The sequence below is a fragment of the Anaerococcus ihuae genome (genome assembly GCF_928368155.1).
Lineage (GTDB): Bacteria > Bacillota > Clostridia > Tissierellales > Peptoniphilaceae > Anaerococcus > Anaerococcus ihuae.
Genome location: NZ_CAKMRU010000001.1, coordinates 57672 through 115342 on the forward strand (window position 1 = coordinate 57672; position 57671 = coordinate 115342).

Annotated in this window: 51 protein-coding genes and 1 pseudogene (2 of these 52 cut by a window edge); 43 read left to right on the forward strand and 9 right to left on the reverse strand. The window is 30.7% G+C overall.

The window, feature by feature from the left end:
* On the reverse strand, positions 1-1596 hold the 5' portion of the coding sequence (locus L6653_RS00265) for a fructose-1,6-bisphosphatase (protein WP_236784794.1). It extends 333 nt beyond the left edge of the window; the window shows 1596 of its 1929 coding nt (coding positions 1-1596); its start codon is at positions 1594-1596; its stop codon lies off the left edge, out of view.
* A gap of 43 nt (positions 1597-1639) precedes the next feature.
* Entirely contained in the window at positions 1640-2323 is a 684-nt protein-coding gene (locus L6653_RS00270) for a hypothetical protein (RefSeq protein WP_236784795.1), read from the reverse strand.
* Between the two features lie 113 nt (positions 2324-2436).
* Here L6653_RS00270 and L6653_RS00275 point away from each other — a divergent pair, with 113 nt between their 5' ends.
* The 3 genes from L6653_RS00275 (at position 2437) to rpoC (ending at position 10488) form a co-directional block, all read left to right on the forward strand.
* Positions 2437-2949 (forward strand): nitroreductase family protein, encoded by a 513-nt coding sequence (locus L6653_RS00275; protein ID WP_236784796.1) that lies wholly within the window; start codon positions 2437-2439, stop codon positions 2947-2949.
* Between the two features lie 257 nt (positions 2950-3206).
* Positions 3207-6917, forward strand: a complete 3711-nt coding sequence (rpoB, locus tag L6653_RS00280; RefSeq protein ID WP_236784797.1) for a DNA-directed RNA polymerase subunit beta — start codon at positions 3207-3209, stop codon at positions 6915-6917.
* 10 nt (positions 6918-6927) lie between these two features.
* Positions 6928-10488 carry a DNA-directed RNA polymerase subunit beta' gene (rpoC, locus tag L6653_RS00285; RefSeq protein WP_236784799.1) on the forward strand — a complete coding sequence of 1187 codons (3561 nt, stop codon included), beginning with the start codon at positions 6928-6930 and terminating at the stop codon, positions 10486-10488.
* 374 nt (positions 10489-10862) lie between these two features.
* Here rpoC and L6653_RS00290 read toward each other — a convergent pair whose 3' ends face one another.
* Complete coding sequence (locus L6653_RS00290) at positions 10863-11144, reverse strand: hypothetical protein (protein ID WP_236784800.1); 282 nt, start codon at positions 11142-11144, stop codon at positions 10863-10865.
* A 341-nt stretch (positions 11145-11485) separates the two neighbouring features.
* Here L6653_RS00290 and L6653_RS00295 point away from each other — a divergent pair, with 341 nt between their 5' ends.
* The 13 genes from L6653_RS00295 to L6653_RS00355 are packed head-to-tail and all read left to right on the forward strand — an operon-like array spanning position 11486 to position 25056.
* Positions 11486-12319, forward strand: coding sequence for a formate/nitrite transporter family protein (locus L6653_RS00295; protein ID WP_236784802.1), 834 nt, complete (start codon positions 11486-11488; stop codon positions 12317-12319).
* A gap of 2 nt (positions 12320-12321) precedes the next feature.
* Positions 12322-12822, forward strand: coding sequence for an NADH-quinone oxidoreductase subunit NuoE (gene nuoE, locus L6653_RS00300; RefSeq protein ID WP_236784804.1), 501 nt, complete (start codon positions 12322-12324; stop codon positions 12820-12822).
* Positions 12823-12829: 7 nt separating this feature from the next.
* Positions 12830-14368, forward strand: coding sequence for an NADH-ubiquinone oxidoreductase-F iron-sulfur binding region domain-containing protein (locus L6653_RS00305; protein ID WP_236784806.1), 1539 nt, complete (start codon positions 12830-12832; stop codon positions 14366-14368).
* 4 nt (positions 14369-14372) lie between these two features.
* Positions 14373-15317, forward strand: a complete 945-nt coding sequence (locus L6653_RS00310; RefSeq protein WP_236784808.1) for a 2Fe-2S iron-sulfur cluster-binding protein — start codon at positions 14373-14375, stop codon at positions 15315-15317.
* A gap of 1 nt (position 15318) precedes the next feature.
* The gene (fdhF, locus tag L6653_RS00315; RefSeq protein ID WP_236784809.1) at positions 15319-18015 is read left to right on the forward strand and encodes a formate dehydrogenase subunit alpha; all 2697 of its coding nucleotides are present in this window, start codon (positions 15319-15321) and stop codon (positions 18013-18015) included.
* Positions 18008-18508 (forward strand): ferritin family protein, encoded by a 501-nt coding sequence (locus L6653_RS00320; RefSeq protein WP_236784811.1) that lies wholly within the window; start codon positions 18008-18010, stop codon positions 18506-18508. Before fdhF ends, L6653_RS00320 begins: the two co-directional genes overlap by 8 nt.
* Positions 18508-19128, forward strand: coding sequence for a molybdenum cofactor guanylyltransferase (gene mobA / locus L6653_RS00325; protein WP_236784812.1), 621 nt, complete (start codon positions 18508-18510; stop codon positions 19126-19128). Before L6653_RS00320 ends, mobA begins: the two co-directional genes overlap by 1 nt.
* Positions 19115-19813: a formate dehydrogenase accessory sulfurtransferase FdhD gene (locus L6653_RS00330; RefSeq protein WP_236784814.1), complete on the forward strand. Its 699-nt coding sequence runs from the start codon at positions 19115-19117 to the stop codon at positions 19811-19813. The genes mobA and L6653_RS00330 overlap by 14 nt, the downstream gene beginning before the upstream one ends.
* Before the next feature lie 7 nt (positions 19814-19820).
* Positions 19821-21038, forward strand: coding sequence for a molybdopterin molybdotransferase MoeA (locus tag L6653_RS00335; protein ID WP_236784816.1), 1218 nt, complete (start codon positions 19821-19823; stop codon positions 21036-21038).
* Positions 21035-22930, forward strand: a complete 1896-nt coding sequence (locus L6653_RS00340) for a molybdopterin biosynthesis protein (RefSeq protein ID WP_236784818.1) — start codon at positions 21035-21037, stop codon at positions 22928-22930. The genes L6653_RS00335 and L6653_RS00340 overlap by 4 nt, the downstream gene beginning before the upstream one ends.
* Before the next feature lie 9 nt (positions 22931-22939).
* On the forward strand, positions 22940-23839 hold the full coding sequence (locus L6653_RS00345) for an ABC transporter substrate-binding protein (protein ID WP_236784820.1): 900 nt from the start codon (positions 22940-22942) through the stop codon (positions 23837-23839).
* 1 nt (position 23840) lies between these two features.
* Entirely contained in the window at positions 23841-24509 is a 669-nt protein-coding gene (locus L6653_RS00350) for an ABC transporter permease (RefSeq protein ID WP_236784822.1), read from the forward strand.
* Positions 24475-25056, forward strand: a complete 582-nt coding sequence (locus L6653_RS00355) for an ATP-binding cassette domain-containing protein (RefSeq protein ID WP_236784824.1) — start codon at positions 24475-24477, stop codon at positions 25054-25056. Before L6653_RS00350 ends, L6653_RS00355 begins: the two co-directional genes overlap by 35 nt.
* A gap of 217 nt (positions 25057-25273) precedes the next feature.
* On the opposite strand, the gene L6653_RS00360 is transcribed toward L6653_RS00355, so the two are convergent.
* The gene (locus tag L6653_RS00360) at positions 25274-26440 is read right to left on the reverse strand and encodes an aldehyde ferredoxin oxidoreductase N-terminal domain-containing protein (protein WP_236784836.1); all 1167 of its coding nucleotides are present in this window, start codon (positions 26438-26440) and stop codon (positions 25274-25276) included.
* Between the two features lie 197 nt (positions 26441-26637).
* On the opposite strand from L6653_RS00360, the gene L6653_RS00365 reads away from it, so the two are divergent.
* The 14 genes from L6653_RS00365 (at position 26638) to L6653_RS00430 (ending at position 41244) form a co-directional block, all read left to right on the forward strand.
* The gene (locus L6653_RS00365) at positions 26638-28233 is read left to right on the forward strand and encodes an alpha-glucoside-specific PTS transporter subunit IIBC (protein ID WP_236784837.1); all 1596 of its coding nucleotides are present in this window, start codon (positions 26638-26640) and stop codon (positions 28231-28233) included.
* A 62-nt stretch (positions 28234-28295) separates the two neighbouring features.
* Complete coding sequence (locus tag L6653_RS00370; protein ID WP_058990878.1) at positions 28296-29621, forward strand: 6-phospho-alpha-glucosidase; 1326 nt, start codon at positions 28296-28298, stop codon at positions 29619-29621.
* Positions 29622-29685: 64 nt separating this feature from the next.
* Positions 29686-29976 (forward strand): MurR/RpiR family transcriptional regulator, encoded by a 291-nt coding sequence (locus tag L6653_RS00375; RefSeq protein ID WP_236784838.1) that lies wholly within the window; start codon positions 29686-29688, stop codon positions 29974-29976.
* 195 nt (positions 29977-30171) lie between these two features.
* Positions 30172-30378 carry a hypothetical protein gene (locus L6653_RS00380; protein WP_236784839.1) on the forward strand — a complete coding sequence of 69 codons (207 nt, stop codon included), beginning with the start codon at positions 30172-30174 and terminating at the stop codon, positions 30376-30378.
* Positions 30365-31132, forward strand: coding sequence for a MurR/RpiR family transcriptional regulator (locus L6653_RS00385; RefSeq protein ID WP_236784840.1), 768 nt, complete (start codon positions 30365-30367; stop codon positions 31130-31132). The genes L6653_RS00380 and L6653_RS00385 overlap by 14 nt, the downstream gene beginning before the upstream one ends.
* 109 nt (positions 31133-31241) lie before the next feature.
* Positions 31242-31652: a 30S ribosomal protein S12 gene (gene rpsL, locus L6653_RS00390; RefSeq protein ID WP_049690614.1), complete on the forward strand. Its 411-nt coding sequence runs from the start codon at positions 31242-31244 to the stop codon at positions 31650-31652.
* A 134-nt stretch (positions 31653-31786) separates the two neighbouring features.
* Positions 31787-32257 (forward strand): 30S ribosomal protein S7, encoded by a 471-nt coding sequence (rpsG, locus tag L6653_RS00395; RefSeq protein ID WP_236784841.1) that lies wholly within the window; start codon positions 31787-31789, stop codon positions 32255-32257.
* A gap of 8 nt (positions 32258-32265) precedes the next feature.
* Entirely contained in the window at positions 32266-34341 is a 2076-nt protein-coding gene (gene fusA / locus L6653_RS00400) for an elongation factor G (protein WP_236784842.1), read from the forward strand.
* 9 nt (positions 34342-34350) lie between these two features.
* Complete coding sequence (gene tuf, locus L6653_RS00405; RefSeq protein ID WP_236784843.1) at positions 34351-35547, forward strand: elongation factor Tu; 1197 nt, start codon at positions 34351-34353, stop codon at positions 35545-35547.
* 105 nt (positions 35548-35652) lie between these two features.
* Positions 35653-38157, forward strand: a complete 2505-nt coding sequence (gene mprF / locus L6653_RS00410; RefSeq protein WP_236784844.1) for a bifunctional lysylphosphatidylglycerol flippase/synthetase MprF — start codon at positions 35653-35655, stop codon at positions 38155-38157.
* 72 nt (positions 38158-38229) lie between these two features.
* Positions 38230-39018 (forward strand): hypothetical protein, encoded by a 789-nt coding sequence (locus L6653_RS00415; protein ID WP_236784845.1) that lies wholly within the window; start codon positions 38230-38232, stop codon positions 39016-39018.
* A 12-nt stretch (positions 39019-39030) separates the two neighbouring features.
* Positions 39031-39549: a peptidylprolyl isomerase gene (locus L6653_RS00420; protein ID WP_236784846.1), complete on the forward strand. Its 519-nt coding sequence runs from the start codon at positions 39031-39033 to the stop codon at positions 39547-39549.
* A gap of 88 nt (positions 39550-39637) precedes the next feature.
* The gene (locus L6653_RS00425) at positions 39638-40699 is read left to right on the forward strand and encodes an NCS2 family permease (protein ID WP_236784847.1); all 1062 of its coding nucleotides are present in this window, start codon (positions 39638-39640) and stop codon (positions 40697-40699) included.
* Positions 40700-40707: 8 nt separating this feature from the next.
* Positions 40708-41244: a phosphoribosyltransferase family protein gene (locus L6653_RS00430; protein WP_236784848.1), complete on the forward strand. Its 537-nt coding sequence runs from the start codon at positions 40708-40710 to the stop codon at positions 41242-41244.
* Positions 41245-41579: 335 nt separating this feature from the next.
* On the opposite strand, the gene L6653_RS00435 is transcribed toward L6653_RS00430, so the two are convergent.
* From L6653_RS00435 to L6653_RS00455, 5 genes are all read right to left on the reverse strand, one after another.
* Positions 41580-42131: a manganese efflux pump MntP gene (locus tag L6653_RS00435; protein WP_236784850.1), complete on the reverse strand. Its 552-nt coding sequence runs from the start codon at positions 42129-42131 to the stop codon at positions 41580-41582.
* Positions 42132-42393: 262 nt separating this feature from the next.
* A complete protein-coding gene (locus L6653_RS00440; RefSeq protein WP_236784851.1) occupies positions 42394-43719 on the reverse strand; it encodes a S41 family peptidase in 1326 nt (441 codons plus the stop codon).
* Between the two features lie 46 nt (positions 43720-43765).
* A complete protein-coding gene (gene mnmM, locus L6653_RS00445; RefSeq protein ID WP_236784853.1) occupies positions 43766-44329 on the reverse strand; it encodes a tRNA 5-(aminomethyl)-2-thiouridylate-methyltransferase MnmM in 564 nt (187 codons plus the stop codon).
* Positions 44316-44867, reverse strand: a complete 552-nt coding sequence (locus L6653_RS00450; RefSeq protein WP_236784854.1) for an ImmA/IrrE family metallo-endopeptidase — start codon at positions 44865-44867, stop codon at positions 44316-44318. Before L6653_RS00450 ends, mnmM begins: the two co-directional genes overlap by 14 nt.
* Positions 44868-44874: 7 nt before the next feature.
* Positions 44875-45273 (reverse strand): helix-turn-helix domain-containing protein, encoded by a 399-nt coding sequence (locus L6653_RS00455; RefSeq protein ID WP_236784855.1) that lies wholly within the window; start codon positions 45271-45273, stop codon positions 44875-44877.
* Positions 45274-45413: 140 nt separating this feature from the next.
* Here L6653_RS00455 and L6653_RS00460 point away from each other — a divergent pair, with 140 nt between their 5' ends.
* The 13 genes and pseudogenes from L6653_RS00460 to L6653_RS00520 all read left to right on the forward strand — a co-directional run.
* A complete protein-coding gene (locus L6653_RS00460; protein ID WP_236784856.1) occupies positions 45414-46652 on the forward strand; it encodes a DNA polymerase Y family protein in 1239 nt (412 codons plus the stop codon).
* A 61-nt stretch (positions 46653-46713) separates the two neighbouring features.
* Positions 46714-46883 (forward strand): annotated as a pseudogene (locus L6653_RS08820) (transposase); the annotation flags it as partial.
* Between the two features lie 323 nt (positions 46884-47206).
* A complete protein-coding gene (locus tag L6653_RS00470) occupies positions 47207-48625 on the forward strand; it encodes an aspartate ammonia-lyase (RefSeq protein ID WP_236784857.1) in 1419 nt (472 codons plus the stop codon).
* Positions 48626-48641: 16 nt separating this feature from the next.
* Positions 48642-49946, forward strand: coding sequence for a dicarboxylate/amino acid:cation symporter (locus tag L6653_RS00475; protein ID WP_236784858.1), 1305 nt, complete (start codon positions 48642-48644; stop codon positions 49944-49946).
* A gap of 2 nt (positions 49947-49948) precedes the next feature.
* On the forward strand, positions 49949-50665 hold the full coding sequence (locus tag L6653_RS00480; RefSeq protein ID WP_236784859.1) for an aspartate/glutamate racemase family protein: 717 nt from the start codon (positions 49949-49951) through the stop codon (positions 50663-50665).
* Between the two features lie 8 nt (positions 50666-50673).
* Positions 50674-51582, forward strand: coding sequence for a LysR family transcriptional regulator (locus tag L6653_RS00485; RefSeq protein WP_236784861.1), 909 nt, complete (start codon positions 50674-50676; stop codon positions 51580-51582).
* Positions 51583-51595: 13 nt separating this feature from the next.
* On the forward strand, positions 51596-52954 hold the full coding sequence (locus L6653_RS00490) for a class II fumarate hydratase (RefSeq protein ID WP_236784863.1): 1359 nt from the start codon (positions 51596-51598) through the stop codon (positions 52952-52954).
* Between the two features lie 10 nt (positions 52955-52964).
* Positions 52965-54140, forward strand: a complete 1176-nt coding sequence (locus tag L6653_RS00495; protein ID WP_236784864.1) for an NAD(P)-dependent malic enzyme — start codon at positions 52965-52967, stop codon at positions 54138-54140.
* A gap of 260 nt (positions 54141-54400) precedes the next feature.
* On the forward strand, positions 54401-54694 hold the full coding sequence (locus L6653_RS00500; protein WP_236784866.1) for a hypothetical protein: 294 nt from the start codon (positions 54401-54403) through the stop codon (positions 54692-54694).
* A gap of 56 nt (positions 54695-54750) precedes the next feature.
* Complete coding sequence (locus tag L6653_RS00505; RefSeq protein WP_236784868.1) at positions 54751-55173, forward strand: hypothetical protein; 423 nt, start codon at positions 54751-54753, stop codon at positions 55171-55173.
* Positions 55174-55830, forward strand: a complete 657-nt coding sequence (locus tag L6653_RS00510; protein WP_236784870.1) for a corrinoid protein — start codon at positions 55174-55176, stop codon at positions 55828-55830. It abuts the gene before it with no gap.
* Complete coding sequence (locus tag L6653_RS00515) at positions 55820-57391, forward strand: ASKHA domain-containing protein (protein ID WP_236784872.1); 1572 nt, start codon at positions 55820-55822, stop codon at positions 57389-57391. The genes L6653_RS00510 and L6653_RS00515 overlap by 11 nt, the downstream gene beginning before the upstream one ends.
* A 10-nt stretch (positions 57392-57401) precedes the next feature.
* Positions 57402-57671: the 5' portion of a DUF4430 domain-containing protein gene (locus L6653_RS00520; RefSeq protein WP_236784873.1), read on the forward strand. The gene runs 156 nt beyond the window's last position; 270 of the gene's 426 nt are visible here — the first part of the coding sequence; it begins with the start codon at positions 57402-57404; the stop codon falls past the right edge of the window.

Genomic DNA, 57671 nt, shown 5'->3' on the forward strand with positions numbered 1-57671 from the left:
AACTGGGACGTGACCATTTATAATTCTTCTTCTTTCGCATTTCATATCAAATTCATCCAAAATTTTATCGCAAATTTCTTCTTTTTTGTTCAAATCATAATAAGGGTTCATTTTTTCATACTTTAATTTTTTATCGTCTACCAATAGATTTTCAAAATATGAATATTGACTTTTGCCAAAAATTGGAGATTTTTTGCCACAAACGAGATACCAGCATATATCTTGAGCAAATTCTTTTTTCTTTGGATCTTTTGAAAAATAAGCATCTCTTGCAAGTTTATCAAAAATATCTAGCATGGCACGACCTTTGTAGGATTTGCCATTTATTTTCACTTCTTGGAAATTTCCATCCTCATCCATTGGAATACAACCGTGAAATAGGAGAGACCCGTTAGATTTTTTGTACATTGAACCATTTGTATACATGAATTTAATGTGCTTATTTAAAAGAAGATTTTTTGAAAATTCTTTTTGGAGGGTATCGATAATAAATTCTTCCTCGTAGGTTAATTTGCTAGGATCTTTTGGGTCTACAGTTGGGAAATTTGTGTCAAGAAGTTTGGCGTTTTTGTAGGTCATATTATTAAAATCAATATGTTTTAATGAATTCCTATCATCCATATTAAATTCTGGATTTCTTTCAAGAAGCAAGCTATCTAATTTAAACCTAATTACACTCATTGCCTTAAACATTTTTGCAGCAACATCCTTATTGACCTTATCGTAAATATTTTCTTCAAAAATTTTTGGCATAAATCTCTCACAAGGATCATCCCTATAAGTTTTCATAGAAAATTCATAAAGAGGTCTTAAATTTATCCCGTAACCTTCTTCAAGAAAATCAAAATTATTGTAGGAAAAAGCATTACAAAGGCAGGCTGCAATCAAAGCCTTGTTTCCGCTGACAGCTCCCATCCAGGCAAGATCGTGATTTCCCCATTGAATATCAACATTTGGAAAAGCAATTAATTCATCCATAATAACATGAGGTTCAGGACCCCTGTCGTAAATATCCCCAACTATGTGGAGGCTATCAACAGAAATTCTTTGAATTAGAGAAGATAAAACTATAATAAAATCATCGGCAGCCTTATATCTAATGATATTTTCAATTATTTTTTCATAATAAAGTTTTTTATTAAATTCGGAATCATTAGTATACAAAAGTTCATCGATAATTTCCTTGTAATTTGTAGGAAATTTTTCTTTTACCGTATCTTTTGGATATTTGGTAGAAACAAACCTAAACAAATTCACAAGTCTGTGAATGTTTATTGTGTACCAATCATCATCAATAATATTTTCTTCCTTTAATCTTACAAGCTCCATTTCAGGATTATAAATCAAACTTGCAAGATCATCTTGGTCTTTTTTAATAAGAGTATCGCCAAAATATTGGCTGGTTTTATCCCTAATGTTTCCAGCGGCTGATCTTAATAAATGAATAAAAGCCTTAGCCTCACCGTGAAGGTCAGAAAAAAAGTACTCAGTTCCCTTTGGAAGATATAATTTTGCGTTCAAACCAATTAATTCATCAACCAAATGAGTCCTACTTGGATAATTTTCTCTAAGAAGATTTAAATATTTTTCGTTCATAAAAACCCTTTCATAATAATTTCAAAAAAAAGTAAGACTATGCTTACTTTTCTCTCATATCTTTTTCATTAAATTTTACTTGTTCTTTTTCACTATCTTGATCTAAATTTGATTTATCTGTATCTTTAGACTCATCGCTATTATTAACTTCTATAATTTCGACAACATCATCATCTAATTTTAAGTCTTCAATTTCTTCGTCAGTGATATCTTCATTATCTATGATTTCTTTTTCATTTTCGTCTTCAATATTTTTTTGATTTTCTAAATCATGAAAAGAAACAATATCTTCAGAAGAGTTTTCTTCTTTATAATACACTTTGCTTTTTTCCTTTAATGCAATCATTGAGCCAATGATTAAAATCACATTAAAAACATAAGTGATTATAAAAATTTTATCTTTGAGAAAAACATGACCTATAATAGAAAGAAAAATAAAGAAAAATCCTGTGAAAATATTAAATAAAAAATATTCTCCGTTTTTAATTGATTTAAAAATCTTTCTGTCTATTGATGCAATTAATATAAAGATTAAAAATAACATCACAAATAAAATAGGCTTAATTATAGAAAGAGATATATTAGAAAAGCCTAACAAATCAAAAATAGCAAAAACATATTTTCCATCAACGAACATAGAAAATAAACTTGCCAAAAAAAGAGCCAAGCTTAAAAATAAATAATAAATTGCTCCTAAACTTAAAAAAAACTTACTGATTTTTTTCATCAAATCCTCCTATTTAAATTAATTATACCACAAGGATATGAAATATAGTCAATTATAAAAAAGATTTTTGATAAAATTATTTATAGTATAATAAAGAAAAGAAGGGAGATATTATGGAATTCGATAAAGTAATAGGCAAAAGAGTATCAACAAGAAAATTTTTAGACAAAAAAATTGAAAGAGAAAATTTGGAAAAAATTGTAAAAGCAGGAACAAAGGCACCGGTTGGAAGAAGCTTATATGAAAATATGGCTATAACTGTGATTACAAACAAGGATTTTATAAAAGAAATTTTAGAAGAAGCAAGAGAAATTGTCAATGACCCAAAAGCAAATCCAATTTATTCAGCTCCATATTTAATAATAATTTCAGCCAAAGATGGACATGTTACAAGACTTGAAGATACAGCTTGTATAATTGAAAATATGTCCCTAAAAGCAACCGACCTTGAAATAGGATCTTGCTATATAAGAGGAATGTTTGAAAGATTTGATAAAAACGCGAAATTTATAAAAAAATTAAATCTTGAAGAAAATTTCTACCCAGTTCATGGTCTTATCTTAGGATATGCTAAAGAAGAATTAAAAGGAAAAAATCACCAAATAAAAACAAATTATATAGACTAAGATTATTTGACAAAATCATAAAAAAATATATAGTAAGTAAAAAATTCTATAGAGATAAAAATAAAGTTTAAAAATCTCCTAAATTATTTGACACTTACTAGCATGGAGTGATATAATAAACAATTGCTAGAATTCTAATTTAGCGAGATTTTTTATTTATGTAAAAAAGGCTTATTTTAATGTAAAAAAGCCCCAAAATACATAAAAGGTCATAAGCAAAGTTTTAGGCTTAAAGCAAGATAAAGGAGTAATTTATAGTGCAATATCATAAAGAGTTATTTGGTAAAACTGAACGTGTTAGCTTTTCTAAATTTCCTCAAGTTCTTGACTTGCCAAACCTATTAAAAGTTCAAAAAGATTCTTATAGGTGGTTTGTCGAAGAAGGCTTGGGAGAAATCTTGGAAGATATTTCCCCAATTGAAGATTATAATGGCAATTTAATACTTGAATTTGTCGGATATGATTTTGATGATCAAACAAAATATACAATAGAAGAAGCAAAATACAAAGATACAACATATTCTAGAGACCTTAAAGTTAAGGCTAGACTTATTAACAAGGAAACTGAAGAAGTAAAAGAGCAAGAAGTATTTATGGGAGATTTCCCAATGATGACAGATTCAGCAACCTTTGTAATAAACGGTGCAGAAAGAGTTATTGTAAGTCAGCTTGTAAGAAGTCCTGGAGTTTATTACGCATCAGAGCTTGATAAATCAGGAAACAAAATGTATTCTTCAACAGTTATACCTAACAGAGGAGCATGGATAGAATTTGATACAGATGCATCTCATACAGTAAATGTTAGACTTGATCGTACAAGAAAACTTCCAGCTACAACTCTTGTAAGAGCTTTACTTTTTGAAAACGACGAAGAAATAATAGAAGCCTTAGGTGATACAGAACATTTAAGAAATACCCTAGAAAAAGAAAATTCAGAAACAAGCGAAGAAGCTTTAATAGAAATTTATAAAAAATTAAAGCCGGGAGATCCTGCCAGTCTTGAATCTGCACAAAATTTAATAAATAATCTTTTATTCGACGATAGAAGATATGACCTTGCTAAAGTAGGAAGATACAAATACAACAAAAAATTAGCCTTACACAACAGAATTATAGATCAAATTTCTGCAAAAGATGTAGTAAGCGATGAAACAGGTGAGCTTTTTGTAAAAGCTGGAGAAATGATAGACAGATCTACTGCTATTAATATAGAAAACAGTGGAATTAATGTTGTAGACATAATTGTAAAACAAGAAAACGGTGAGGACAAAGAATTAAGAATTTGTGGAAACCACTTTGTGTATCTTGATGCTTTTGAAGAATTAGAAGAATTTGATCTTGAAGATCTTGAATTATCAGAAAAAGTATATTATCCAGTAATGAGAGAAATACTTGATGAAAATGAAGATAAAGAATCAATTTTAAATGAAATTGAAAGAAGAAAGAAAGAACTTTGTCCAAAAAATATAGTAAAATCTGATATTCTTGCTGCAGTAAACTATCAATTTAACCTTTTTGAAGGAATTGGTGAAGTTGATGATATAGACCACTTAGGAAACAGAAGAGTTAGGGGCGTTGGAGAATTATTACAAAATCAATTTAGAATTGGTCTTGCAAGAATGGAAAGAGTTGTAAGAGAAAGAATGACAACTCAAGATCCTGACCTTGCAACTCCTCAAGGACTTATAAATATAAAACCAGTTACAGCAGTAATAAAAGAATTTTTCGGATCCAGTCAGCTTTCACAATTTATGGATCAAACAAATCCAATGAGTGAGCTAACTCATAAAAGAAGATTATCAGCACTAGGACCAGGTGGACTTTCAAGAGATAGGGCAGGAGTAGAAGTAAGGGACGTTCATGATTCCCACTATGGAAGAATTTGTCCAATAGAAACTCCAGAAGGACCAAACATTGGTCTAATAACATCTCTTACAACTTATGCAAGAATAAATAAATATGGATTTATAGAAACACCTTACAGAAAAGTTGGAAAAGATGGCCACGTAACAGACGAAATAGATTATCTAACAGCAGATGTTGAAGATAATTTCATAATTGCCCAAGCCAACGAACCACTTGATGAGAACAATAGATTTATAAATGATCGTGTATCAGGTCGTGGTATTAATGGTGAGAATGATATTTATCCTAGAGAAACTGTAGAATATATGGACGTTTCTCCTCAACAAATCGTATCAGTTGGAGCAAGTTTAATTCCTTTCCTAGAAAACGACGATTCAACTCGTGCTCTAATGGGTGCCAACATGCAAAGACAAGCAGTTCCACTTTTAAAATCCCAAGCACCAATAATTGCTACAGGAATTGAACACAGGGCTGCAAAAGATTCAGGAGTTTGTGTAATAAGCAAAAATGCTGGAGAAGTTGTCTATGTTGGAGATGAAAAAATCAGAATTAAAAGAGATTCTGATGGAGAAATTGATTATTATAGACTTCTTAAATTTAGACGTGCCAATCAAGGAACAACAATTAACCAAAGACCAATTGTAAAACTTGGAGAACATGTTGAGGCAAATGAAATAATTGCAGATGGTCCTTCAACAGAACAAGGTGAGCTTGCCCTTGGTAAAAATATCCTTATAGCCTTTACAACATGGGAAGGATATAACTACGAAGATGCTATGCTTTTAAATGAACAATTAGTAATGGATGATGTTCTTACATCAGTTCACATTGAAGAGCATGAATGCGAAGCTCGTGAGACCAAACTTGGTGCTGAAGAAATAACCAAAGATATCCCAAATGTTGGCGATGACATGAAGAAAAATCTTGATGAAAATGGAGTTATAAGAATCGGCGCAGAAGTTAAAAGTGGCGATATCTTGGTAGGAAAAGTTTCACCAAAAGGAGAAACTGAACTATCTCCAGAAGAAAGATTATTAAGAGCTATCTTTGGAGAAAAAGCTCGTGAAGTTCGTGATACATCTCTTACAGTTCCACACGGAGAAAGTGGTATTGTTGTTGATGTTAAAGAATACAACAAAAAAGATGGAGATGAATTATCTCCAGGTGTAAATAAAGTAATAAGAGTTTTTGTAGCAACTAAAAGAAAAATCATGGTTGGAGACAAAATGTGTGGTAGACACGGTAACAAGGGTGTCGTTTCAAGAATTATGCCAAGAGAAGATATGCCTTTCTTACCAGACGGAACTCCAATTCAAATTTGCTTGAACCCACTAGGTATTCCTTCACGTATGAATATCGGACAAGTTTTGGAAGTTCACATGGGACTTGCTGCAAGAACTATGGGATGGAAGATTGCTACACCAGTATTTGATGGTGCTTTGGATACAGAAATAGAAGAAGCGTTAGAACAAGCTCAAAAAATAGCTCCATATGTAAATAAAACAGGAAAAATCAGACTTCGTGATGGTAGGACCGGAGAAGAATTTGATAACCCAGTTACAGTTGGAGTAATGTATATGCTAAAACTTCACCACATGGTTGAAGAAAAAATCCACGCTAGAAGTATTGGACCTTACTCACTTGTAACCCAACAACCTTTAGGTGGAAAGGCACAATTTGGTGGACAAAGATTTGGAGAAATGGAAGTTTGGGCCCTAGAAGCATACGGAGCAAGTCATACTCTTCAAGAAATGTTAACAGTAAAATCAGATGATGTTACAGGAAGAGTTAAAACTTACGAAGCTATTGTTAAGGGAGAAAATGTTCCAGAACCAGGTACACCAGAATCTTTCAAGGTATTGGTAAAAGAATTACAATCTCTAGCCCTAGATGTTGAGCTTTTAGATGAAGATGGAAATGTAATTGAAATTAAAGAAAATATAGATGAACAAGATAAGTTCTCAGAAGTTGAAAAGATTGATGCTTCAAAAATTAGAAGTCAATCCAAAAAACTTAGTGGAGCAAATCTATCAGCAAAAGAAGATGAAAAAGTAGAAGCTACAGAATCTACAAGTAAAGAAATAGAAGAGCTAGAAGATTAAGGGGGATTTTTTGTCAGAATTACAAGAATTTGGTGCTATGAGGATGAAAATAGCATCTCCTGAAAAAATCAGATCATGGTCTCATGGTGAAGTTAAAAAACCAGAAACTATTAATTACAGAACACTTAAACCTGAAAAAGATGGTTTATTCTGTGAGAAAATTTTTGGACCGACCAAGGACTATGAATGCTCTTGTGGTAAATACAAGAGGATTAGATATAAGGGTGTTGTTTGCGAAAAATGTGGTGTTGAAGTAACAAAATCTAAAGTAAGACGTGAAAGAATGGGACATATTGAACTTGCAGCTCCTGTAAGTCATATATGGTATTTTAAAGGAATCCCTTCAAAAATGGGTCTTCTATTAGATATGAGCCCAAGGGTTTTGGAAAAAATCTTATATTTTGCTTCATATGTAGTAATAAATCCAGGTGAAACTGAATATTACGAAAAACAAGAATTATCTGAAAGCGAATATTCAGAAGCCTTAGATAATTACCCAGACGATACAGAATTTCAAGCTGAAATGGGAGCAGAAGCTGTTAAAAAACTTCTTGCTAAGATGGATCTTAAAAAAGAATACGAATCTTTGATGAAAGAACTTGAAGATGCAAAGGGACAAAAGAAAGTTAGAATTTCTAGAAGACTTGAAGTTGTTGATGCATTTTTAACAAGTGGTAATAAACCAGAATGGATGATACTTGATGTTCTTCCAGTTATGCCTCCAGAACTTAGACCAATGGTTCAACTTGAGGGTGGAAGATTTGCAACAAGTGATTTAAACGATTTATACAGAAGAGTTATAAATAGAAATAACAGGTTAAAAAGACTTCTTGATATTGGAGCTCCAGAAATCATTGTAAGAAATGAAAAAAGAATGCTCCAAGAAGCTGTCGATGCTCTTATAGATAATGGTAGACGTGGTCGTGCTGTAACAGGTGCATCAAACAGAAATATGAAATCTCTATCAGATTTATTAAAGGGTAAAAGTGGTAGATTTAGACAAAACTTATTGGGTAAAAGGGTAGATTATTCAGGCCGTTCTGTAATAGTTGTAGGTCCAAATCTTAAATTTAACCAATGTGGTTTACCACAAGAGATGGCTCTAGAATTATTTAAACCTTTTATTATGAATAAGGTTGTGGAAAAAGACCTTGCTCATAATTTAAAATCTGCTAAAAAAATGGTTGAGAAAAAAGATCCAAGAGTATATGAAATACTTGAAGATGTAATAAAAGATCATCCAGTTTTATTAAACCGTGCCCCTACACTTCATAGACTTGGAATCCAAGCTTTTGAACCAGTTTTGGTTGAAGGAAAAGCAATGAAACTTCATCCACTTGCTTGTCCTGCTTTTAATGCGGACTTTGATGGGGACCAAATGGCAATCCATTTACCTTTATCAAATGAAGCTCAAATTGAAGCAAGACTTTTAATGATGTCAACAAACAATATTCTTGGTTTAAAAGATGGTAAGGCAATCACAACTCCATCCCAAGATATGGTTCTTGGTGCATATTATCTAACAACTATAAAAGAAGGTGCAAAGGGCGAAGGAATGATTTTTGAAGATATTTCAGAAATGAAAAAAGCTCTTTTAAATCATGATGTTACCCTTCAAACAAAAGTTGGAGTAAGAATTAAAAAAGATGAAAAAGATCCTGGAAAAATTGTAAATTCTTCAGTTGGTAGATTTATCTACAATGAAGGAATTCCACAAGATTTAGGATATGTAAATAGAAAAGAAGACCCATATTCTCTTGAAGTTGATCAAGTTACATCATCTGGTGTTTTAAAAGAAATTGTTGATCGTTGCTTTAGAAAACATGGAAATATTAAAACAGCTTCAGTTCTAGATTATATAAAATCAACAGGCTATAAGTTCTCAACTCTTTCAGGACTAACAGTTTCAATGTCAGACGTTACTATTCCACATCAAAAATGGGATATAGTTTCAAAGGCTGATGAAGAAGTTGATAAGTATGAAAAACTTTATAGACGTGGATTTATAACAGATAACGAGAGATATGAAAAAGTTATTGATATTTGGAGAGAAGCTACTGATGAAGTAACAGCTGCTCTTCTTGATGAATTAAAATCTGATAATAACATTAAAATATTTGCAGATTCTGGAGCCCGTGGTTCTACAAACCAAATCAGACAATTAGGTGGAATGCGTGGACTTATGTCAAGAGCCGATGGAAAAATCATAGAAATTCCTATAAAGGCTAACTTCCGTGAAGGACTTTCTGTACAAGAATACTTTATTTCAACTCACGGTTCTCGTAAGGGTCTTACAGATACAGCTTTAAGAACTGCCGATTCAGGATATCTAACAAGAAGAATGGTAGATATTTCTCAAGATGTTATCGTAACTGAAGATGATTGTGGTACAGATGGATATGTAATTGCTCATGAATTTAAAGATGGAAATGAGTTGATTGAAAATTTATTTACAAGAATTGTAGGTCGTACATCATTTGAAGATATTTATGATAATGATGGGGAACTTATAGTTGGTAAAAACCAAATTATCGATGAAGATAAGGCGGATAATATCGTAGCAAACGGAATTAAAGAAGTTAAACTTCGTTCAGTTCTTGAATGCAAATCTAAACATGGTGTTTGTGAAAAATGTTATGGTAGAAACCTTGCTACAGGTAAAAAGGTAAATATTGGGGAGGCTGTAGGAATTATAGCTGCTCAATCAATCGGTGAACCGGGTACTCAGCTTACAATGAGAACCTTCCACTCAGGAGGAATCGCAGGAGTTGGAATTACTCAAGGTCTTCCAAGGGTTGAAGAGTTGTTTGAAGCAAGAAAACCAAAAGGACTTGCATTTATTGCAGAAAACTCTGGAACAGTTTCACTAATTCAAAATGAAAAGAAAACTGATGTTGAAATTTTATCTGAAGATGGATATTCTAAAAAATATAATATTCCATTTGGAGCAAGACTTTTAGTTTCAGAAGGAGATGTGGTTGAAAAGGGACAACAACTAACTGAAGGATCTCTTGATCCACATGATGTTTTAAAAGTTTTGGGAAAAATTGGAGTTCAAGATTATATAACCAAGGAAGTTCAAAAAGTTTATAGACTTCAAGGTGTAGAAATTGATGATAGACACATAGAAGTTATTACAAAGCAAATGCTTAAAAAAGTAAAAATAGAAGATGCTGGAGATACAGAATTTTTACCAGGTTCATTACAAGAGATTAGAGAAGTAAGAATTGTAAATGAACAAATGGAAAAAGATGGAAAAGAACCATGCAAATATTCTCAACAACTTCTAGGAATTACAAAAGCATCACTTGCAACAGAATCTTGGTTATCAGCAGCATCTTTCCAAGAAACAACAAGAGTTTTAACAGATGCATCAATAAAAGGTAAAGTTGATGATCTAAAAGGATTAAAAGAAAACATAATCATAGGAAAACTAATACCAGCAGGTACAGGTATGAAAGTTTACAACGATTTTGATATAGACTATGAAAATAAAGACCTTGAAGATGCACAAATACAAATGAATATTGAAGAAATTGAAAATAGAGAAAAAGAAGCTCTAAATGAATAAAAAATAAGAGTCGGCATAAAGCCGACTCTTAAAGCATATACAAATCCTCAAGCACGAATATCTGACTCCAAAAATTGTTGATTTCTAAATTTCAAAATTCTAAAATCGCAAACTCGCTAGTGCGAGGACAGATAAATAGCTTAAAATTGTGCCAGTGGTACGATTTTAATATTTATCCCTCGGAATAAAACGAAGAATTAAAATTTAATTGAAGTAAATTTATTTAATAAAATATCATTGCTTTAAATTTTAGAGTGCGATTTTTTAACGAATTTTTAAATTTGAAATCAAATCAATTTTTTCCGTATGATATTCTTAGCGTGAGGATTTGTATAATTTGTCAACAGTCTGAGAGTCGGCGTTTGCCGGCTCTTTTATATTGAGTTTATAATATTTAAAATTATAAAAGTAAGTAAAGATATAAGTGTTAATTTTTTGTATTTTATATTTTTTAAATTTAAATTAACTTTTTGAACTTTTGCAAGAAATAGGGAAAAAATTAAAAATCCTATTGAAAAAACTAGGGATCTTTTTAAAGAATCAACTTGATTGTTTTTATAAATATAAAAATAAGCCAAATATTGAATAAGTAAAACTAGGCTCGCTGAACAAGGAAGAGCTTGTATATATTGTTTGTAATTTTCTTTGGAATTCATATAAATCTCCTTTCTTAAATATTATAGGGGATTTTTTTATTATTACAAATATTTTGCTTAAACAGAACATCCTGTGTAATTTTTTATTTTTATTTCATTGTAATATTATTAGTTTATATTTAATAATTATAATCTAAAAAAGAGAATAAAAACGAAAAAAGAAAAAGATTTCTTGACAAAAATATAACGAGATTCGTTAAAAAATAATCATTGAAAATATAACAATGAAATCGATTGACAGAAAGTAAAAAAAGCTTTAAAATTAATTTAAGAATACATAGAAAGTAAATATATAAAATTATGTAAATTTATGTATTTTTTTAAATAAATAAGGAGGTATTATGCAAAATATTTTAAGTCCAGATCAAATTTTGGATAAGGTTAGTAATGCTTATGTTAATAAGGCTAGGGCAAAGGCAAAAAGACTTTTTATCCTTTCATTTTTGGCAGGAGCTTTTATCGCTTTTGCAGCAGCAGGATCAAGTTTTGCATCTTTTAATTTGCTAGCAAATAAAGACACTTTGGGTCTTGGCAAATTAGTTCAAGGTTTGTGTTTTACTCCGGGCTTGATTTTTGTTCTTATTGCTGGGGCTGAGCTTTTTACTGGAAATAATTTAATGCTTATTTCTGTATATGATAAAAAAATTAATATTAAAGAGCTTTTAAGAGCTTGGGGCATTGTTTATTTGGGTAATTTTATTGGATCAGTTTTTGTAGCATTTTTAATGATGAAATCAGGTCAATGGAATGCAGGAGATTCTATGCTTGGGGCAAGAACAATTTTGATTGCAAATTCTAAGGTAAATCTAGGATTTTCTGAGGCTTTTATCCTTGGTATTTTTTGTAACTGGCTAGTTTGTTTGGCTGTTTGGATGTCTTTTGGATCTGATAGTCAAGTTGGCAAAATGCTTTGTGCATTTTTTCCAGTAATGTTGTTTGTTCTTTCTGGTTTTGAGCATAGTATTGCAAATATGTATTATATTCCAGCAGGAATTTTTGCAAAATCAGTTCCAGCTTATGCGGCTGCAAGTGGACTTGGTGATGGACTTAGCACACTAACTTGGTCAGGATTTTTCACCCATAATTTACTCCCGGTAACTTTAGGAAATATTGTTGGCGGAGGAATTTTTGTTGGTTTGGCTTATTGGTTATCATTGAGAAAAAAAGAGGATTAAATATGAAAACTATAAAAGGAAATTTTGTTTTTGACAAAGAAGAAAATAGAGAAAAAATTAATGAATTTAAAAGATTTATTGAAAAAAACAAGGATAGAAAGGGTCCTTTGATGCCAGTTTTACAAGAGGCACAAAGTATTTTTGGATATTTGCCAGATGAAATGATGGAACTTATTTCAAATAAACTAAATATTCCTCTTGCAGAAGTTTATGGTGTTGCAACTTTTTATTCACAATTTACCTTTATACCAAAGGGAAAAACTGACATACATATATGCCTTGGAACAGCTTGCTATGTAAAAGGAGCTGTGGATATTTTAAATGAATTTGAACAAAGACTTGGTATAAAAAAGGGCGAGACCACTCCAGATGGAAAATTTTCTATTTCAGAGACAAGGTGTCTTGGAAATTGTGGGGCAGCACCAGTTGTTGAAATAAATGGAGAGCAAGTAGAACATTTTACAAAAGATGATGTTTCTAAAGTTTTGGAAGAAAATAAGTAGGTGAATTATGCTAAATTTGGAATATCTTGAAAAAATAAAAGAAAACACACAAGTTTCTCATCCAGAAAAACTTGAAAAAACTGATGATATTCAGGTGAAAATTGCCCTTAGAAATTGTGGGGTTATTGATCCAAGAAGTATTGATGAATACATAGCAAGGGGCGGATATTTTGCCCTACATAAGGCCCTATCAGAAATGGATAGGAAAGAAATTATTGAAACTATTTCAAATTCAATGCTTCGTGGAAGAGGTGGAGCTGGTTTTCCTACTGGGAAAAAATGGAAAACTGCTTATGATTATGATGTAGATAAAAAATATATAATTTGTAACGCCGACGAGGGAGATCCTGGTGCTTATATGGATAGGTCAATTCTTGAAAATGATCCACATTCAGTTCTTGAGGCAATGGCTATTGCTGGATATGCAATTGGAAGTGATGAAGGATTTATTTATGTAAGAGCTGAATATCCAAAGGCTGTTGAAAGTTTAAAATATGCCATAAAAGATGCTGAAGAAAAAGGTTTTCTAGGCAAAAATATTATGGATTCTGGTTTTAATTTTACAATTGAATTAAGACTAGGTTCAGGTGCTTTTGTTTGTGGAGAATCTACAGCCTTGATGGAATCTATCGAGGGCAAAAGAGGAATGCCAAGAGTTAAAATCCACCGTACAGCCTTCAGGGGTTTGTGGCAAAAACCTACAGTTATAAATAACGTAGAAACTTTGGCAAATGTTGCTCAAATTATTATAAATGGTGCTGATTGGTACAGAAGCATTGGTACTGAAAAATCTCCTGGAACCAAAGTTTTTTCCTTGGTTGGGGATGTAAAAAACAGTGGATTGATTGAAGTTCCTATGGGAACAACTTTAAGAGAAATTATTTATGATTTAGGCGGAGGAATTGAAGGCGACAAAGAATTAAAAGCCGTTCAAACTGGTGGCCCTTCTGGTGGATGTATTCCTGCAAAATATTTGGATTCATCCGTAGATTATGAAACATTAAAAGAATTAAATTCAATTATGGGTTCAGGTGGAATGGTAGTTATGGATGAAAATACTTGTATGGTTGACATAGCAAGATTTTTCCTCGACTTTACTTGTGATGAATCCTGTGGAAAATGCGTTCCTTGTAGGGAAGGAACAAAGAGGATTTTGGAAATTCTTGAAAGAATCGTTGCAGGAAAAGGAAAAATGGAAGATATAGATAGGCTTGAAGAGTTAAGCGAATTGGTAACAGAGGCTTCTCTTTGTGGTTTGGGAAAATCAGCAGCCTTTCCAGTAATTTCTACCTTAAAATATTATAAGGATGAATACATAAACCATATTGAAAATAAACACTGTCCAGCTGGATCTTGTAAGGCCTTATTATCTTATAAAATCGAAGATAATTGTATAGGATGTGGAACTTGTAAGAGAAATTGTCCTGTTGGATGTATTAGTGGAAAAGTTAAAGAAAAACATACAATTGATCAAGAAAAATGTATCAAGTGTGGAACTTGCTATAATGTTTGTCCAATAAAACCAAAAGCTGTAGTAAAGGGATGATCTTATGACAGATATTACAATAAAAATTGATGGAAAAGAAATAAAAACTCAAAAAGATAGGTTTGTTTTGGATATAGCAAGGGAGAATGGAATAGAAATTCCTGCGATTTGCTATGCTCCAAGTTTGAAGGCCTTTGGTGGATGTAGACTTTGTATAGTTGAAATTACAAAAAACGGTAGAAGTAAAATCGAAACATCTTGTTCAGCAAGGGCAAGTGATGGGATGGAAGTAAAAACTCAAACAGAAGAATTAAGAGAAAAAAGAAGAAATATTTTGCAACTTTTACTAGATTCTCATCCAAATGATTGCCTAACCTGCCAAAAAGCTGGAACTTGTCTTTTGCAAAAATACGCCTACGAATATGATGTAAAATTTAGAGACCACGATGGGGCAAAAAGAGAAGAAAAATATGACTTATCAAGTCCATATATTTATAAAGACAATTCAAAATGCATTCTTTGTGGAAAATGCGTACAAATTTGTAACCAAGTAGAAGAAAGAGCGATTTTATCTTTTGCCGACAGGGGATACGATTCTTATATAGCTTGCGATTTGGGAGAAGATTTTGCTCATTCCTATTGTGTTTCATGTAACAGGTGTGTTTCAATTTGTCCTGTAGGAGCCTTGGTCGATAGAAGACTTATGGGAAAAATTAGAAACTTTGAAGGAGAAACCAAAGAAGTTAAGTGCAAGGTTTGCGATTATGGATGTGATTTTAATCTTCATTCAAAAGATGGCAAAAATATTGCAGTTACTGCAAAAAAACCTGGAAATGGAAGACCACTTTGCTTAAAGGGAAGAATGATGACAGAATTGATGTTTTTGGATAATCCAGATAGACCTTTCATGAAAGGAGCTGGAGAATTTAAAGAAACTAATTGGATGACTGTCACAGGTTTAAATAATGTTTATAAAAAAATTGAAAAAATAGAAGACAAAGGAGAATAATATGAAAGTCATAATAAATGATTTTGAATATAATCTTGATACTCCTAAGACTATTCTTGAATTTTGTAAGGAAATTGGCATAGAAATTCCGACCCTTTGTAAGGACGAAAGACTTTTGCCAAATGGAGCTTGTAGGCTTTGTATAGTTGAAATTGAAGGATACAAAACTCCCGTTACAGCTTGTTCACAAAAAATAAAAGATGGGATGAAAATTTATACTCACAGTGAAAAAATAATAAAAATGAGAAGAGAAATTTTGGATCTATTATTTTCAAACCATCCAAATGATTGCCTATCTTGTGATAAGTCTGGAAAATGTAAATTACAAAATTATTGCTACGAGTATGGAATAAGTGAGGGATCTTTTAAAAGAGAGATAAAAGATTTACCAATTGATTTTTCAAATAAATTTTATTCTTACGATCCTAATAAGTGTATAAAATGTGGGATTTGTGTAAGTGTGTGCAATAATCTCCAAAATAGCTATGCCATAAGTTTTGTTGATAGGGGATTTGATACATATATTGGAACCCCTATGGATAAGGGACTTGGTTTTTCAGATTGTGTTTCTTGTGGAAACTGTGTTTCAGCTTGTCCGGTTGGAGCCTTAAATCCTAAGAAAAAATACGAAGAAGATAAGTTTAGGTATTGGGAAACTCGTAAAGTTCAAACAACTTGCTCATATTGTGGAGTAGGCTGCCAAATAAATTTACTTATAAAAGGAAATAGGATTGTTGAAGTTGAACCAATTAATACAATTCCAAATGATGGGCTTTTGTGTGTAAAGGGAAAATTTGCCCACAAATTTGTAAACCATCCTGATAGACTTACAAAACCTCTTATTAGAAAAAATGGAAAATTAGTTGAAGCATCTTGGCAAGAAGCCTACAGGGTCATAAAAGAAAAATATGACCAAACAATTGAGAAAAAAGGTCCAGATGGATTTGGAGGATTTTCTTCAGCAAGATGTACAAACGAGGAAAACTATCTTTTCCAAAAATTTGTAAGGACAGTTTTTAAAACTAATAATGTCGATCACTGTGCTCGTCTTTGCCACGCATCAACCGTAGCAGGTCTTGCCAATACTCTTGGAAGTGGTGCTATGACCAACAGTATTTCAGAAATTGAAGGAACCGATGCCTTTATAATAATTGGAACAAATACCACAGAAAACCATCCTGTTATTGGAACCAAAATCAAAAAAAGAGTAAAAGAAGGGGCTAAGCTTATAGTTATAGATCCTAGGGAAATTGAACTTGCAGATTATGCAGATATTTATTTACAAATAAAACCTGGAACAAATATTGCAGTTTTAAATGGCCTAATGCATATTATTTTAAAAGAAAATCTTCACGATATGGATTATATAAATGAAAGATGCGAAGGCTTTGAAGAGTTTAGAAAAACTGTAGAAAAATATACGCCAGATGTAGTTGCAGAAATTTGCCATATAAATAAAGATGATCTTATAAAAGCTGCAAGAATGTATGCAAAAGCAAATAAGGGAGCTTTATATTATTCAATGGGAATTACCCAACATTCATCAGGAACAAACGGAGTAAGATCAACTTCAAACTTACAAATGCTTACAGGAAATGTTGGTTTTGAATCTACAGGAATAAATCCTTTGAGAGGACAAAATAACGTTCAAGGTGCTTGCGATATGGGAGCTCTTCCAACAGACTATACTGGATATCAAAAAGTATTTATTGATCCTGTAAGAGAGAGAATGGGAGAGTTTTGGAAAAGAGATCTTCCTGATAAAAAAGGTTTGACAATTACAGAAATGATGGATTCAGCAGACAGAGGAGAGCTTTCGTTTTTATATATAATGGGAGAAAATCCTATGATTTCAGATCCAGACCAAAATCATATCAAAAAAGCCTTAAAAAAATTAGATTTTCTACTTGTTCAAGATATTTTCTTATCAGAAACTGCAGAATTTGCTGATGTAGTTTTACCAGCAGCATCATTTGCAGAAAAAGACGGAACTTTTACAAATACAGAAAGAAGAATTCAAAGAATCAATAAGGCAATTGATCCTATTGGAGATTCCAAAGCTGACTGGCAAATTTTGATGGAAATTTCTACACTTTTGGGATATGAAGAATACTATGAAAATCCTAGTGAAATTATGGATGAAATTGCAGCTTGCACTCCTTCATACGGTGGAATTTCTTACAAAAGGCTTAAAAAAGAATCTCTTCAATGGCCTTGCACAAACAAAGACCACCCTGGAACAAAATATTTACACAAAAATACAATGGCAAGGGGCAAGGGACTTTTTGTACCAATTGAATATGAAGAAAGCAAGGAACTTCCAGATGAAAAATATCCGTTGATTCTTACAACTGGAAGAATGCTTTACCAATATCACACAAGAACTATGACAGGAAAAATTGAAGGATTAAGTGAAATTGCAGGAAAATCTTATATAGAAATTTCCCCACAAACTGCAAAAATTTACAATATAAAAAATGGTGAAAAAATCAAAGTTTCATCAAGACGTGGAAGTGTAGAATCCTATGCGAAAGTAACGGAAAAAATAAATCCAGGAGTTGTATTTATGCCTTTCCATTATGTTGATGGACCAGCAAATAGGCTAACAAATCCAACCCTAGATCCAATTGCAAAAATTCCTGAGCTTAAAGTTGCAAGTGTTATGATTGAAAAAATAGAAAGGAGTTCTTATGTATGATCCAATAAAAATAATTAGCCTTGCCATGGAAATGGAATTATATGGGCACAATTTTTATAAAGATAATGCGGAAAAAAGCCAAAATCTACAAACTCAAGCAATTTTTAAAAAATTATCAAAAATTGAGTGGGGTCATTATGAATACCTAAAAAATCTTCTTTCCAAATACAAGGGAGAAGATGTAGATGAAAAAGATTTGACTTTGCCAAAAGACAATGCAGACCAATTTTTTGACCAAAGAAAAGAAAGCGAAAATTTGGACCAAAATTTAGAGCAATCCATGATTCCTGATATGAATGTTTTGAGAATGGCATATCTTATTGAAGAAGATTTTAGGGATTATTATAAATCAATGGCAAAAAAAGTTGATGATTCCGAATTAAAAGAAATTTTAGAAAATTTTTCTAGTTGGGAAAATGAACATGCAAATATTTTTAAGAAAGAATATGATAAATTGATGGACCAATATATGAACATTAGCTGGGGTGGCTGATGGAAAATAAAAAAATGACAGCTCTCCTTCTTTCTGGAGGAAAAAGTACAAGAATGGGAGTTGATAAACAAAAGTTATCCTATAATGGTGTCTATTTGATTGACACCATTATAGAAAACTTGGCAAAAAATTTTGATCAAATCATAATTTTGTCAAATGAAAAAAACTTTTTTGAAAATAGGTATAAAAATTATAAAAATGATATACTAATAAAAGAAGATATAATAAAAAATATTGGCCCCTGTGCAGGATTGTATAGTGGCCTTATTTATGCAAAAAATGAGGATAATTTTTTGATTGCCTGCGATATGCCATATTTTAATCAAGCTTACATTGATTTTTTGAAGGGAAAATCCTATGAAAAAATTTTAGCATACAAAAATGAAAAATACTTTGAGCCTTTTTTTGCCCTTTACAAAAAAGAATTGGCGAATGATTTGGGAAAATACATAAAAGAAGGTGGACGCAGTTTGAATGGATTTTTAAGAGAAATTTCTCCTACTGTGATAAAAAAAGAAGAAATAAAAGATATTAAAAATATAGAGAAAATTTTTAGAAATTTAAATTATCCTGATGATTGGAAAAAATTTATAGAAGAGAGTAAAAATGAATTCAGTTAGAAAATACCAGATTGAAAAAATTGAAAAAGATGTGGATTTAAACTTGATAGATGAGGTAATTGTCGAATATCCTTTAGAAATTTATGTAAATGGGGAAAAATTTACAAGATTAACATGCACTCCAGTTGAAATAGAAAATCTTGTCATAGGTCATCTTTATAGCGAAAATATTATTAATTCAATGAGTGACATTAAAAATTTAAAAATAGAAGAAAATAAAGCTTATGTAGATTTAAAAAAGGAAAAATCTAAAAAGAAGACTAGGGAAATTAAAAATCAAACAATTGATAGGGAAAAACTTTTTGAATTTTCCAAAAGATTTCAAAATGAGTCTGAAATTTTTAAAAGAACAGGAGGGGCTCATTCTTGTGCCCTTGTAAAAAATTATGAGATTATAAAATTTGAGGAAGATGTTTCAAGAAGCAATGCCGTTGATAAATTAATTGGCTATATTTTAAAAAATGAAATCGACCTATCTGATAAATTTATTTTTACATCTTGTAGGATTAGTGAAATAATTTTGGAAAAAATTTCAAATATAGGTTTTAACCTTCTTATTTCTCAGTCATGTCCAACAAGTTTGGCAGTTGATTTGGCAAGGGAGAAAAATATAAATTTAATAGGTTTTGCAAGAGGCGAGAGATTTAACATTTATAATAAAAATGAGAATCTTTTTATAAAATGAGGAAGTTATGGATTTATTAGATGTTGTAAAAATTGATGAAGCGATTGATTTACAGGTTTCTTTGATGGAAAAAATTGGATATAAGAAAAAAATCCAAATAAAAACTTGCCATTCTTTGGGCTATATTTTGGCAAAAGACTTGATTTCAAAAGATGATTTGCCATGTTTTAGGAAAAGTACCATGGACGGCTACGCCATAAATTATAAGGATAGCCTAGGAGCGACTGATTCTATTCCTTCAATGTTAAAAGTTGTTGAAGAAATTCAAATGGGTCATATTCCCCAAAAAAAATTAAAAAGAGGCGAGGCCTCAAAAATTTATACTGGCGGCATGGTTCCAGAAGGGGCAGATGCGGTTTTACCCATAGAATATACAGAAATTTTGTCCAAAAAATTAATTTCAATAAGTAAGCCTGTGGTTTTTATGGAAAATATTATAGATATTGGCGATGATTCAAAAATTGGAGATATTTACGAAAAAGAAGGAAAAATCATAGATCCTGAAACTATAGCCATGGCATCAAGTCTTGGTTATGAAAAAATTGAGGTTTATGACAAATTAAAATGTAAAATTTTATCAACTGGGGATGAAATTATTCCTGTAAATTCAAATCTAGTTCCAGGAAAATCAAGAGATATAAATTCATACATGCTTTATTCATTGTTAAAAAATATGGGAATTGATGTGATTTCTATGAAACATTTAGAAGATGAAAGAAATCTTATAAAAAAAGAGCTTGAAGAAGATTTGGATTTGATAATAATTTCTGGATCATCATCAAAGGGAAATAAGGATTTTGTTCCAAGTATTTCAAAAGAATTAAATCCTGGAATGATTTATCACGGAATTTCTATAAAACCTGGAAAGCCAACAAGTTTAAGTCAAAATAACAATACAATGATTTTGGGACTTCCTGGAAATCCTATTAGTGCCTATGCAGTTTTTAGGACTATTTTCCAAAAAGCCTATGAAAAATATTTTAAAATTGATAAAAATTTAAAAATAAAATGCAAAATCAAAAGAAATATTGCAAATACTTCAGCTAAAACCATGATTTGCCTTGTGGAAATAAAAAATGAAGGAGACGAGCTTGTGGCAAGTCCTATTTTTGGATTTTCCAACAATATTTCCCTACTAAAAAAAGCCAAGGGCTATATTGTGATTGATGAGTATGTTGAAGGAATAAAAGAAAATGAAAAAGTGTGGGTGAATCTTATTAGATGAGAAATATTTATTTAGATACAAAAGAATTAGAAGAGGCAATAGAAATTTTTCATGAAAATCTTGTGGAATTTTTTGGGGATGAAAAAAGTGAAATAATAGATTCTAAGGATGCTTTTGGAAGAGTTTCAAAAAATGCAGTTTTTGCTAAATATTCATCACCAGCCTACCATTCATCAGCCATGGATGGGGTTATGGTAAAAAGTGAAATGACAAAACTTGCAAGAGAAAATAAGCCCTTGTTTTTAAAAAATGAAGATTTTATTTATTGTAATACGGGTTCCGCCTTAATAAAACCCTATGATGCAGTGATAATGATAGAAGATGTAGAAATTAAAGATGATGGAATTGTAATTTTAAAACCCGTAAATGCTTGGGAAAATATAAGGATCCAAGGAGAAGATGTAATCGAAAAAGATTTGATTTTTGAATCTTTCCACAAATTCAGATCAGTTGATCTTTCAGTTTTAATTTCTGCAGGAATAAATGAAGTCGAAGTTTTAAAAAAACCATTTATTGGAATTATTCCATCAGGAAATGAAATAATTGATAACAAAGAAGACTTGGTCAAAGGAAAAATTATCGAATCAAATTCTTCCATGTTAAATTCTATGGCAAAAGAGTGTGGCTTTGAAACAATAATTTATCCGATTGTAAAAGATGAAAAAACAAAAATTAAAAAGGCTCTTGAAATGGCGGAAAAAGAATGTGATTTTGTAACTTTAATTGCAGGAACTTCTGCAGGAAGCAAGGATTATACAAGAGAAATAGTGGAAGAAATTGGAGAAGTTTTTGTTCATGGACTTTCAATAAAACCCGGAAAGCCTGCAATTCTTGGAAAAATTTCCCAAACTCCATTTGTGGGACTTCCAGGCTATCCAGTTTCAACCCACATAGTTTTTGATAAGATTGTTCTTCCTACTCTTTTTAAAAAAATGAGAATTATTTTAGATGATAAAATTAAAATTAAGGCAAAACTTACCAAACCTGTAATTTCTTCATTAAAAAACAGAGAATATATAAGGGTAAAAATTGGTTTGGTTGATGGAGAAATTATTGTAACACCACTTGATAGAAAGGCTGGATCCCTTTTTTCTCTATCAGAATCAGACGGTTATTTAATTATTGATAGAAATATTGAAGGCTATAATAGGGGAGATTTGGTAGAAGTCACTCTTCATAGACCAATTCCAAAAAAAGTTTTTGAAAACAGGATGGTTTCAATTGGATCTCATGATATAGTTTTGGATATTTTAAATGATTTATTTGCAAAAGATAATAAGCTTACAAGAATTTCATCATCTCACGTTGGTTCTTTGGCAGGACTTAAGGCCCTAAGCCAAGGCGATTGTATGCTTGCTCCATCACATTTACTTGATGAAAACGGGACCTATAACAACGAGGCAATTGATTTATTTTTTGAAAAAGATGAAGTTTCAAAAATAAATGTGGTTGGACGTAGGCAGGGGATTTTTGTTCAAAAAAATAATCCATTAAAAATTAAAACCATAGAAGACCTTATAGATAAAAAAATGGTAAACAGGCAAAGAGGAGCAGGAACTCGTTTGTTGTTTGATTATTTGTTAAAAAAGAAAAATATTGATCCAGAAAAAATAAAGGGTTATGACAATGAAGTGACAACTCACTTGTCAGCTGCCCTTGCAGTAAAAAATGGAGATTGTGATTTTTCAATTGGGGTTGAATCTGCTGCCATAAAAATGGACATAGATTTTATTTACCTAAAAGATGAAGAATATCAATTTATTATAAAAAAAGAAAATTTGAAACTTGACTCAATCAAGGACTTAATCGAAGTTTTAAAATCAGATGAATTTAAAAGTAAAATGAGAGAGCTTGGTGGGTATAATACTAAAGAAAGTGGAAATATTTCATAGGAGGAAAAAATGAAAATTAAAAAACTAAATTTCTTAGCACTTGCACTTGTATTTGCTTTTACAGGATGCGCAAAAAATGACAAGGATGCGAAAGTTGCATCTAATTCGAATTCTTCAAGCAAGGAAGCTGTAGTAAGCTCAAACGAAAATAATAAGGAAGATAAAATCGTAAGACTTACAACAACAACTTCTGTTAATGATTCAGGCTTGATGGATTATTTGAGAGATGATTTCAAAAAAGACACAGGGCTTGATATGGAAATTGTTTCAAAGGGAACAGGAGCTGCAATCGAGGATGCAAAAGCTGGAAATGCTGATGTAATTTTGGTTCACTCAAAAGATGCAGAAGATAAATTCATTGAAGAAGGATATGGACTTGAAAGAAAACCATTCATGCACAATTTCTTTGTAATAGTTGGACCAAAAGATGATCCAGCGGGAATCAAGGGAAAAGATGCAGAAGAAGCCTTCAAATTAATAAATGAAAAGAATGAAAAATTCGTATCAAGAGGAGATGAGTCAGGAACTCACAACAAAGAATTGAAAATTTGGGAAAAAGCGGTTGTTGATGTTGACGAATTATCTAAAAAAGAAAATTACAATTCTCTTGGAGATGGAATGGGAGCAACTTTAACATTTGCATCAGAAAATAACGCCTATACTCTAACAGATTTATCAACATTTTTAACCATGAAAAATGATTTGGATTTGGAAGTTTTAGTTGACCAATCAGATGCTCTTAAAAATGTTTATTCAATTATTATAGTAAATCCTGACAAAGTAAAGGGAACAAACCAAGAAAATGCTAAGAAATTCCAAGATTGGATGCTTTCTGACAAGGCTTCAAAATTAATTAGCGAGTATGGTAAAAAGGATTATGGCCAACAACTTTTCTTTTTAGGAGAATAGGATGAATGAAATTTATTCCATTGTTTTATTGACCTTAAAAATTTGTATAATTTCAAGCTTAATTTCTGGAATTTTTGCAATTTTTTTGGCCTTTTACCTTGGATTAAATGACAATAAATTTATAAAAATTTTAAAAATTATTATCAATGCCTTTACATCCTTGCCGCCGGTTATAGCGGGAGTATTTGTCTATTTAATATTTTCAAAAAATGGAATTTTGGGAAGTCTTTCTTGGCTTTATACAGAAAAAGTCATAATAATTGCCCAAATTCTAATCGTAACACCCATAATTTGTGCAAATATTTATCCAGCAGTAGAAAGTATAAAATCTTCATTTATGGAAACTTGTCTGGGACTTGGCTTAAAAAAATTAAAAATTTTTAAGCAACTTTTGCTAGAAATCGAAAATTCTATTATTTCTGCCCTTATAACAGGTTTTGGAAGAGCTATTTCAGAAGTTGGAGCAGTTATGATAGTTGGAGGAAACATAAGATATAAAACTAGGGTTTTGACATCAGCCATAGTCCTAGAAAACAACAAGGGAAATTATTCCATGAGTATAAGACTTGGAATAATTTTGATGCTAATATCTTTTGGAGTCTCCTTTTTGGCAATGATTTTTTCAAGGAGAGATAATGATAAGGTTAAAAAACTTACAAGCCAAAATTGAAGGAAAAATTTTATTTGATATAAAAGATTTTACTTTTATTGATGGAAAAAAATATATACTTACAGGCAAAAACGGAGCTGGTAAATCTACACTTTTAAAATCTTTTATAGGTCTTAATGATTTGGTAAAAGGAGAAATTATTAGTGATAAAAATATAATTTATCAGGCTCAAGATCCCTATATTTTTAAAAAAACTCCAAGAGATAATTTTAAAATAATAGGAAAAAATCCTGAAAATTTTAAAGAAGATTTGAAATATTTTGGCATAGAAAAGCTCCTTGACCAAAATGTAGAGAGTCTTTCGGGTGGAGAAAAAGAAAAGGTCGTATTTTTAAGGTCGATTTTAAAGGCGGATAAAACTTTGCTTTTGGATGAGCCTTTTTCACAAATGGATAAAATTTCAAGGAAAAGGGCAAATGATTATTTGGATAAGTGGCTAAAAGAAAAAAATGATAGAATGGTAATTTTAATAAGCCACGAAAATATTAAAAATTACACATATGATTTCCACGTAGAAATAAAAGAAAAGCAGCTTAAATTAATTTAGGCTGCTTTTAAAATATATACAAACCCTCAAGCACGAATATCTGACTACAAAAATTGTTAATTTCTAAATTTTAAAATTTTAAAATCGCAAACTCGCTTACGCTCGAACAGTGCGATTTTTGACAAATTTTCAAATTTGAAATTAAATCAATTTTTTCCGTATGATATTCTTAGCATGAGGGTTTGTATACTTTGCCAACTTTACTAAAAAGATTATATTAAAAAAGGCTGCTTTCTAATATTTCTATTCTTTCACTTAAATCTTCCAAATCTTTTTCACTATAAGAAAAATTTGAAATCTTATTTATTGTTTCTGCTATATTTGATAAACTATTAGGATCTACTGAAAATAAACATAGCCCCGCAGAGTCTATTATTTTGGCATTTTCTTTAAATTTATTTTTGCCCTTTTTCTTTTTTTCAATCTCTATACCATATTTTTTTTCTAAATATTTTTCGCCTTTTGCAAGGTCAGCATAAATATCTTTTCTATTTTTATCCACAAGTCCTTTGGAAATTTTTTCTAATTCGTCAAGGTCTAGATTTTTAAAATTATAAATATGGTTTAAATTTTTATAGGAAAATTCTATAGCATTTGATAGACCAAATTGGTCAATTCCATATTCATCAAGCCTATTTTTTATCCTTTCTAATTTATAAATTTCATTATCATTATAAATTTCTTTTACAGAAAAAATACTTTCTCTTTTAGATATTCTTTTGGAATGACAACCCAAAAGGCAAGCCTTACAAATCCTATTTTTATTTTTTTCAAATATATTAGGGGTATTGATTTCTCTTAAATTATTATTTTTTACAGTTATTGAAAAAACATTTTTTTCTAATAAAAAATTTCCAATATTTTTTGAACAACCGCGATACTCATCTTCAATCAATCTTGATAAATAATCTCCCCTAATAGCAGATTTAGTGATATAAAGTGAAGAAGAATCTTCTCCGTATTTTTCTTTCAAATATTTATTTTTCAAACTATTGGAATTTTCACTTATTTCTATTTCGTTAAATAAAATTTTATCCCCATCAATAAAAATTTCGCAAGGATTTTCGCTTTTTTTGTATAAAACAAGCCCATCATAAGAAGATTTTTTTAGATAATAAGAAAAATTTCCTCCCATACTTGTACTTTTTATTTTATTTTCCTTATTTTTTGTAAGAATAATAAATTTGTTTATGGGATTATTAAAATCTATCAAGGATGAAGAAAAAACCATAAAGGGATTTTCTATATCTTTATTTTCATTAAGCCACCAAAGAGAAAGTCCAAATCCTCCCATATAAAAATCACTGATTTTTTTGTCGACATATTGGACTTTTGTTTTCTTCTTACAAAGATCCACTAATAAAATTTTATAATTGTTTGTCATACTAACCTCATTTTTTTATTTTTAAAGCTTTTAAATATGGTACTAGAATATTTTTAAAAATATATGTGAAATTTCACAAAAGAAAAACTTACAAAGTGATTTGTTAAGATGCCCTAAATTTCAAGCTTTATTGACATTCGATTCGACTTCTAATAATATATAGGTAAAGATACCGTTTACCTAAGGAGGGTTAAAAAATGATGGAGAAAATTCAAAAGTTCGGAGGTGCAATGTTTACTCCAGTAATGCTATTTGCTGTTTCAGCAGTGCTTATTGGTTTTGGGATATTGTTTACAAACGAACAAATACTTGGTGCAATCGCCGCAGAAGGAACTTTCTGGAGAGGATTCTGGGATATGGTTTTATCTGGCGGTTGGACAGTATTTAATCAATTGCCACTTTTATTTGCAGTTTCGTTGCCAATAGGTCTTGCAAATAAACAAAATGCTAGAGCTTGTATGGAATCATTGGTTATTTATTTAATATTCAATTATTATGTAGCTTCCATACTAGGAACTTGGGGATCAGTTTTTGGTGTTGATTACGCACTTGAAGCTGGTGCAGAATCTGGACTTGCAAATATAGCAAACATTAAAACCCTCGATATGGGTATGATGGGAGCTTTATTAATTTCAGGACTTGCAATATTTTTACACAATAAATATTTTGATACAAGACTTCCTGAATGGCTTGGAGTTTTTAGAGGTTCAGCCTTTGTTGTAGGACTTGGATTTATTGTAATGATTCCAGCCGCAGTACTTGCTTGTTTAATTTGGCCAAAAATTCAAATGGTAATTTCTAGCTTCCAAGGATTTGTAACAAGTTCAGGAGGACTTGGTGTTTGGGTATTTATTTTACTTGAAAGATTATTGATACCATTTGGTTTACACCACTTATTGTATGCACCAATATATTATGATTCAGTTTTGGTTTCTGGTGGAATTTATGCTGCTTGGGCTAAACAATTACCAGAACTTGCAGCAAGCACAAAACCACTTTTAGACCTTGCACCATATGCAGCCTTTACTGCTACAGGTTGGTCAAAATTATTTGGTTGCGTAGGAATTGGACTTGCCTTTTATAAAACTGCAAAGCCTGAAAATAAAAAGAAAGTTGCAGGACTTTTGATTCCAATCGTAATTTCAGCTGTAATGTGTGGAGTTACTGAACCAATAGAATATACATTCTTGTTCATTGCACCACCATTATTTGTAGTTCACGCTGTACTTGCAGCATGTCTTTCAACAATCATGTATTATCTTGGAGTTGTAGGAGTATTTTCAGGAGGAGCTATAGAAATGGCATCACTAAACTGGATACCACTTATGGCAAATCACTGGTCAACATATTTAAAAATGTTAATTGTAGGAATAATTGCAATTGGAGTTTGGTATTTTGTATTCACATTCTTAATTGAAAAATTTGACTTTAAAACACCAGGTAGAGAAGTTAAAAGTGATGTTAAGCTATATTCTAAAAAAGAATATAGGGCTAAAAAAGGTGGAGCTAAGGCAGAAGATGCTACAAAAGTTGATGCAAAAGATGAGTTCGAAGTTATGGCCGATGAAATTTTAATTGGTCTAGGTGGATCTGAAAATATAAAAGATTTCACAAACTGTGTAACAAGACTTAGGGTAAATGTAAAAGATCCTGAAAAAGTTATGGAAAATGAATACTTTAAGCAAATTGGAACTTATGGAACAAGTAGAAACGGTAACTCTGTCCATGTAATTGTTGGAACAAATATCCAATATGTTGCAGATGAATTTGGACAAATTTTAGAAAACGAATAAGAAAAGAAAGAATAAGAATAAGAAAAAATAAAAATAAAAAATAAAAATTAAGGAGAAAAACAATGAAAAAATACGCTATAACAATCGCAGGTGGTGGATCAACATTTACACCAGGAATGATCTTGATGCTTATGGACAATCTTGATAGATTTCCAATTAGATCAATCAAATTATATGATAACGATGAAGATAGACAAAATATAATCGGAAATGCTTTTGACATTTTCATGAAAGAAAGACATCCTGATATAGAATTTATCCACACACTTGATCCAGAAACTGCATTTTCAGATACAGACTTTGTAATGGCACAAATCAGAGTTGGTAAATATGAAATGAGATCAAAAGATGAAAAAATTCCACCAAAATATGGTGTAATTGGACAAGAAACCTGTGGACCAGGTGGAATTGCTTATGGATTAAGATCAATCGGTGGAGTAATCGAAATTTTAGATTATATGGAAAAATACTCACCAGATGCTTGGATGCTAAACTATTCAAACCCAGCAGCAATAGTTGCAGAAGCAACAAGAAGATTAAGACCAGATTCAAAAATTATAAATATTTGTGACATGCCAATTGACTTAATGTATAAAATGGCAGATATGGTTGGACTAAAACACTGGAAAGATTTAGATTTCTCATACTATGGACTTAACCACTTTGGTTGGTTTACAGAAATCAAAGATAAAGATGGAAATGATTTAATGCCACAAATCAAAGATCACGTATCAGTAAATGGATTTGCTGATGGAATCGGAACAGCACAACACCTTGATGAATCTTGGGTTGAAACATTTACAAAGGCAAAAGATGTATATGCCCTTGATCCAGAAACAATACCAAACACATATTTAAAATACTACCTATATCCAGACTTCGTAATGGAACATACTGACATTAACCATACAAGAGTTGATGAAGTAAAAGAAGGAAGAGAAAAAGAAGTATTTGGTTTATGTAACACAATAACAGATAGAGGTACAGCGGAAGGAATCGACTTTGAAATTGACGCTCACGCATCATATATAGTTGACCTTGCAATTGCTCTTGCAGAAAATACAAAAGAAGTTTTCCTATTAATTGTAGAAAACGACGGAGCAGTATCAAACTTTGACCCAACAGCAATGGTAGAAGTTCCATGTATAGTTGACAAATCAGGATACAAGAAAATTTGCCAAGGAAAAATTCCTCAATTCCAAAAAGGAATGATGGAAGAACAAGTTTCTGTAGAAAAACTTGCAGTAGAAGCTTGGATAGAAGGATCTTACCAAAAATTATGGCAAGCACTTACACTTTCAAAAACAGTACCAAGTGCAAAAGTAGCAAAATTAATCCTAGACGATTTAATAGAAGCAAACAAAGACTTCTGGCCAGAACTTCATTAAAAATAAAAATAAATCCTAGTAGCAGTATAATGTTACTAGGATTTTTTTATTTAATGGAGGAGATATGAAGTTTGAAGATTTAATAAAAGAAAACAAAGAAAAATTTACCCAAACAGACCTTGCTATAATAGACTTTATTATAAATAATAAAGATAAAAAATTAGATTTATCCATAAATGAGCTAGCAAAAAAATGCCTTACATCAAGAACAAGTATATTAAGATTTAGCAAAAAATTGGGTTTTGATGGTTATAGCGAATTTAAATATTTTATAAATAAAAAAGAAGCAGTAGAAAAGGTAGAAAAAACCTACCAAGAAGACGAAAAACTTGACTACTTATTTGAAAAAATTTAAAATTCAAACAATATATTTATATACGGAAATGGAGAATACGAAGATATAATAAAAAATTCCATAAAATCCTATTTCAAAGACCTTGGACAACTTTCAGAAATTTTTCAAGGAAGAGATGAGATAACAACCTTCAATAAAAGTTCCCTGAAAAATTCAACTATTTTTGTAATAGATCTTTCAAATGATCCAGATGGTTTGGAATTATTAAGTCAAATATCAAATGTAAATATCAAAAAGATTTTAATAACAGATAGCTTTTCCAAAGATTTTTTGGGAGAATACACAATCCACATAAAAAGACTTGAAAAAGATAAGCTAAATTTAATATCAGAAAATTTAATAGAAATAGAAAAATTTTTTATAAAATATGAAAAGTATAGGATAAAAAATGAAAATAAATGATTTAATAAAAGAAAATTACAAGTTACTAGATAAAAACGACATAAATTTATATTCCTACATAATCCAAGAAAAAACAGATTTTGTAGAAAAAAATCTCAAAGAATTTTCAAAAAAATCAAAATTTAGTGAGTCAGCTATAGTAAGTTTTGCAAAGAAAATTGGCCTTGAAGGATACTCAGAACTAAAATATCTAGTAAAATGGGAGAGAGAAAAAATAGTAGATTTTGATGAAAAAGAAATAGACTATACCTACAACGATATTACTTTATCAATGAACATGATAAAAGCCTTAAATTTAGATGATTTATTTAAAAATTTAGAAAAATCACGTAGGGTTTATGTAATTTATACAGGATATATCCAAAAAAATCTTGCAGAAGAGCTAAAAAGAAATTTTCTTAATATAGGTTTGATAGCTTATACACTAGATATAAAAAAAGATCTAGAATTATTAAATAAAAATATAGAAAAAAATGATATAGTTTTCGCCCTATCATTTTCGGGAGAAAATAAAAGTTTAATAGACTTCATTAAAAAAATAAAAAAAGAAATTATCCTAGTATCAATTACAAAACTTTCCAACAATAAACTTTCTCAAATGTCAAATTATAATTTAGCTTTTCAATCACATGAAGTATATAGGTATGAAGAAAACACATCAATAAGACCAGTAAGTCAATATTACGTGATAATAGATTTTCTTGTTTTAAAATTTTTAAATTACAGGTCAAAAAATAAAAAGAAAAACAGATAAAAGCCTTTAAATTACTTGACATATATATACTAAGAGTGTAAAATTAATAAGGATTGGCGTAAAGCCAATTTTTAAGATGATTAAAATTTAGAAAAGAAGGAGGTGCATTATGCCTACAATTAATCAACTTGTTAGAAAAGGTAGAAAAACTACTAAGGAAAAATCAGATACACCAGCTTTAGGTTATAACTTCAATACACTTAAAAGAAGACAAACAAAATCTCAATCACCACAAAAACGTGGAGTTTGTACTTCAGTAAGAACAGTTACACCTAAAAAGCCTAACTCAGCTTTGAGAAAAATTGCCAGAGTAAGACTTACTAATGGTGCAGAAGTTCTTTCTTATATACCAGGAATCGGACACAATCTTCAAGAACACTCTGTTGTATTAATAAGAGGAGGAAGAGTAAAAGACCTTCCAGGTGTTAGATACCATATTATAAGAGGTACTCTTGATACAGCAGGAGTAGAAGGAAGAAAACAAGGTAGATCTAAATACGGAGCTAAAAAAGAAAATTAGTAGTATTTAGATGTAGTGCATAATGTACTAATTTATATAAAGTATATGTGCACACGAACGGCTTTAAGGTCGTTTTTAAGGCCTTATGGTCGAGTACTAAAGATATTACTAAATTGGTAAAGGAGGGAAGCAAAGTGTCAAGAAAAGGACATATACCAAAAAGAGAGGTAATGCCTGATGCTAAGTATAACGATAGAGTTGTAACAAAACTTATCAACAACGTTATGCTAGATGGTAAAAAAGGTGTTGCTACAAGAATAGTTTATGATGCTTTCGATATAGTTGGAGAAATTTCTGGAAATGATCCATTAGAAGTATTCTACCAAGCTTTAGAAAATATTATGCCAACACTTGAAGTTAAAGCAAGAAGAATCGGTGGAGCTAACTACCAAGTACCTATGGAAGTTAGACCAGAAAGAAGACAAACTTTAGGTTTAAGATGGTTAGTAAATTTCTCAAGAGCACGTGGTGAAAAAACTATGGTAGAAAGATTATCTAAAGAAATTTTAGACGCATCAAATAATGCTGGTGCCAGCGTTAAACGTAAAGAAGAAATGCACAGAGCTGCTGAAGCTAACAAAGCTTTCGCACACTATAGATATTAGGGGGATCAATGTCAAGAGATGTCTCATTAAAAGAAACCAGAAATATTGGTATCATGGCACATATCGATGCTGGTAAAACAACAGTTACAGAAAGAATGTTGTATTATACCGGTAAGATTTATAAAATAGGTGATACCCATGATGGTACAGCAGTTATGGATTCCATGGACCAAGAAAAAGAACGTGGAATCACAATCGGTTCTGCTGCTACAACATGTTACTGGGATGGTCACAGAATTAACATCATAGATACACCGGGCCACGTAGACTTTACAGTAGAAGTTGAAAGATCTCTAAGAGTTCTTGATGGTGCGGTAGCACTTTTTGATGCTAAAAGTGGTGTAGAACCACAATCTGAAACAGTTTGGAGACAAGCTGACAAATATGACATTCCAAGATTTTGTTTTATAAATAAAATGGATGCTACAGGTGCAGATTTTTATATGGCTGTAGATACCATAAAAGAAAAATTAAAAGCAAATGCAGTACCTATAGAAATTCCTATAGGAGCTGAGCAAGAATTTGAAGGTGTAGTTGACCTAGTAACAATGGAATCTGTAACATACAAAACAGAAGACTTAGGAGCTCACCCAATAAAAGGCGAAATTCCAGAAAATTTAAAAGAAAAAGCTGAAGAATTTAGAGCAAATCTTCTAGAAGAATTATCAGAAATTGACGACACAATCATGATGAAATATCTTGAAGGTGAAGAAGTTACTGTAGAAGAGATGAAAAATGCAATAAGAAAGGGAACAATTGATAAGAAAATTTTCCCATGTCTTTGCGGATCAGCTTATAAAAACAAGGGTGTACAAGCACTTCTTGATGCAATAGTTGATTACATGCCAAGTCCACTTGATGTACCAGATATTCAAGGAACAGATCCAAAAGATGACGAAAAAATTCTTGAAAGACACCCTGGAGATAAAGAACCTCTATCAGCTTTAGCCTTTAAAGTAGTAACTGACCCATATGTAGGTAAGTTAATATATGCAAGAATCTATTCAGGAGTTATCGAATCAGGTTCATATATCTACAACGCTACAAAAGGCAAAAGAGAAAGAGTTGGAAGAATTCTACAAATGCACTCAAACAAACAAGAGGAAATCGAAACAGGTTACTGTGGAGATATTGTAGCTCTTCTAGGACTTAAAAACACAACAACAGGAGATTCACTCTGCGTTCAAGATGATCCAATCATCCTTGAAAACATGGAATTCCCAGACCCAGTTATCTCTGTAGCTATTGAACCAAAAACAAGAGCTTCACAAGATAAAATGGCTATAGGACTTCAAAAACTTGCAGAAGAAGATCCAACATTTGTTACAAAAACAGATGAAGAAACAGGACAAACAATAATTTCAGGAATGGGAGAATTACACCTTGAAATTATCGTTGATAGATTGCTTCGTGAATTTAAAGTAGAAGCTAATATAGGTAATCCACAAGTAGCTTACAGAGAATCTATAACACAACCTGCGGAAGCACAAGGTAAGTTTGTAAGACAATCCGGTGGTTCTGGTCAATATGGTGATGTTGTTCTAAGAATTATGCCAGGCGAAGAAGGAGCAGGAATTACATTTGAATCCAAAATCGTTGGAGGAGCTATTCCAAAAGAATACATCAAACCAGTTGAAGAAGGTGTTAGAGAAGCAGCTACCCAAGGTATACTTGGTGGATATCCAATGGTTGATATGCACGTTGAAGTATTCGATGGTTCTTACCACGAAGTAGACTCATCAGAAGTTGCCTTCCACGTAGCAGGATCTATGGCTCTTAAAAATGCAGTAGCAAAAGCTAAACCAGTTTTACTTGAGCCAATGGAAAAAGTAGAAATTACTACTCCAGATGAATATCTAGGAGATGTAATGGGAGATGTTTCATCAAGAAGAGGAAAAATTGATGGAATGAACCCAAAAGATGGAATTCACGTATTAGATGCTTTCATTCCACTTTCAGAAATGTTTGGATATGCAACAGATCTAAGAAGTAAAACTCAAGGTAGAGCAACATATGCAATGCAATTTGATCATTATGCTCAAGTACCTGAAAGTGTAAAAGAAGAAGTTTTAAACAAGAATTAGGAGGATAAAATGAGTAAAGAAACATTTGAAAGAAGTAAACCACATATTAATATTGGTACAATTGGACACGTAGACCACGGTAAAACAACAACAACAGCAGCAATCACCCAAGCATTAAACAAAAAATATGGAACAGGTGAATACGTAGACTACGAACACATCGATAAAGCACCAGAAGAAAGAGAACGTGGAATCACAATTAACACATCAGTAGTAGAATACGAAACAGAAAACAGACACTACGCACACATAGATGCCCCAGGCCACGCTGACTACGTTAAAAACATGATCACAGGAGCAGCACAAATGGACGGAGCAATCCTAGTAGTATCAGCTGCAGACGGTCCAATGCCACAAACAAGAGAACACATCCTATTAGCAAGACAAGTAGGAGTACCAAAAATCGCAGTATTCCTAAACAAAGAAGACCAAGTAGATGATCCAGAATTAATCGAATTAGTAGAAATGGAAGTAAGAGATCTACTATCAGAATACGACTTCGACGGAGACGATGCACCAGTAATAGTAGGATCTGCATTAAAATCATTACAAGAAGGCGGAGAAGGCGAATGGTCAGACAAAATATTAGCTCTAATGGATGCAGTAGACGAATACTTCGACATCCCAGAAAGAGATAACGACCAACCATTCCTAATGCCAGTAGAAGACGTAATGACAATCTCAGGAAGAGGAACAGTAGCAACAGGAAGAGTAGAAAGAGGAACCCTAAAACTAGGATCAACAGTAGAAATCGTAGGATTAACAGACAAAACAAGAGAAGTAGTAGTAACAGGAATCGAAATGTTCCACAAATCACTAGACGTAACAGAATCAGGAGATAACTGTGCATTACTACTAAGAGGAGTACAAAGAAACGAAATCCAAAGAGGACAAGTAATAGCAGCACCAGGCTCAGTACACCCACACACAGAATTCGAAGGACAAGTATACGTACTAACAAAAGAAGAAGGAGGAAGACACACCCCATTCTTCTCAGGCTATAGACCACAATTCTTCTTCAGAACAACAGACGTAACAGGAGATATCCAACTAGAAGAAGGAACAGAAATGGTAATGCCAGGAGACAACGCAACATTCAAAATCAAATTACAAAAACCAATCGCTCTTGAAGAAGGATTAAGATTCGCAGTAAGAGAAGGTGGAAGAACAGTTGCTTCAGGAGTTGTTTCTAAAGTAATAGCTTAATTAGCTTAGAATTTGAAATAAAATAAATATTTAAAAGACGGGGCAATCCCGTCTTTTTTTAAAATTATATTTTAAAATATCTCAAATTTTAATTCGAGGAAAGAAATGAAAGAAAAATTAAGTAAATTTAAAGAAATTTTTAAAAGCATTTTTTTTATATCTGTCTTAATTCTTGTAATTATACAATTTAGAAAAATATCAAAAGAAATAAAAGTTGAAGATGTAAAATATATTTTTTCAAATTTATCGATTATTACTTTACTTCTAATGGGAATTTATGGAATTTTTGCAAATATTCCTGCATCTTTGTATGATTTTATTTTTAATGATGAGATTGGAAATGATTATGATAAAAAATACATAGGTGAAACTGGCTTTTGTATTAATAACTTTAATGATGTCTTGGGACTTGGTGGATTTATTTCAATTGGTCTTAGGTCAGCTTTTTATGGCAAGGGTCATGAGCCTACAAAACTTGTGAAAAAAATTATTGAACTTTTGGTATTTTTACCTTGTGGTCTATCATTTTTTTCTATTATTTCTTTAATTTCTATAAGTTTTAACTCAAATCCTAATTTGGAAAAGTATGTAGTTTTGCTTATAGGGGCAAGTTTGTATCTTCCTGTAGTAATTGGTCTATCTTTTTTTGGAAAAATCAAATTTTCTAAAAAAAATCAAATGAAATTATTTTTTATCTCAATTGCTGAATGGTTCGGAGTAATGAGTACTTTTGTAGTAATAGGAATCTTGATGGGTGTAAAGTTTGATATTTTTACTTTATCTACTCTTGTAGTTGTAGCTAATATTGTTGGATATATTTCTATGATTCCTGGTGCTATTGGATCTTTTGATCTTATCATTTTGTTTGCTTTGAAAAGTCAAGGAATTGATCAAGAATTGGCACTTACTTGGATACTTCTTTATAGGATGTTTTATTATATTGTGCCATTTTGCCTTGCCTTTGTATTTTTTACAAAGAACTTTTCAAATGCTTTTGAGTTTAAGGAATTGGATTTTGTTAAAAGACTTGTAAAAAACATTCTTCTTGTCACAGATACATTTTTGATGTATATTTTTGGGCTTTTTATGATTTTGGCAGCGACTTTACCTGATAAGGCCTATGGAGGAGGAATTTTAACTAAGTTAAATCCTATAAGAGCTTCGGCAATTTATCAATTTCCATCTTTGCTTTTTGGCTTTATTTTTATAATTATGGCAAGGGCTTATATTTCTAGGCAAAAAAAATCCTTTGTTTTAAATAATATAATAATGATTCTTGTTTTTTTGTATGCTTTCTTTACAGGCTACAGTCTATCAACATTAATTTATATTATTTTTATGTTTGTGATTAATCTTTTTACAAAAGATGAACTTTGTACCAAACAATTTATTTATGCAAGTGAGGACAGGTTTGTTGATTTATTTTTGGCAAATTTCATGCTTATAGTTTATGTTTGGAAGATTTTAAAGCATGGATCTATTATTGATGTAAATATAAGTGAAGCTGACGATTTTATTTTGATTCCTTTTGAATATAGTTTTATTTCTATAATTGTTACTATCTCTATAATTTATTTTATTTCTTATCTTTTGGTTAGATTTTTGCAAGGGAAAAAGATAAAAGTTGGAGAGAAATATGATTATGATAGGTATATAAATTTATTGAAAAATCAAGGTGGATCAAAGGAAGCTTTTTTATCATTTTTGGATGACAAGGATCTTTATTGGTTAAACAAGGATTCTAAGGACTTGGCATGCCTTCAAATTAGGACTGTAGCAGATAAGGTCATTGTTATGGGAGATCCTATTGGTAATGAAGAATATTTTAATGAACTTTTGGATGAATTTATAAATGAAGCGGATAATTTGGGTTATAATATTGTTTTTTACGAAATAAACAAGGACATAACCATGAAAGTTCACGAATATGGTTTTAATTTTATGAAATTTGGTGAAAGTGCCAATGTTGATCTTGAAGAGTTTAATCTTGAGGGTAAGAAAAAGAAAAATCTTAGAAAAACTATAAATAAAATTTCTAGAGATGGGTATACTTTTGAGGTTTTGAAGGGACCTTTTGATGGAAAAACTATAAAAAGACTCCAAGAAATTTCAAATTCTTGGCTTGGTGATAGCAAGGAAAAAGGATTTTCTTTGGGATTTTTTGATAGGGATTATTTGAATATTGGTGATATTGCTCTTGTTAAAGATCCTAATGGAAAAATAATAGCCTTTGCCAATCTTTGTCCAATTTATTATAAAAATTGGGCGACAATTGATCTTATGCGCTATGAAGAAAATGTTGATGGCTTGATGGATTATTTGTTTATAAATATTTTTTCATACCTAAAAGAAAACAATATTAAATATTTTGACTTGGGCATGGCTCCTCTTTCCAATGTTGGAGTGATGAGGCATTCATTTTTGCAAGAAAGAATGGTTTATACGATTTTTAAATTGGGTGATCACTATTATTCTTTTGAAGGACTTAAGGCTTACAAAGATAAGTACGCAAGTTTTTGGGAAGAGAGATATCTTTCTTATTCTAAAGGAGCATCTTTGATATTTTCAGCTCTTAGTTTATTTTATGCCATAAATAAAAAGGTAAAATAAATTTTACAATTGCCCCCAAAATTTAGGGTAATATTAATAATAGGCTAAAGTTTTAGAAAAATAGGAGGCTATATGAATAAGGCTAAGGAATTTAAGGACAAATTAAGGGAGATTTGTGATAAAAATCAAATAAAAACTCTATTTAAGGATAAAAAAACTTCTGTAGATATTTTGATTGATTTTAAGTCAGGAAATTACACAGGAATTAGGTTATCTAAGGATATTGATGGAGAAAATATTGAAATTGATAGCAAATATTCTTGGATAATAAATAAGGATAGGCCATCTGAGTGGGTTGAGCTTGATTCTAAAGTTAAAAATGCCTTGGATTATTATGCCATTTCTCATTTTGATTATGATGATATCGACGAGGATGATTTCAAAGATTTAAATAAAAATTTGGAGAAAAATCTTGTAAAAGAATATCAAGAAAAGTGCAAAAATGCCCTAGCTTTGGTTGCTGAACAGATGCAAGAAATCAAAGAGAAAGATTATGAGAGAAGTTTGATTAAAAATTTTGTAAATAAATTTGATCAAATAAGAAAAAAAGATTATTATACCTTAAAATACAAGGATAATTCTGTTAATATTAAAATCAATACAAAAAAAGAAAGTATAAAAATTAAAAATAATTATTCTTACGATAAAAAATTAAAAATAAAAGAATTGGTCAAAGATTTTGATATAGGAAAAGTGGAATCTTTTCTTGACGAAAAAAGAAAAAGAGAAGAGTATAATAATAAAATGATGGCAATAGAAGATTCTTATGAAAGGTCTTCTGTCCATACAAGTGTCGAATCCTTACCAGATGACAAAAAGGATATTGATAATGATAGAAATGAAAGAGAAGATAAAAAATAAAGGGAGATGTAAATGGAAAATCCAATAGTTACATTTGAAATGGAAGATGGAAAAGTTTTTAAAGCTGAATTATATCCAGAAATTGCCCCAAACACTGTAAGCAATTTTATTTATTTAATAAAAAATAATTTTTATGATGGGCTAATTTTTCATAGGATTATAAAAGATTTTATGATTCAAGGAGGAGATCCACAAGGAAGTGGAATGGGAGGACCTGGATATTCAATCAAAGGAGAATTTTCATCAAATGGTTTTGAAAATAATTTAGCTCATGATAAGGGAGTTTTATCTATGGCAAGATCATTTATGCCAGATTCTGCCAGAAGTCAATTTTTTATAATGCACAAAAAAAGTCCACATCTTGATGGAGATTATGCAGGATTTGGAAAAATAATTGAAGGTATGGATGAAATTGACAAAATTGCAAATGTAAAAACAGATTATAATGATAGGCCTTTTGAAGATGTAAAAATTAAAAAAGTTACAGTCGACACAAAGGGAATTGACTATCCAGAAGTTGAAAAATTATAAAGTTAAGGCAGATTTTTATCTGTCTTTTTTTATTTTTTTATTAGGGTATAATTGTGACGTATTTTGAAATAAATTTATAGGAGGATTTATGACTTTTAATGACATTATGGCGGCCTTGGGAGTGGTAATTAACGGAATTCCTCAAGCTTTGTTGGCTCTTTCTGTAGGATTTTCTGCCTTTCCTACTTCACTTGGTTTTGCTGTTGGAGTAGTTGCATGCGTGCTTTTACAATCACCAATACCAATTTCCATGCAAGCTGAAACGATTGCTCTTGCAGGATCTTATGGGGATGATATCAGGGAGAGATTATCCGTTGTATTTTGGGCAGGAATTATTATGTCCATTCTTGGTATTACAGGAAGCCTAAATTTTATTGTAGATTTGGCAGGAGTTTATGTATTAAATGGAATGATGGCAGGAGTTGGACTTATCCTTTCAAAAATTGCAATTGATGGTCTAAAACTTAAAACTAGGATGGTAAGCTTGATTTCTATAATTTCAGCACTTATAACTTATTTTCTTTCAGGAAGAAATCTTGTTTATACTATTATAATTTCTGTTGTAATTTCATCTATTTATGCAAATATTATGAAAATGGAAATTGGAAAAGATATCAAAAAAGAAGAGAGAAAACTTTCAGTTAAAAAACCTATTTTAAATAAAAAGGTAATCAGAGGGTCTTTATCTCTTGCTTGTCTTACAATCGGTGCAAATATTGCCTTTGGAAATATTACTGCATCTCTTGGAGATGGAAATTTGACTGCAAATATTGACCATTTGACAATTTATTCAGGTCTTGCAGATTCTGTTTCTTCACTTTTTGGGGGAGCTCCAGTTGAAGCTATAATTTCTGCAACAGGGGCAAGTGATAATCCAGTAAATTCTGGAGTTTTGATGATGGCAATTCTTGGTGTGATTATGTTTATGGGCTTTTTGCCAAAACTTGGAAAATATGTTCCAGGAGAATCAATACACGGATTTTTATTTGTACTTGGAGCTCTTGTAACTGTTCCAACAAATGCTAATCTTGCTTTTGCAGCCGGTGGTGATACAATATTAGTTGCAGGTATAGCTATGGCAACAACTGCAGCAAGCGATCCTTTTATTGGACTTGTTGCTGGAGTAATTCTTAAATTTATAATTTTATAGGAGATTTTATGGATTATTACAAATTAAAAGTATGTGGACTAGAAAGAAATTTACCAATTATACAAATATCAGATAATTTGAAAATTGCATCATTTGTTTTGTTGGGTGATGCTGAACTTGCTGAAAAAGCAGGTTTAGAACTTAGTAAAAAAGTTGATGCAGACATAATTCTTACAGCAGAAGCAAAAGGAATTTCCCTTGCTCATGAAATTGCAAAAAATGTAGGAGAAAAATCATTTGTAGTAGCAAGAAAATCTGAAAAAGCCTATATGAATGACCCAATAGATGTAGAAGTAAATTCAATTACAACAAAAAATACCCAAAAATTATTTTTGGACTTTAAAGATGTAGAAAAAATAAAAGGAAAAAAGATAGCCCTAGTAGATGATGTAATATCAACAGGAGAATCTATGAATGCCCTAGAAATTTTGGTAGAAAAAGCAGGCGGAAAAGTTGTACAAAGACTTGCCATTCTTGCAGAAGGAGATGCAGCTGATAGGGATGATATAATATTTTTAGAAAAATTACCAATTTTTGAAATTTAAATATTAAAAACAAAAAACTTCCAAAAATGGAAGTCAGACTGTTGACAAACTAAAAATTTGCCCATTTCGACCGAGTGTAACGAGCGGAGAAATCTCATGAGATCTCTCTCCATGCGTTCGTTTCACTCACACTAAAACATTTTTGCTTCGCAAATTTCTTCGTGCGTTCGCACTTAGTTTTAGGGATAAATGTGCAAAATCAATGCACATTTATCTAGTCGAGATGGGTTATAGCTTAATTTTATTTTTGAATTATTAATGAATTATTTAAACTGACTTTGTCTACGCTCTGACTTCCAAAAATGGAAGTTTTTTTAGTTGCAAATAAAAAGCACTTATTGTAAAAATAAGTGCTCGATTAATATTTTTGTTCCTAGTAAAATTATTCCTCCAACAAGCTCAGAAATTTGTTTACTTCTCATTCCTAATTTATTTCCTATTTTAAAGGCTATTGATGAGAGAAGAAAGGTTGTAAATCCTATTATTAAACTTGAAGAAAATATATTTACATCTAAAAACGCAAATGAAACTCCAACTGCCATGGCATCAATGCTGGTTGCAATTCCTAGAGAAAATAAAGATTTTAAACTTAAGCCGTGGCTTATTTCACAGCTTGCATCCCTTGATTCTCTTATCATTTGAAAACCAATTATAAATAATAAAATAAAGGCAACCCAATGATCAATTGCTTTTATTGAATTTGCAAAACTTGATGCCAAAAAATATCCAAGTATAGGCATAAGACCTTGGAAAATTCCAAAACAAAGACCTATGCTAAGGGTATCTTTTATGCTAGTTTTTTTTATTTGAAGCCCTTGGCAAATGCTTGCTGCAAAAGCATCCATGCTAAGGCCAATTGCTAGAATTAAAATTGAAAAAAGACTCATTATTACTCCTTTTTTACGAAAAGTTACCAACTAAAAAATTATACTTGATATTTTTATATAAGCAAATAGAAGGCCTTAGCCTTCGCAGTCTGTTGACAAGCTGAAATTTTTCAATTTCGACCGTATGCAACGGGCGGAGAAATCTCATGAGATCTCTCCATGCGTTCGTTTCACTCACTTAGTCGAGATGGGTTAGAGCTTAATTTAATTCTAAATTACTCATAATTTTTTTATTAGACTTTGTCTACAATCTGAGAAGGCCTTAGCCTTCTATTTCTATTATTTTTTGAATTATAGGTTGATCTTTTAAATCATCGTATCTGTTTGAATCTATACTTATATCTGGATTTGTTTTTTCTATTTCATTTATATAACCTGATTCAGTAAGACCAATTTCTTTTGGAAATCTTAAAACATAACCTGAATTTGGCAAATCAATTTGCAAAGGATCTGTTCCGATTCCTCCGCCGTTACTTTGACTTCCTACAAGTGTTGCAAGTTTTGTTTCCTTGCAAAAACTTGCAAGCATTTCAGCTGAAGAATAGACTGTAGAATCAATAAGTAAATAAATATTTCCCTTAAACTTTATTGAGTCTTCACTTGGATTTATTTGCATTGGATAGGTTGTGTAATAGTCAAATTTTGAAAGAATTTCCTTGGTATCATTTGAAAAATCACTGGAATTTAAAAATTCACTCACACCTTCCTTGTATTTTTCTTGACTTATAACTCTTTTATTTAATTCACCATTTTTAATAAATGAATAGTAGTTTGTTGAATATGGCTTATCAATTATTAGGGGTAGAAGAAAATCTTGCCAATACCTAGAATCTCCACCTGAATTTCCTCTTATATCAATAACCAAGGACTTTTTGTTTTTTGTTTTTTTAAGATAAGATTTTAAGATTTTTTGATCTTTTGTGGAATAATCATAATTTGTCATAGAATTTATTTTTAAATACCCTATTTTTTTATTTATATCCTTGCTTTCTATGTTTTCTGTTTTAAATTCATTTGAAGGATTTTTTGATTTTCCTATTATATTATTTTTTTCGTTAGCCTTTGGACCATTTTCGTATTGGTTAAATTTCAAATAGTCATTAATTTTTTTATTATTAAGACCATATCTTCTTCTTACATTTTCTTTTTCATATACATGGCTTAAATAATGGCGCCAGTCATTTTCTGGCATTTTATAATAAGTTATATACATTTCAACTGCTTGATTTTGGTCAATTATTTGGGTGTGATCGTTGTTAAGTTCATACAAAATTTTATTCATTCTCAAAGCAAAGTCCACATCATTTTTTGAATCACCAATATATTTTTTGAAAGATTCTTTTTTGCCTAGCCAATCAATGCCATTTATTTTCTTATTTATATCAAAATAAGGGTAGTAAGTTTCCAAAATATTGTAGGCGTATTCAAAATCCTCTAAATATTCATCCTTTGTTAAGTCTCTCATTTCTTTTTCTTCAAGGCTTGGAAGATCAATTTTATCAGCATTTTTTGGGCTAGTAAAATTCAAAAAAGCTAGAATTAGTAAAATTGAAATAATAGCAAAGGGAAAAAGTCTTCTTTTTTTCATCTAATTATCCTTTCCTTTTTAATTATAACAAATAAAATCTTTTAATTTACACTTTTCTTATAGAAATTAGGAAGGGAGGGTTGTTAATTTGATTGAAAAACTCATATTTTATAAGTTGAAATTTTTTCTGGTCCAAATTTTTTAGAAAATCACCAACATATAAAGCCTCGTTTTTGCCAGCTTCATGGCCTGGATAAAAAGTTATTAGGATTAGGCCATTTTTATTTAACAAACTTAAAGCCGATTCCAGTGACTTAATTACAGACTTATAATTTGTTGTAATTGACTTATTTCCTCTTGGCAAAAATCCCAAATTATAGATAAAAAGATCGATTTTTTCTTCTATATATTTTTCAATATTTTTATGATCATCAAGGATAAATTTAAAATTTTCCCTTTGACCTATAAGTTTTTGACATCTTTCTTGTGAAAGTTTTTGTATATCAAAGGCATACAAGATTTTTGGATTTTTCTTATCTAAAATAAATTTTGAATCATTTCCGTTTCCAGCCGTCATATCACAGGCTCTTATATTATTTTTCACCCTATTTTCTATCAAATAATGGGAAAGTTTTACCGGATTATTTATAATTTCATCAGTATATATCATGATTTCTTATATCCTTACCGTCAATATCCTTAAAAAAGTTAGGGTCTGCCTCTTCTTTTTTTATTTTCATGCCCATCCTGTGCATTTCATTTAATTTAAAAATCATAAGATTTACATTTACATCATACATAGAGGCCAGCTGATTATAGGTGTAGCCTTCTTTTATATCATCTATAAGCTCTTTTTCATCCAAAAGAAGGTGGGCTGCAAAAATATTTGCACACAATTCCATCTCACTATTTATATCAAAAAGCTCATATTCAATTAGATTTTCATTTTTAGCCATGTCCTTGTGATAAATATGATGTCCCAATTCATGGGCAAAAACCATATTTTGAATTCTTTTATCTACAAAGGGATTGTAAAAAACAAAAGAATTTCTTTTTATAATTTTGTACATGCCCAAAAGTTTTGTGTTCTCTTTAAAAGCGATTATATTTACACCACTTTGAATTAAAATTTCTTTTGGATTTCTGCTATCATATTTTTTTATTAATTTTTTTACATCATCAAAAATTTGATCGTATAAAAAAGACATAATTCACCTAATTTTTGTGAGGATTGTATTTTTTATTTTTACTTTTTGCTATATAGTAGGCTTCTTGAATGGAATCAAGGATTGCTTTTTTATCCTCTTCATCTATTTCTCCACCTGCCATAAGTCCAATTACTCCCTCAACCATTTCCTTTGCATCCTTTGCTCCCTTGTAGCCGTATTTTTCCCTGGCATCAAGAATAAAATTATCCTCATCAGTTACAAGATAATCGTGGCTTGTGTCCAAAACTTCTGCAAGTTTATCATAAACTTTTCTATATCTAGGTTTTGATTCTCCTGTTTCATATCTTGAAATAGTTTTTAAAGAAACCCCAACAAGTTTTGCAAGCTCTTCTTGGGTTAAATTTTTATTTTCACGAAGTTGTCTTAACTTAGGTCCAAAACTCATACTCTCTCCTTAATAGACACTCAAAGTCTTTTGAAGTCATTAAAAGTCTTGACAAAAGACATTAAGCGTCTTAAAATTTAATCAAGTCATTTAATGTCATAATTATACAATATTAGTCATTTAAGTTCAAGGAGGAAAAAGTGATTAGAACAATTCTTCATTCAGATATGAATTCTTGTTATGCATCAATCGAGGCGAAATTAAATCCAAAATTAAAAAATAAGGCCATGGCAGTTGCAGGAGATCCAAAAAATAGGCATGGGATAATTCTTGCAAAAAGTCAAGAAGCAAAAATAATGGGAGTTAAAACGGGAGAGGCAATTTGGCAGGCAAAAATTAAATGTCCAAATTTAATTTTAGTTTCTCCTCACTATGAAAAATATTTAGAATTTTCAAGAAAAGCTAGAAAAATTTATTACTCTTACACAAACAGGGTTGAGCCCTTTGGACTTGATGAATGTCGGCTTGATGTAAGCGAAAGTTTAAAACTTTTTGGAAACGGAGAAGAAATTGCTGGTCAAATAAGAGAAAGAATGAAAAAAGAATTGGGAATAACTGTAAGCGTTGGAGTTTCCTTTAATAAAGTTTTTGCAAAACTTGGTTCAGATCTAAAAAAGCCCGATGCCACAAGCGTTATAAAAAAAGAAAATTTCAAACAAATAGTTTGGCCCTTGGATATTTCTTCTATAATTGGGATAGGAAAGGCAACAAAGAAAAAATTAAATGGAATAGGAATTTATACTTTGGGAGATCTTGCAAATACAGATTCTGATGCAATAAGGGGAATTTTAGGAATAAATGGACTTTATTTATGGCAATATGCAAATGGTCTTGACGATAGGCCGGTAAAAGATTATTCCTATAAGGAAATTATAAAAACTATAGGAAATTCATCAACTCTTGTTGAAGATTTATATACAAATGAGGAAGTTTACAATATTTTTCAAATTTTGGCACTAAATGTTTCAAAAAGACTTAGGGAGGCAAATCTTTCTGCAATGGGAGTTAAGATTTTTATTAGGGATAATAATTTGTTTTCTTTTGAATTTCAAATGCCAATAAATAATCCGACCCAATCTTCAATAATTCTTTCTGAAAAAGCTATAAAACTTTTTAAAGAAAAATATAAGTGGAATTTTCCTATAAGAGCCTTGGGACTTAGGGCGATAAATTTGGTGGATGAAAAAATTCCAGCCCAAACATATATTTTTTCTGATTATAAAAAAATATTAAAGAAAGAAAAATTGGACAAGGTAATTTATGATATAAGAAAAAAATATGATAAAAATGCTATAACTTTTGCCTCTTTAAAAAATAATAAAAAATATCCAAAAGATAAAACTGAAATAGTAACACTACCAAATGGTAGGATTAGATGAAATAGGATTTAATATGGTTTAAATCCTACTTTTTTGTCCACTTAAGTGAGTTGAGCTAAATAAGGAGATTGAAGCTAAGATATGTAAAAATTATATGTATATTTTTGTAGAAAGACCACCGAAATATTCAATATCTCAGATTATGGGATATATAAAAAGTTCATTAATAATATTTGATAGATAGCAAATTTAAAATTAAAATACGGAAATAGATATTTTTGGTGTAGAGGATAATATGTAGATACAGTGGGAAGAAATAAAAAAATAATTATGGTCTAGTCAGAACAAATAGTTATAAATTTATCTAACGGGAAAAGCTTTTACCGGTTTATTTTTTTGGGTATATTTATAAAATTTTTTTATATTTTTTGATTTTTCACAAAGTCTAATACTCTAATTATTAACACTATAAGTTTGTACTTATGACATCGATTATAAATAAATAATTTTACTATTAAAAACGTTTTCTATATAATTATATTTGAAAATAGCTACTAATGTTTATTATAATTGTAGAGGATTCAAAATTATTAAGTGAATTTATGGAGGAAATTATGACTAAGTTTCGTAGAGAACATGATTCTGTTGGTGAAATGGATATATTAGAAAATGCTTATTATGGTGCAAATGCCAAAAGAGCAGAGGAAAATTTCCCAATAACAGGTCTTAAGGCTGATGATAAATTTTTAGATGCTATGGTTGAGGTTAAAAAGGCTGCAGCAATAGAAAATGAAAAATTAGCTTTAATTTCAAAAGAACAAAAAGATGCTATTATTTATGCTTGTGATAAAATTCTTGGTGGAGAATACAGAGAAAACTTTATTGTAGATCCTATTCAAGGTGGAGCTGGTACAAGCTACAACATGAATGCTAATGAAATTATTGCAAATATAGCAAATGAAAAACTTGGTGGAGGTCTTGGAGTTTATGATAAGGTTCATCCAAATGATGATGTAAATAAAGGACAATCTACAAATGATGTTATCCCAACAAGTGGAAAAATTGCTCTTGTTAGATATTTTATGGAACTTAAAGATGAATGTGGAAAACTTTTAGAATCTTTTGATAAAAAAGCAAAAGAATTTAAAGATGTTTACAAAATGGGTCGTACTCAACTTCAAGATGCTGTTCCAATTAGTTTAGGCCAAGAATTTAATGCTTATCATTCAGTAATAAAAAGAGATTATGAAAGACTAGAAAAAGCTATTGAAGCCTTATCAAGCGTAAACTTGGGTGGTACTGCTATAGGAACTGGACTTAATGCTGATGCTACATATGTAAATGAAATAGTTGATGTATTAAAAGAAGTTACAGGTCTTGATTTAAAACAAGCAGAAGATTTAGTTGATGGAACACAAAATTTGGACGGATTTTTATATGCATCATCAATTTTAAAAACTTTTGCTGTATCTCTTTCAAAAATTTCTAACGATTTAAGGCTTATGTCTTCAGGTCCACAAACAGGAATTGGTGATATTAATCTACCAGTTAGACAAGCAGGATCATCAATAATGCCAGGAAAAGTAAATCCAGTTATACCAGAAGTTGTAAGCCAAGTTGCCTTTGCAGTTTGTGGAAATGATACTACTGTAACAATGGCAGTTGAAGCTGGACAATTAGAACTTAATGCTTTTGAACCAGTTATATTTTACAAACTTTTTGAATCTCTAAGAGCTCTAAAAGGTGCAATTTATACATTAAAAGTTAATTGTATAGATGGAATCACAGCTAATAAAGACTTATTATTAGAAGAAGTTGAAAAATGTGTAGGACTTGTTACAGCCCTAGCTCCACATATCGGATATGAAAAATCAAGTGAGATTGCTCATGAGGCTCAAGATACAGGTAAAACTGTAAGAGAAATTGTTCTTGAAGAAAAATTATTAGGCGAAGCTGAACTTGATAAAATATTAGACTTCAAAAAAATGATTACACCTGGAATCTTAGAAGAGGATAAATTGGATGAAAAATAAATTTTAGGAGGATTTTATGACTGCAAATGAAAAAAAGAAAATGAGCCCAACCAAAAAGATATTATTATCAATGCTCATTGGTCTTGTAGTAGGTATAGGACTTCACTATATAGTTCCAGATGGATTTTTTAAAAAATCTGTTTTGATTGATGGTGTATTCTTCCTATTTGGACAAGGTTTTGTTAGATTATTACAAATGCTTGTAGTACCACTTGTATTTTTCTCAATTGGTACAGGCGTTATGCAAATGAGAGATGTTTCCCAATTTGGTAGAGTTGCTATAAGAACTTTGGTTTTATATTTAATAACAACAGCTCTTGCTATAGCTATAGCTTTGTTTATTGCAAAATTATTAAAACCAGGTGTAGGAATGAACCTTGCTGAGGCTACAAAATCAGCAGCTCCAGCAGCAGATGCCGAAGAGGCACCAACATTAATAGAAACTTTGGTAAATATAATTCCAAAAAATCCTATTGAATCACTAGCAAACGGAGATATGCTTCAAGTAATATTCTGGGCATTTTTATCTGGTATAGTTATAGGAAAATTTGGTCAAGAATTAAAATTATTAGAAGACTTTATGAATGTTGGAAATGATTTTATGATGAAAGTTACAGCCTTAGTAATGAAGGCTGCACCAATCGGTGTATTTGCATTAATTGCTAGAACATTTACAGATATAGGACTTGGAATAGTAGGACCACTTCTTACTTTCTTGGGATCAGTATTAGGTTCAATGGTTATTTTAATACTAGTAGCCTATATACCATTAATTTCTTTAACTTCAAAGAAAAGTCCAAGTCATTTCTTGAAAAAAGTATTTCCAGTTTATACCTTTGCTTTTTCATCAGCATCATCAAACGCAACAATTCCATTAACCCTATCATCATGTGATACACTCGGAATCCCAAGAGAAATTTCATCTTTTACAATTCCACTAGGTGCAACAATCAACATGAATGGTACAGCAATCTATCAAGGTTGTGCTGTAATATTTATAGCAAATGCTTATGGAATAGATTTAACATTTGGTAACTTGGTAACAGTTATTTTGACAGCGGTTTTATCATCAATTGGTACAGCAGGAGTTCCAGGAAGTGGAATGATAATGCTATCAATGGTTCTTTCATCAGTTGGACTTCCAGTAGAAGGCGTAAGCTTAATTATGAGTGTTGAAAGAATAGTTGACATGTTTAGAACAGCTCTAAACGTAACAGGTGACGTTGTTTCTACATTTGTTTCTGCAACAGCAGAAAAATTATTAGATCAAGAAAGATATCTTTCAGATGAAAAACCTGAAATGGAAGAAGTTAAATTCTAATTATGAAAAATTTCTTTGTGATTTTGGGAGGAATGGGGACTTTGGCAACAACAAATTTTTTAAACGATCTAAATGAAGCTTATAAGCCAAATTCAGATCAAGAAAATTTGAATTATATGGTTTTAAACCATGCCACAATCCCCGACAGAACCTCCTTTATATTAAAAAAATCAGACGAAAACCCTTTTGATTATTTAAAAGAGGATATAGAAAGTGTTGATAAACTAAATCCAGATTTTTATGTAATAACTTGTAACACTGCACATTTTTTCTATGACGATTTACAAAAACTCACAAAAAAACCGATTATAAACATGATTGAGCTTGTAGAAAATAAGTTAAATAATTTAAAAAAATCTTCAACAATAGGAATATTTGCAACTGAAGGAACAATAAAAAGTAAATTATTCAACAATATTATAGAAAAATGTGGTCACAAGGTTTTAGTATCATCAAAAAACACGCAAGAAAATATTAATGCTTGTCTTTATAGTGATGTAAAGGAAAAGGGAGAAATAAATTTCAAAAGATATCATAAAACTTTAGAATCTATGATGGATGAGGGAGCAGATTATATAATTATAGGCTGCACCGAGGCTTCATTTATAAATTCTAAAGATAAAGATAGCTCATTGTATCCTTTGATTGATAGTGAGAAGGAACTGGTTGATGAAAGTTTGAAATTGGCACTTAAACTTCAAAAAAACATAGAAATTTAGGAGAAGATATGTCAGAGATGGACTTGGAATATATTAGAGCCATACTAAAATATGGATCTATGACAGCTGCCTCAAAAAAAATCTATATTTCCCAATCCGCCCTAAGCCAACACATAATTAGGATTGAGAAAAAATTGGGAGTCGAAATATTTAATAGGGATTTTAAACCCATAAAACTTACAGAGGCAGGAGAAATTTATAAAAAGTCCCTTGAAGACATGGAAAAATTAAAAGAAGATACCCTTTTAAAAATTGAGGAAATAAATAAGCTAAAAATTGGAGAAATATCAGTTGGATCAACTGATTATCAAACTTATTTTTTCCTATCCAAAATTTTAAAAGATTTCCACAAGGATTATCCTGGTATAAAAATTAAATTAGTTGAAGCTAAAACTGATCAACTTAATGTTTTTGCCTTAAAAGGAATTTGTGATTTTTCTATAACCTATGAAACAAGTAGGTTTGATGATTTGGAAAGTATTAATTTATACAGGGAGGACGTATTTTTGGCCATGTCAAAAGAAAGTCCTTTAAAAAAATTACTTTCGGAAAAAGGAGATATAAAATCAATTGAGGCGAAAAATTTGATTGGGCAAAATATTATAAGAATGAAACAAGGACAAAATCTTATTTTGCAATATCAAGAACTTGATAAATTTACTGAGGATTCATTAAAAACTGTTCTTGAAACCGATTCTATATTTATTGCTGAAAAATGTGTGAGGGAAAATATGGGACTTGCTATCCTTCCTGAATCGATGCTTAAAGAAAAAAAGGATGATCTTATATATTTCAAACTAAAAGAAGGTTTATCATCAAGAACAACAATGATAAATTATTCAAAAAAACACAGGTTAAAAAGAATAACAAATATTTTTATTGATAGATTAAAAGAATACGCAAACGAAGAATTTTAGATCGAGGTAAAAAATGAAATTTAGACAAGAAGAAGATTCTCTAGGAATTGTAAATGTTCCGGCTGATCATTTTTGGGGAGCACAAACTGAAAGATCTTTAGAAAATTTTCCTCAAGAAGTTGAAAAAATGCCACATTCACAAATTATGGCAATAGCAAGTATAAAAAGAAGTGCTGCTATTGTAAATAATAAAGAAGGAAAATTAGACGATAAGAAAAAAGATTTGATTGTAGATGCTTGCGATAGAATTTTAAAAGGAGAATTTGACAATGAATTTCCGCTAACAGTTTGGCAAACTGGTTCTGGTACCCAAACAAATATGAATGTCAATGAAGTAGTAAGCCATATTGCAAATGAAAATGAAAAAATTATCCATCCAAACGACCATGTAAATATGAGCCAATCTTCAAATGATGTTTTTCCAACAGCAATGCATCTTTCAACTTACAAAAATTTGAATGAAAAATTATTGGAAGAATTGCCAAAAACAATTGATGCAATTAAAAAGTTGGAAGAAGAAAATAAAGAAATAATTAAAACAGGAAGAACTCACCTTCAAGATGCAACACCTGTAAAACTTTCTCAAGAAATTTCTGCTTGGAGAACTTGCCTTGAAAGAGATTTAAAAGTTTTAGAAGAAGTTAAAGAAGAATTGACCTACCTTGCTATAGGCGGTACTGCAGTTGGAACTGGAATAAATGCAAAAAAAGAATTTGGCGATGAAATGGCAAAAGAGCTTTCAGATTTTTATGGATTTGAATTTAAATCTGATGAAAATAAATTTTATCAATTGTCATCAAAATCAGCCCTTGTAAATGTTCACGGAACAATCAAGGCCCTTGCTACTGATCTTTATAAAATTGCAAATGATATTAGATTTTTATCATGCGGCCCAAGATGCGGAATAAGTGAACTTGCAATTCCTGCAAACGAACCAGGTTCTTCAATCATGCCAGGAAAAGTAAACCCAACCCAAGTTGAATCTATGACAATGGTTTGTATAAAAGTTATGGCAAATGATTTTGCAATTTCTATGGCAAATACTCAAGGACAATTGCAACTAAACGCCTACATGCCATTAATAATTCATTCAATGGACAATTCAATTACACTTTTATCTAAATCATTAAAATGTTTTAGAGAAAAATTATTGGAAGGCCTTGTAGCTAACAAAGAAAATATTGAAAAAAATCTTGAAAATTCATTAATGCTAGTAACAAGTCTTTCACCACATATTGGATATGATAAAGCAAGTAAAATTGCAAAATATGCTTTTAATAATAATCTAACATTAAAACAAGCTAGCCACGAACTAGGATATTTAGAAGATAGAGAATTTGACGAAATAGTAAAACCAGAAAAAATGGTTTAAGGAGAAAATAATGGAAAATCTAAAAGAAAAAGCACTTGAATTACACAAAGAAATCCAAGGAAAAATATCAACAGAATTAAAAACAAAATTAGAAAACAAAGATGATTTATCTCTTGTTTATTCACCAGGAGTTGCTGAACCTTGTAAAAAAATTCACGAAAATGAAGATGATGCTTATATTTACACAGGAAAAGCAAACACAATCGCAGTTATTTCAGATGGAACAGCTGTTTTGGGACTTGGAGATATTGGACCAAAGGCTGCACTTCCTGTTATGGAAGGAAAAGCTTGTTTGTTCAAAAAATTTGGTGGACTTAATGCAGTTCCACTTGTAATTGATACAACAGATACTGAAGAGATAATTAAATTTGTAAAACAAGTTGCACCAACATTTGGTGGAGTAAACCTTGAAGATATTTCTTCTCCAAGATGTATAGAAATTGAAACAAGATTAAAAGAAGAATTAGATATTCCAGTTTTCCACGACGACCAACATGGAACAGCAATAGTTACAATTGCGGCTTTAATAAATTCACTTAAATTAGTAAATAAAAAACCTGAAGATTGTAATGTAGTAATCTCAGGAGTTGGAGCTGCAGGATCATCAATTGTAAGAATGTTAAATGATTTTGGAATTAACGATATTTATGCTTTCAATTCTAGAGGAATTTTAAAAGAAGGCGAAGAATATTCAAAAGATTTATACAATAAGCTTGCTAAAGAAACAAATAAAGAAAATAAAGATTTGACATTGGAAGAAGCTATGGCAGATGCAGATATTTTCGTTGGAGTCTCTGTTCCAAATAAAGTAAGCAAAGAAATGGTAAAATCTATGAGACGTGATCCAATAGTTTTGGCTATGGCAAATCCAGATCCAGAAATTACCTATGAAGATGCAAAAGAAGCAGGAGCAAGAGTAGTTGGGACAGGAAGAAGTGATTATCCAAACCAAGTAAACAACGTCTTAGCTTTCCCAGGACTTTTCAAAGGAGCTTTGTCAGTTCATTCAACAAAAATAACAGAGAAAATGAAAGTTGCAGCTGCAGAAGCTATAGCAAGTTTAATTCCTGATGACAAAATTACTGAAGATTATGTAATTCCATCAGCTTTTGATTTAGGAGTTGCTGATGTTGTGGCAGAAGCTGTTGCAAAATGTGCAGTAGAAGAAGGGCTTGCTCAAAAATAAAAAATATTCAAATATTTTAAATGAAAATAAATTAAATTCTCCCTAAATTTTGGGGAGAATTTTTTTGTGAAAATTTATTTTTTTATTAAATTTTGATTTTAGAAAAATCAATTTGACAAATGTTTTCCTAAATGATAAATTAATATAAATAATATCTAAATAAAATTAGGTATGTAGTATGTGATTAATGATTATTTTAGTTAAATTCAAATTTTGAAACTATTTTGGTCATTAATTTTTTTGTTTTTGAAAGGAAATTTATGATTAGATCCTACCAATGTATTGATAATCCACAAAAGCCTATTGAAAAAGATATTTTGTTAGATCCAAACAAGATGGCAGCTTATGCACGTGGGGAAAAATTTATTTCCTTACCCCTTCTTCCTATGATTTCTGTGTGTTTGGGGGTTGAATTTGAAAACGGAATTAAAGCAGTGCCGATTTTTGAAAAAATTCAAGATGTTTATCTTAAGATGGATTATGAAAAAGATGAGTACAAAAATATGATTAAGGCCATAGATATTCTTGATGATAAAAAAATTGTAAAGAAATAAGAGGCCCTCTTGCTATTTTAGATAATCTTTTGGGAATAGATAAGGTAATGAGGGCTATGAGAAAAAATAGGGAAAATTTAAATTTTCTCTATGATGAATTTATTGAAATTTATCTTGATTATATTAAAAAAATGCTAGATAGGGGAATTACAATTTTTAGCTTTGCTGAAAGTATTTTGGATGTAAAATTATTTGGACCGAGGGAAGCCAGCAATTATGTCGATGATTTTTTGCTTAAATTTTTAAAAGAAATAAGAATTTTACAAAAAGAAATTCCCTTTACCTTTCATCTTTGTCCAAAGTCAAGCCTTATCCTTGTCGATTTAGAAAAGGGGGAATTTTTTCCTATTGAATATGAAAGTCCTAAAAAATATATAGATATTTTATATGAAAATAAGACAATCTTTGGAGATAGGTGTTTGAATTTGGCAGATAAAAAATTTAAAAGCGTAAATAAAATAATTTTAAAGGAGGAGTAAATGACAAGTCAAAAAGAATATCTTGATAAAATGGCACAAATGGTTGTTGAAATGGAAGATGAAGAAATCGGAGATTTATGCCGTGAATATTTAAATGAAGGCTATGATCCAGAGGAGGCTATTTTCAATGGTCTAATTAAGGGAATGAATGAGGTTGGAAGACTTTTTGAAGAGGAAGAATATTTTATTTCTGATTTATTAATTTGTTCAGATGCCATGTATAACGGAATTGATGTTTTGAAAGAAAATATTGAAAGCTATGGAGAAAATAATCTTGCGACAGCTGTTATTGGAGTTGTTGAGGGAGATACTCATGATATTGGGAAAAATCTCGTGAAATTGATGCTTGAAGTCAACGGTTTTAATATGATTGATTTGGGAAAGGATGTTCCTTGTGAAAACTTTGTTGATGAGGCCATAAAAAATAATGCACAATTTATTATGATGTCAACTCTTATGACTACAACTATGGAAAATATGAAAAAAGTTATTGATATTTTAAATGAAAGAAAAATTCGTGATCAATTTATTGTAATGGTTGGAGGCGGTCCAGTTTCTGAAAGCTTTGCTAAAGATATTGGGGCTGATGCCTACAGTGAAAATGCAAACGAGGCGGTAAAGGTAGCAAAAAGTTTAATTAAAAATCATGAAAATTGAAATTGAAAATTTGAATAAAATTATTGATTCAAAAGGAAAAAATATCCTAGAAAGTCTACTTGCAAATAATATAAAAATCGACAATTTTTGTAATGGCAAAGGGACTTGTGGCAAATGTAAAATTAAAATTTTAAAGGGAAGTCTTAATCCAATCACATCTTTAGAAAAATCCTTGTTAAGCGATGATGAGATAAATTCAGGGATTCGACTTGCTTGCCTAAGTTTTCCTAAAACTGACCTTAAAATAAAAACTATCAGCAATTTTCTAGATTTTAAAATTTTAGATTTTGGTGAAATTCCTGATTTTAAAATGAAATTTGAAGACGGTTTTGGCCTTTGTCTTGATATTGGGACTACAAGTCTTGCAATCTACTTGGTTGATTTATCAAATGGAAAAATTATAGATAAAAAATCCTCAATAAATTCTCAGGTCAAATATGGACTTGATGTCATGACAAGAATTAGTTTTGAATATGAAAATGAAAATGGTAAAAATTTACTCCAAGATGAAATCATAAAAAGTATCAATAATTTGATTGATGAGCTTGTAAATAAAAACGAAATTGAAAGAAGTCGAATTAAAAAACTTGTAATTGGGGCAAATACTACCATGCTTCATATGCTAGTTGGCGTTGACGCAAAATCTTTGGGGAAATTTCCCTATAAGGCAAAATTTTTAAATTCATTAATCCTAGACTCTAAAGATCTTGGTTTAAATATTTCAGCAAAAATACAAACCCTTCCAAATATTTCAGCCTTTGTTGGAAGTGATGTTGTGGCGGGAATATTTTTGACTGATTTAAAAAATCAAAAAAATACACTTTTTATTGATATTGGAACAAATGGAGAAATAGTTTTAAAAACAAAGGATAAACTCTATGCTACGTCAACTGCAGCAGGACCCGCCCTTGAGGGGATGAATATTTCTTGTGGAATGAGAGCAGAAAGCGGTGCAATTGACTCGGTAAAGATTCAAGATGAAAATATAAATTTTTCTACAATAGATAGTAAAAAGCCCGTAGGGATTTGTGGGAGTGGACTTTTAAGTTTAGTATCTCAAATCATTAAGAAAGATTTTGTAAATAAAAGAGGAAGGATTATAGATCCAGAAAAATTAAAAAAGGAGGATTACAGGAAAAAATATATAAAAGAAGATGAAAAGAGAAAAAGAATTATAATTCTTGATCCAAAGGAAAATATTTATATTAGTCAAAAAGATATTAGGCAGGTTCAACTTGCAAAAGGGGCAATTTTATCAGGTTTTTTAATTCTTCTTGAAAAAGAAAATATGAAAATTGAAGATTTAAATTCTGTAATAATAGCAGGTGGTTTTGGAAGTCATCTTAAAAAAGAAGATTTGACAGGAGTTGGCATCTTGCCAAAAAATGTAAAAGAGAAGATCAGATATGTTGGAAATTCTTCCCTAATTGGAGCCTATATGGCATTGATGAATGAAGATATTATTAAAGAAATGGAAGATTTATCCCAAAATATAACTTATCTGGACCTTGCAACAAGTAAAAATTATGAAAGAAAATTTGCGAAAGCAATGCAATTTTAAGGAGAAAAAAATGAAAAATTTGAAGAAATTATTAACAGTTCTTACCCTAACAACTTTAACCCTAACTTCATGTGCAAATAAAAATGAAGAAAAAAATTCTAACAATTCAAACCCATCAAATATTGTAAGTATTGAGTCTAGCGAAAAAGAAGAAAGTACAAATGTAAGTATTTTAATTAAAGATACAGTAAATGACAAAGAAATTTTAAAAGAAGACGGAAAAATTGATAAAGATGGTCTTCAAAAATACCTTGAAGAAAATCACAAGGCAAAATTTGAA

Excerpts from the sequence above, each read along its gene's own strand:
- L6653_RS00270 (WP_236784795.1), bottom strand. The coding sequence starts at position 2,323 with ATGAAAAAAATCAGTAAGTTTTTTTTAAGTTTAGGAGCAATTTATTAT.
- L6653_RS00275 (WP_236784796.1), top strand. The coding sequence starts at position 2,437 with ATGGAATTCGATAAAGTAATAGGCAAAAGAGTATCAACAAGAAAATTT.
- L6653_RS00290 (WP_236784800.1), bottom strand. The coding sequence starts at position 11,144 with ATGAATTCCAAAGAAAATTACAAACAATATATACAAGCTCTTCCTTGT.
- L6653_RS00295 (WP_236784802.1), top strand. The coding sequence starts at position 11,486 with ATGCAAAATATTTTAAGTCCAGATCAAATTTTGGATAAGGTTAGTAAT.
- nuoE (WP_236784804.1), top strand. The coding sequence starts at position 12,322 with ATGAAAACTATAAAAGGAAATTTTGTTTTTGACAAAGAAGAAAATAGA.
- L6653_RS00305 (WP_236784806.1), top strand. The coding sequence starts at position 12,830 with ATGCTAAATTTGGAATATCTTGAAAAAATAAAAGAAAACACACAAGTT.
- L6653_RS00310 (WP_236784808.1), top strand. The coding sequence starts at position 14,373 with ATGACAGATATTACAATAAAAATTGATGGAAAAGAAATAAAAACTCAA.
- fdhF (WP_236784809.1), top strand. The coding sequence starts at position 15,319 with ATGAAAGTCATAATAAATGATTTTGAATATAATCTTGATACTCCTAAG.
- L6653_RS00320 (WP_236784811.1), top strand. The coding sequence starts at position 18,008 with ATGTATGATCCAATAAAAATAATTAGCCTTGCCATGGAAATGGAATTA.
- mobA (WP_236784812.1), top strand. The coding sequence starts at position 18,508 with ATGGAAAATAAAAAAATGACAGCTCTCCTTCTTTCTGGAGGAAAAAGT.
- L6653_RS00330 (WP_236784814.1), top strand. The coding sequence starts at position 19,115 with ATGAATTCAGTTAGAAAATACCAGATTGAAAAAATTGAAAAAGATGTG.
- L6653_RS00335 (WP_236784816.1), top strand. The coding sequence starts at position 19,821 with ATGGATTTATTAGATGTTGTAAAAATTGATGAAGCGATTGATTTACAG.
- L6653_RS00340 (WP_236784818.1), top strand. The coding sequence starts at position 21,035 with ATGAGAAATATTTATTTAGATACAAAAGAATTAGAAGAGGCAATAGAA.
- L6653_RS00345 (WP_236784820.1), top strand. The coding sequence starts at position 22,940 with ATGAAAATTAAAAAACTAAATTTCTTAGCACTTGCACTTGTATTTGCT.
- L6653_RS00350 (WP_236784822.1), top strand. The coding sequence starts at position 23,841 with ATGAATGAAATTTATTCCATTGTTTTATTGACCTTAAAAATTTGTATA.
- L6653_RS00355 (WP_236784824.1), top strand. The coding sequence starts at position 24,475 with ATGATAAGGTTAAAAAACTTACAAGCCAAAATTGAAGGAAAAATTTTA.
- L6653_RS00360 (WP_236784836.1), bottom strand. The coding sequence starts at position 26,440 with ATGACAAACAATTATAAAATTTTATTAGTGGATCTTTGTAAGAAGAAA.
- L6653_RS00365 (WP_236784837.1), top strand. The coding sequence starts at position 26,638 with ATGATGGAGAAAATTCAAAAGTTCGGAGGTGCAATGTTTACTCCAGTA.
- L6653_RS00370 (WP_058990878.1), top strand. The coding sequence starts at position 28,296 with ATGAAAAAATACGCTATAACAATCGCAGGTGGTGGATCAACATTTACA.
- L6653_RS00375 (WP_236784838.1), top strand. The coding sequence starts at position 29,686 with ATGAAGTTTGAAGATTTAATAAAAGAAAACAAAGAAAAATTTACCCAA.
- L6653_RS00385 (WP_236784840.1), top strand. The coding sequence starts at position 30,365 with ATGAAAATAAATGATTTAATAAAAGAAAATTACAAGTTACTAGATAAA.
- rpsL (WP_049690614.1), top strand. The coding sequence starts at position 31,242 with ATGCCTACAATTAATCAACTTGTTAGAAAAGGTAGAAAAACTACTAAG.
- fusA (WP_236784842.1), top strand. The coding sequence starts at position 32,266 with ATGTCAAGAGATGTCTCATTAAAAGAAACCAGAAATATTGGTATCATG.
- tuf (WP_236784843.1), top strand. The coding sequence starts at position 34,351 with ATGAGTAAAGAAACATTTGAAAGAAGTAAACCACATATTAATATTGGT.
- mprF (WP_236784844.1), top strand. The coding sequence starts at position 35,653 with ATGAAAGAAAAATTAAGTAAATTTAAAGAAATTTTTAAAAGCATTTTT.
- L6653_RS00415 (WP_236784845.1), top strand. The coding sequence starts at position 38,230 with ATGAATAAGGCTAAGGAATTTAAGGACAAATTAAGGGAGATTTGTGAT.
- L6653_RS00420 (WP_236784846.1), top strand. The coding sequence starts at position 39,031 with ATGGAAAATCCAATAGTTACATTTGAAATGGAAGATGGAAAAGTTTTT.
- L6653_RS00425 (WP_236784847.1), top strand. The coding sequence starts at position 39,638 with ATGACTTTTAATGACATTATGGCGGCCTTGGGAGTGGTAATTAACGGA.
- L6653_RS00430 (WP_236784848.1), top strand. The coding sequence starts at position 40,708 with ATGGATTATTACAAATTAAAAGTATGTGGACTAGAAAGAAATTTACCA.
- L6653_RS00435 (WP_236784850.1), bottom strand. The coding sequence starts at position 42,131 with ATGAGTCTTTTTTCAATTTTAATTCTAGCAATTGGCCTTAGCATGGAT.
- L6653_RS00440 (WP_236784851.1), bottom strand. The coding sequence starts at position 43,719 with ATGAAAAAAAGAAGACTTTTTCCCTTTGCTATTATTTCAATTTTACTA.
- mnmM (WP_236784853.1), bottom strand. The coding sequence starts at position 44,329 with ATGATATATACTGATGAAATTATAAATAATCCGGTAAAACTTTCCCAT.
- L6653_RS00450 (WP_236784854.1), bottom strand. The coding sequence starts at position 44,867 with ATGTCTTTTTTATACGATCAAATTTTTGATGATGTAAAAAAATTAATA.
- L6653_RS00455 (WP_236784855.1), bottom strand. The coding sequence starts at position 45,273 with ATGAGTTTTGGACCTAAGTTAAGACAACTTCGTGAAAATAAAAATTTA.
- L6653_RS00470 (WP_236784857.1), top strand. The coding sequence starts at position 47,207 with ATGACTAAGTTTCGTAGAGAACATGATTCTGTTGGTGAAATGGATATA.
- L6653_RS00475 (WP_236784858.1), top strand. The coding sequence starts at position 48,642 with ATGACTGCAAATGAAAAAAAGAAAATGAGCCCAACCAAAAAGATATTA.
- L6653_RS00480 (WP_236784859.1), top strand. The coding sequence starts at position 49,949 with ATGAAAAATTTCTTTGTGATTTTGGGAGGAATGGGGACTTTGGCAACA.
- L6653_RS00485 (WP_236784861.1), top strand. The coding sequence starts at position 50,674 with ATGTCAGAGATGGACTTGGAATATATTAGAGCCATACTAAAATATGGA.
- L6653_RS00490 (WP_236784863.1), top strand. The coding sequence starts at position 51,596 with ATGAAATTTAGACAAGAAGAAGATTCTCTAGGAATTGTAAATGTTCCG.
- L6653_RS00495 (WP_236784864.1), top strand. The coding sequence starts at position 52,965 with ATGGAAAATCTAAAAGAAAAAGCACTTGAATTACACAAAGAAATCCAA.
- L6653_RS00500 (WP_236784866.1), top strand. The coding sequence starts at position 54,401 with ATGATTAGATCCTACCAATGTATTGATAATCCACAAAAGCCTATTGAA.
- L6653_RS00505 (WP_236784868.1), top strand. The coding sequence starts at position 54,751 with ATGAGAAAAAATAGGGAAAATTTAAATTTTCTCTATGATGAATTTATT.
- L6653_RS00510 (WP_236784870.1), top strand. The coding sequence starts at position 55,174 with ATGACAAGTCAAAAAGAATATCTTGATAAAATGGCACAAATGGTTGTT.
- L6653_RS00515 (WP_236784872.1), top strand. The coding sequence starts at position 55,820 with ATGAAAATTGAAATTGAAAATTTGAATAAAATTATTGATTCAAAAGGA.